The sequence below is a fragment of the Pannus brasiliensis CCIBt3594 genome, from assembly GCF_036688125.1.
Taxonomy (GTDB): domain Bacteria; phylum Cyanobacteriota; class Cyanobacteriia; order Cyanobacteriales; family Microcystaceae; genus Pannus; species Pannus brasiliensis.
The window spans coordinates 54,701-111,914 of record NZ_JBAFSM010000012.1 but is presented as its reverse complement, the minus strand read 5'-3'; the positions used below and the strand labels follow the sequence as shown (position 1 = coordinate 111,914).

Sequence of the window (57,214 nt, the reverse complement as noted above, 5' to 3'; positions counted from 1 at the left end):
CAGGTTAGCTAGTGCTGATACCCTGCCTTTCCCATAGTCCTGACAGTCAGGGGTTTCTTCCTAATTCTCGATCGCTTCGAGATAGTGCGTGGCTTAATGCCCCCTTGCCCAAGTGTAATGGAGGTTTTTATGTCCACACCAAGTAGCGTTTATACGACGTGCGGTTCCATCGGGGTGGTGCTCTTGCGGGATTATACCCCCCTCTAAGGTGCTTAAAGTCAGCGTACTACGGTAGCTATTCGAGCCGAAGAGAACCCTATTTTGGAAGAGTGCCACGGAGGTTCAACTCCTCCATCCCGCATTTTATTCTCGATCGACTGTAGCGTTGGAGAGTGATCTTCAACGCTACAGCCATTTCTTTCTCGATTCATTCGCCTGCTGGAGTTAAAAGAAGCGATCGGCGCGTTAAAATTGATTTTAAAGGGATGATCCCGTCTTGCCGATGAAACTTCCCAATATCGATCGAGCGATTCTTGACTTTAGGAAACTATCGGGCTACTGTCTAAACCCCGATCATCCTGACGGGAAACACAAAGCGCGAGTTTTTCAATCGGTTTTAGGATTAACAAAGGAGAACGAACAAGAATTACACGATGCTTTACAGGATGCTTTAGGACGGTACGACGCTATTTTTGAGGAAAACTCTCGATTTGGCGATAAGTATATCATTGATTTTCCAATAATAAGAAATAATCGTACAGCCATCATTCATAGCGTCTGGATTATTCGCTACAATGAAAATTTCCCTCGTTTAGTTACCTGTTATATTTTATAGGAAGGTTTACTATTATGAAATTACTCGATGTGGTCGCGCTATTAGAAGATTTACCGAACCTCAACCTATATCGGGGACAGGTGGGAACGATCGTCGAAGTTTATGAACCCGGAGTTTTCGAGGTAGAATTTAGCGATATGAACGGCAGAGCTTACGCTATAGAAACTCTCGAAGAAAATCAACTAATGGTTTTATACCATCAACCGATACCAGAGCGATCATTGACCTCTAATCTTTCCAGTTGAATTGTATTAAACCGTTTGCAACATGAAAACTGTCAATCGAAACTATCTAAAAAATCTCTACGAAGCCGATGAACATCTCTGGCTAGAGGAAACGATCGCACTCCTCCGCGCCAATCGTTTAGACGACTTGGATATCGAGAATTTAATCGAGGAACTGGAAAGCTTGAGTAAACGGGATAAAAATAAAGTCAGTAGTTTATTAGAACAAATTATCCGACATTCCCTGTTACTTCAATACTGGTCGATCGAGCGGGAGAGAAATCGGCATCACTGGCGATCGCAAATCCAGAGCTTTCGGACACAATACCGAAAAGCTCTCACCACCAGCCTACAAAATTATCTAGAAAGTGAATTCGATTCTATCTATCAAGACGCGCTCGGATACGTTCGAGAGAAAACGGGATTTTCCGTAGAATTCCCGCACGAATGCCCTTACACTCTAGAACAATTATTAGAGAAAGAATGGTTTCCCGATTGCCGATAATCCGGGGAAAATCGATCGGGTTCGCGTTGTTCGAGAAATTGTCATAGTCCCGTCCCAAAACCACTACCTTCTAGAATAAGCTAACCAATAACCGCCTGCGTGGGCTACAATCTCGATCGATCTCCGCGTTTTCCCGCCATGCTACCGATCTTCTTCCATTTTCCCGCCGTTCCTCTACAGATTCCCCCGGCGCTAGTTATCTCCGCGAATACCGATCTCGTCCAACAGGGGAAAACCATCAACCTCAACGGTCGCCAGTTTCCCATCCCCTGGAGTCAGTGGAAAGAGGGCGATCGAACCCGTATCGGACTCGGCGATACAGGAGCGCGGCGATTATTCGGAATGGATTTTATTAGCACGAATAACCCAAAAAATCAACCTATCAACTGGTTCTCTTCCCAAAACTTACCGACACGCTTTATCGCGCCCTATCGCTATCTCGATGTTACCGATCTCCTACAACAAGCGGGGGCGGAAATCGTCGTCGCGGGGGATACGTTAACGATTAATTCGCAACGGCCGCGAGTACAAGACCTAACTGTCGAAAATTACGGCGCGGTACAGAGATTTATTATCCAACTCGATCGACCCACTTTCTGGCAGGCTAGTCTGGCGAAAAACGAGGGAGTGATTACCGTCGAGGGAAGCGCCGAGGATTCGCTACTGGCGCGTTTTCAACCCGTTGCCGTTTCCGCTACCGGGCGAAGTGTCGATGAAGATGACCTTGGAAGCGGCGGAAATTCCACGTCAACGCGGGTAATCGCCCTAGAAAACGCGGGAACCAGTACCAAGCTAAGACTAAATATTCCTACCGGCTACGGACTCCAGATTTCCAGCGTTTCCAATCCGAATCGGATCGTCATCGATGCCCGTCCCGACGCGATGGACGAAAAACGGATCGTCTGGCAAGAGGGTTTAATCTGGAATCAGAAATATATCCAGCTACAAAATGAATGGTTTCCCGTCACCTGGCTTGAAATAGACCCGAAAAACCCGAATATTAGCCTAAAACCGATCGCCGCTAATCCCAACGCGTCGAATGGAACTAGCCCGGTAGTGACGATTAGTAGCGTGAATTCGGCGGTAGCGGCGATTAACGGCGGTTTTTTCAACCGGAATAATAAATTACCCCTCGGCGCGATCCGGGTCGCGGGAAAATGGTTATCGGGACCGATTCTCGATCGAGGGGCCATCGCGTGGGACGATCGGGGTAACTTTCTATTCGGTCGTCTCCGTCTTCAGGAAACCTTAATCGCCAACAATCAACGCTTTCCCCTCTCCCATCTCAACAGTGGTTACATACAAAGCGGGATCAGCCGCTATACCCGAGAGTGGGGAACGACTTACACCCCCCTGACGGACGCGGAAACCATCTTCGTTATCGAGAGAGATCGAATTACCGCGCGCTACGACAAAGTTTTCCCGAAAGATAATTTTCCGATTCCCGAAAACGGCTATTTAGTCATCGCCCGAAAGACGGATTTACCCTTAGCGATCGATACGCCGATCCAACTCGATAGCGTGACCTCTCCCGCCAATTTCGCCAATTATCCCCATATTATCGCCGCCGGGCCGCTCTTACTGGACAACGGATCGATCGTGTTAGACGGGACTATCGAGAACTTCAGTAAAGCCTTCCAAGATCAAAAAGCGTCCCGAAGCGCGATCGCGAGGACGGGAGACGGGAAAATCCTTCTCGTGGCGACCCATAACCGCGTCGGGGGACGGGGGGCGACCCTCGCGGAATTCGCCCGAATTTTGCGGCAAATGGGCGCGGTTTCGGCTTTAAATCTCGACGGGGGTAGTTCCACCTCGATCGCGTTAGGGGGACAGGTGATCGATCGAGATCCCGTTACCGCCGCAAACGTTCATAATGGAATAGGAATCTTCGTGTCTCCGTCTCCGTAACCGGAGTCTCAACAATGGATAATAACGACTGGATCAAACAGTTACTCCTCGTCGGCATCGGGACGACCTCGATGGTAGCCGAGAAGTTAAAAGAAGTTAGCGATGAATGGGTTAAGGACGGCAAAATTAACCCCGAACAGGCGAAGACTTTTGTTGACGACCTCATGGGTCAACTCAAAACCGAGCAGGGCAATTTCGAGGGCAATCTAGAACGCTATATTCGCAATATCCTGCAAGATCTGGGCGTTCCCCGACAATCGGAGATGGATGAACTGCGCGGGCGTATTGATAGACTGGAACGGCAGGTGAGAGACTTAGAGAATAAACTCTGGCGTTAGGAATCCATGAAATCAATGCGGGAAATTTTAATTACTTTCGGCGTTATCGCCGTTTTCGCGGTGGTATTGATTCTCTCCTCCCTATTCGGTGGCGGGAAACAACCGGAGGCCATCGCCTCGGAAATAACGGATTCTACCCCCGCGATCGAACAAACCGTCGCCCTCGATCGAGAAAATCAACCGGAAACTATAGCTATGACTTCAGAGAAAACGATCACCACCGATTCTGGCTTACAATACGTCGATATCGTCGAGGGAACGGGCGAAACTCCCCAAAAAGGGCAGAAAGTCACCGTTCACTACACGGGAACCCTCACGGACGGTAAAAAATTCGACAGTTCTAAAGATCGTAACCAACCGTTTACCTTCACGATCGGGGTCGGTCAGGTGATTAAAGGCTGGGATGAAGGCGTGGGAACGATGAAAGTCGGCGGCCGCCGTAAGTTAATTATCCCCCCGGATCTCGGGTACGGGCCGCGGGGCGCGGGTGGTGTCATTCCCCCGAACGCGACGCTGATTTTCGACGTGGAATTGTTAGGGGTGAAATAATCCCTCGATCGACAATGGAATTAGAACATAGATATCGAGAGATCCGGTCACGTTTAACGACGAGTCAGGATTTCTCGATTCATTGTTTACAGGTATCGCGAGATTTATTCGATTTTTAGGAAGATCGCCCGATTCCGAAAGCATTTGACGCGTGATAGTTAATTCTCGTGTCTTTCGCCGAAATCTACGGGAAAATCACCATCGATCGGGCGAAATTCGTCCACGAGAGTCGATGGTACATGGAGGAAAGACAGGTGATCGCGGAAATTCTCTTCGAGGAAGAAGCGGGAAAAGATGCCATCATCGCCTAAAAATCAGGGATTTGATGAATAATCGAGCGAGCGAAAATCGAAAGAATCCTGGCGGGAAGGCTAGTTCGATCGGGGATAACTAGAATATGCTGGATAGAGGGGAATCGATCGCGCGTCGAACCCGATCGCTCGGTGAGAGCCATGCAATCTACAGGATCTAGCAGATGCGAAACCTTTTTGACGATATCGGTCGGTTTCTCGAAACCCAACTGGAGGAATATCTGAAAACCCATCCCCAGCTTGAACTACAGGCGCTAGTCGAACAACTGCGCGAACAGGAACGAGATACCGCCAAACTGAGCGCGGCCCTGGAAAACGAACGTCAACGACTCGAACAACAAATTCTCTCCGTCGCTCAAGATATCCAGACCTGGCATAGTAGAATCGATAAGGCGAAAGCGGCCGGACGGCAAGATCTGGCAACGGCCGCCACCGAGAGAGAGGCCGCCCTTTTCCGGGAGGGCAATCAACTCTGGGGACGGATGGAAGGGGTGAAAAAACGCCTCGCCAGTTCGCGGGAACTCCTCGGACAGATCCAGCAACGTCGTCAGGAAGTGCAGATCAAAGCCGAACAAGCGCGAAAAAACACCACCCCGGATTGGGAAACCACTTTCTGGGAAAAACCGCAAGAATCTCGCTCCGAGCGATCGACCCCCGACGATCTCGATCTAGAATTCAAACAATGGGAAATGGAAGAAGAACTTAAACAATTAAAACGTAACATGGGAAAATAGCGATCGACTTCTCGTGTTTTGACAAAGATTGCCTTGAGGACGCGAGCGAAGCTTGTAATTTTAGGAAAAACGGTTACTTGCCTCCTGCCTCCTGCCTCCTGCCCCCCACGCCTCCTAGAAAAAATCGATGTCTTCTAAACCGCAAAATCCAGAAAATCAACCTTCCTCCACACTCGAAGAAATCCGCGCCGCCCGATTGGAAAAAGTAGCGGCAATTAAAAACGCGGGCATGAATCCCTACGCGTATAAATGGGAATCGACCCATCACGCGAAAGAATTACAGGAAAAATACGCCGACCTCGCCAACGGGGAAGAGGTCGCTATCGAGGTATCGGTGGCCGGTCGGATTATCGCCCGTAGAATTATGGGCAAACTGGCCTTTTTTAACCTACAGGATGAAACGGGAACGATCCAGTTATATCTAGAAAAAAAACGGATCGGCGAAAAAATGGTCGATACCCCCAACGCCTTTAATACCGTGATCAAATTAACCGACACGGGCGATATTTTAGGCGCGAGAGGAACGATTAAGCGTACCGAACGCGGCGAGTTATCGGTGTACGTGAACGAGTACGAGATTCTCACGAAATCCCTCCTTCCCTTGCCCGATAAATGGCACGGGTTAACCGATGTCGAAAAACGGTATCGCCAGCGTTACGTCGATTTAATCGTCAATCCCGATGTCCGACAAACCTTCTGGAGACGCGCGAAAATCACCGCCTCTATCCGTCGCTATCTGGAAAATGAAGGCTTTATCGAGATAGAAACCCCCGTCTTACAGAGCGAGGCGGGAGGGGCGGACGCGCGCCCGTTTATCACCTATCACAATACTTTGGAGATGGAGTTATATCTCCGCATCGCCACCGAATTACACCTGAAAAGATTGATCGTCGGCGGTTTTGAAAAAGTATTCGAGATGGGGCGGATCTTCCGTAACGAGGGGGTTTCCACAAAACATAATCCGGAATTTACCTCGATCGAGATCTATCAAGCCTACGCCGATTACGATGATATGATGACCCTGACGGAAAATATCATCGTCAACGCCGCGCGCGAAGTTCTCGACACGTTAAAAATTACCTACCAGGAAACGGCAATCGATCTCACTCCCCCGTGGCGACGGGTGACGATGCACGAACTGGTGAGAGAAGTGACCGGGGTAGATTTCGAGAGTTTTGCCACTTTTGAAGAGGCTCGAACCGCCGCCGAAAACGCGGGGATCGGCGTTCCGGAGGACTGTAAAACCATCGGAAAGCTCTTAAATGAAGCTTTTGAACAAAAGGTCGAGGAAACCCTGATCCAGCCCGTTTTTGTCATCGATTTCCCGATCGAGATCTCGCCACTCGCTAAACCCCATCGATCGAAACCCGGACTCGTCGAACGCTTTGAACTGTACATCGTCGGTCGGGAATTAGCGAATAGTTTCTCGGAGTTGACCGATCCGATCGATCAACGCGAGCGATTGGAGGCCCAAGCGGCCCGGAAAGCCGCCGGGGATCTCGAAGCCCAGGGGGTCGATGAGGACTTTTTAACCGCGCTCGAATACGGGATGCCCCCGACGGGAGGACTCGGCATCGGGATCGATCGATTGATCATGCTTCTCACCGATTCCGCCAGTATTCGCGACGTGATCGCCTTCCCCCTATTAAAGAGTCAAAGTACCGCCATTAAAGCCTTCGATTACGACGAGAAAGACAAAATTCTCCGGGTGGAATTCGCCCACGGGGGGATCTATCTCTATCACGATGTCCCGGTGGAAATTTATAAAGAATGGCAATCCGCGCCCTCGAAAGGACAGTTCTACGTCTCCCGGATTCGCGATAAGTTCGGTTTTGATAAGGAATTGTAAGCGATCGGTATTCCGATCTAGGCGATCGATACAATAAAGGAATCGATCGCTATTAACTTTCTATGGCGCAGAAAAACGAAGTTCCCGCCCTGATTATCACCCTATTGATCACCCTCGGCCTTCTCGGCGCGGGGTATTGGTTCTGGAAGAATAAAATCGCTTCTAACGATACGGGGGCGAGAAATCCTTCCGTTTCCGCGGGTAATCGTCAGAGTTCGGGCGATTCTCTGATGATTCCCGCCGATAGTACCGAGAATAAACGCGCCGGGATCGAGGCTTTCGGGAAGGGAAATTATTCGGAGGCGATCGAGCGTTTTCAAGCCTCGCTGAAAGAACAGCCGAACGATCCCGAAACCCGGATCTATCTCGACAACGCCCGCGCCGCCGCTAAAAATCCCCTGAAAATCGCCGTCGTCGTTCCCATCGGCGGTAATTTAAACGTCGCCAAGGAAATCCTTCGCGGGGTAGCCCAAGCGCAGGAAGAGGTCGATCGAGCCGGGGGGATCGACGGACGCGGTTTACAGGTGACGATCGTCAACGACGATAACGTTCCGAAAGTATCGAGAGCGGTAGCCGCGGATCTGGTAAAAGATCCCGAAATTCTCGCCGTTATCGGTCATAATTCCAGCGATGCCACTTTAGCGGCCGCGCCGGAGTACCAAAAGGGGGGATTGGTGATGATTTCCCCCACCAGTAACTCGGCTAAGATTTCCCCGCTGGGCGATTATATTTTCCGGACGATCCCGACGATCGGTGTCGATGCCGAAACGCTTGCCCGCTATAGCGTCGAGTCAATCCGCCAGAAAAACGTCGCGATCTGTATCGATAGTAAATCGAATGCCAGTCGATCGCTGTCGGACGCGTTTCGCGCGGCGCTGACGGCTAGGGGGGGGAAAGCGATCGACATCGACTGTGATTTTGTCGCGGGAAATTTTAACGCGGACGCGATCGTCCCGAAAGCGATCGCCAACGGAGCGGGGGCGATCCTGCTCAATCCCTCGATCGATCGACTTAACGGGGCGATTTCCGTGGCCCGATCGAACGGGCAACGTCTCCCGCTATTAGGCGCTTCCACGATGTACACCTTCCAGACCCTAGAGCGGGGTCAAGAGGCGGTAAACGGGATGGTTCTGGTCGCTCCCTGGCATCCCGACGCGTTTCCGAACAATCCTTTCCCCGCGAACGCTAGGAAACTCTGGGGGGGAGACGTTAGCTGGCGATCGGCCCTCGCTTACGACGCGACACGGGCGGTTATCGAGGGATTAAAAAAAAGTGGCGGGAACCGTCAAGCGTTACAAAAAACTCTAGCGGCGAGTGACTTTTCCGCGAACGGCGCGTCCGGGGCGATCCGGTTCCTCCCGTCCGGCGATCGACGCGCTAACCTTTTACTGGTCGAGATCGTCCCCGGTCAAAAATCGGCAACCGGCTTCGATTTCGTTCCCATCCGTTAGATATCGAAGAGAAAACACGCTTTCGCAACGAAATAGAATATAGAAGCCAGAAGTCAGGAGATGGGAATATAGGGGGATGGGGAGATGAAGGGAAAAAAGCGGTCAGCAATCAGCTAGATCTATCTTTAGATAGTGGCCAAGGCTGAAAAATTCGCTCTTGGAAGGCTGGAAACTGATAGCTAAAAACCTCCTGCCTCCTGACTCCTGACTCCTGCCTCCTGTCTCCTGCCTCTTTAAATCGCCTGTTTTTCCTGTTCTTTCTGTTGCCGTTTCTTGCGTTCGGCTTCTAGCGCGTCCTCGATCACTTTCAGGAGTTGATCCATCTTGTCGAGGTTGCCGCGGTACACGTCGAGGTCTTTTTGTAATTTCTCGGCGGGAAGGTGAAGAACTTCGGAGAATCGGGTGAAAACCTGTTCCCGTTTCTCTTTTTCCTTGATAATCTCCGGCTGGGCTTCCGCGAGAATCGTATAGAGACCGATGGCGAATAAACGACTGTATTTAAACTTCGGCTCGTTGGCGACGGTTAATAGGGTATTAACCAGCGCGTTTCGATCAGCCGGGGGATTTTGCAGTTGTTCGAGTAGGGAATCGATCGAGTTTTCCTTCGCGGGGGAAAGCACGCTCTCCGCGTCCCGACGATAGGTTTCGGGATCGCCGCCGACCGCGCGACATAACGCGTCGAAAACGTTCGGTTTATCCGATTCCGGGCGATAACCCTCCATGAACTTCTCGAAAGAGGTCACGACCCCGAGCGCGTAAATCGGGTCGTACCGGAAATCCACATTCACCGAGAGCAGGTGCATCTCGACCAGCAATTCCTCGACCACGCGCCGATACACGGAATTGATGGGACGGGTGTGGCGAGTATAAAAATCGCGCTTACTATCGGAAACGGTGCGAACTTTATCCACGGAAGGGCGTTTTATAAAAACTTAACAGTATTCTCATTTTCCCCCCTTCCGTTCCCCGTGACAAGGGCGGCGATCGGGCGAGGGCTAAAAAGACAAAAAGATGAAAAAAAAGCGATTAATCTCTTTAATGGCTTATAATCGTCGAATATGATGTGAAGAATGCGATAGCCAATGACCATCTTTCCCATTATTGAAGTGCCTCCGGACGCGGCGGCCGGAACGGAACCGATGGGGACTAAGGAAAAGTTCTGGCTTGACGATTCTCTATCAGGACGGAAATACCTTTGTAAAAAAGCTCGATCGAATCGAGGGGAGGATTGGGCCGAGAAAATCGCCGCCGAATTATGCGGATTGTTAAAGTTACCGAGCGCGAGTTATGATTTAGCCGTGTATCGAGGAGAACGACAGGTGATTTCTCCCAGTTTCGTCCCCGAAGCGGGCGCATTAATTGCGGGAAACGAAATCCTCGCTCGAATAATCGAAAATTATCCCCAAGATAGTCAAAATCCCAAGCAACATACTCTAGATAATGTGTTTAGAGCGATCGAGGAGGAGATCTCGGAATTACCGCCAAATTGGGCATCTCCAGATGAGAGGATCGGTAAGCCGGCCGATGTATTCGTGGGTTATCTACTACTAGACGCTTGGATTGGCAATACGGACAGACATCACGAGAACTGGGCTTGTATTCGTTGGCAAGGTCGGGTTTATCTCGCTCCCACTTACGATCACGGTTCCTGTTTAGGACGAGAACTAGAGGATAAAGTTCGGGCGGAACGATTACAAACGAAAGATCGAAACCGCACTGTCCGAGTCTACGTGGAAAAATGTCAATCTTGCCTGTACGATCGAATAGAAGATAAAAAACCTTTGAAAACTTTCGACGCTTTCACTCTAGCGGCGCGGAAGTATCCCTCGGCCGCTCGCGCTTGGCTACGCTTGTTAGGGGAAATCTCCGCGGAAAATACGTTAACGCTTCTTGAGCGTGTTCCGAAGGAGCGAATTACCCCGATCGCTATTGAGTTCGCACAAGCAATCCTCAAAATTAATCGAGATAGATTACTAGCATTTGGAGAAACGCTATGAAACAAGTTTTTCTAGCTTGGCAAGATCCGGAAAGCCGTTCGTGGTTCCCGATCGGCCGCTTGAGTTTTGATGGCGATCGCTATGAGTTTGTCTATATTGCCGGAGTAGAAGAAGCGATAGATAAAGCGGGATTTACACCCCTTACCTCTTTTCCCGACTTACATAAATTCTATCGCTCAACCGATTTATTTTTTCTATTCGCCAATCGGTTAATGCGCCCCTCTCGCCCGGACTATCAACAGTATATCGAGTATTTAAATCTATCGGGAAAATCATACAACTCTTTAGATATTTTATCTCGTAGTGGTGGCAAAAAAGCAACTGACAATTTAGAGATTTTCGGCATCTCAGAATTAGATGATAACAATTTTTATCACCTTTATTTTTTTACTCATGGATTACGCTATCATCCAGAATCGCTAGAAAAAGCCCAAAATTTACAGGAAAACGAACCTGTTTTTCTCGTATCTGAACCCGATAATAGCCACGATCCTCAAGCGATTTATGTGACCACGGAAGACAAATATAATATCGGTTATTGTCCCCGTTATCTCACGGACGATATTCATCAATTTTTGGAGTCCGAACCAGAATCCATTCGAGTGACTGTCGAAAAAGTTAATCCCCCGCCCGCTCCGATTCAATTTCGCGTTTTATGTCATTTAATCGCTCGGAATTTTGATAATTACCAGCCTTTTTCAAGCGAGAAATATCGATCGATCGCCGAGCGTGAATTAACCGTTCCCTAAAATTTAGGGCGATAACAATCGAGCGCGACATTCGCTAACGTGCCGATCTTCCGCCAAACTCGATCGATCCGTATCGGGTTATCGATGTATTGAAAAGCTTACCCCGATCTTACGGCGAGAGAACGGGATAAAAACCCGCTACCCGCGTGAGAACGGCGATCGAAGGAAGAATATCCGGGATCGGTTTAGCGGCTGACCCAGAAAATGCGGCGCTGGTTGGGATCGCGACGGGGACTCTGTTCGCCCATCACCTGCTTGGCTTGGTCGGGGTCGAAATTGCGGGAAAACTGTTCGCGGAGTTCGTTCACCCGCGCTTCTTTTTCGGCGACCGCTAGACGGACTTCTTCTAGCTTTGCCTGTTGAACTTGCTGGTAGGGGATCAGTTTAGCGATCGCCCCGATCGCCGCGATACTGAGCAGTACCTGAGCGATAATCTTGATCCAGATCTCTAACACCAGCCATTGATTCGCGGGTTGGGAAGACCGGGAGGGGCCGGGACGATGACTCTTCGGCGACTGTTTTCGGGGGGCGCGGGCGCGGTTCGGAACTGTTCGGGCGTTCATGGTAGTGGCGCGATCACTAGGGACAGAACACGTTTCCTAGCCGATCGAGAAATAGACAAACCCTGACGGGTCATCTACCTTTAGCTAGGTGACACGCGATCAGGGTTTAATGAAAGCGATCTTACTTATAAAGTTCCGTCGCTAGACGAAAAGCCAGAATCCCGGGGATTAGCGCGACGACTAGAGCGACTAGAACTTGAGTATCGGAAAGCATTGCTGATTATCTCCTCGTTTAAAGATATTCAAACAATACTTTCCTCCATCTTCGGGATTCCGCGAACGGGTTCGTTACAAGACTTCATATCCGTACCGCCGTCAGAACGGTTTTCCCCTAGAACCGGGAGGGTTAAAAGCGTTAAGCTGGGAGAATTGAAATTCTTGAACCCTCTTTATCGATCCTCCCCATCGCCGGAATGTTAGACTCGCTCATCGATTCCTCCCTGAACCTCAGCCTGAAAACCCCGTTAGTCCTGTTGATCCTGATCGCCCTAGAAGCCGTCCTATCGGCGGATAACGCCATCGCGCTCGCCTCGATCGCCCAGGGGTTAGAGGGAAGTCAACGTCAGCGTCAGGCTTTGAATATCGGCTTACTGTTCGCCTACGGGCTGAGGATCGTCCTGATTTTGACCGCGACGTGGGTGATCCGATTCTGGCAGTTTGAACTATTGGGCGCGGTCTATTTGCTGTGGTTGGTGTTGCGCTACTTCACTTCCCCGGAAGATCCCGAACATCACCACCACAGCATCCGTTTTCAATCGGTCTGGGAGGCCGTCCCCCTGATCGCGGTGACGGATCTGGCGTTTTCGCTCGATAGCGTCACCACCTCGATCGCCGTGGCCGATGAAATCTGGTTAATTATCGTCGGGGGAACGGTCGGCGTGATCACCTTACGCTTTATGGCGGGTTTATTTATCCGTTGGTTGGACGAATATACCCACCTGGAGGACGCGGGTTTCCTCACGGTGGGTTTGGTGGGTTTGCGGTTGTTATTCCGGGTGATCGATCCGGCGTTCGTTCCTCCCGAATGGATTATGATTAGCTCGATCGCCATCCTGTTCGCCTGGGGATTCTCCAAACGCAACGAGGAGAAATCCCCGGCAGAAAAAGAATAATCCGATCGCGAACCGCGATTACCGGACGAAACGGAACGCGCTACTGTTGAGGTCGAGAGAGGTAACGCCCTCGACCACGCCGATCAATTCGTTCGCCCGATCGTAAATCGCCGTTCCGGGGGGTAAGCTTCCGGAAGAAGTCACCGATCGATAATCGAGCGCGTTACCGTACAGTTGGATCGCGTCGCCTTCTAGGGCGTTAAAACCGCGGATCAGGGCGAAATCTTGAAGTTCCGGTTTTTTCCCTTTCCCCTGATTGTAGTAACTACCCGACGTGTCACCGAGGACAAAGGTATCCGCGCCGGAGTTCCCCGCGAGAATCGTGGCCCCTCCCGCGAGCGGATCGACGCTACCGGCGATCGGGAGATTCTTCGAGGGGCCGGTCGGGCTTCCGTCGTCGTTGACAATCGTGCCGATCCCCTGAGCGTCGGCGATCGTGGCGTTAACGGCGTTACTCAAATTCACGGCGAAAGTCTCGTTCGATTCTGCCGTACCGTCGCCGATCACCCGAACGGTGATAGTTCGGCTGGTGACCCCGGGTGTAAAGGTGAGCGTGCCGCTCGTGGCGTTATAATCACTGCCCGCGATGGCGGTTCCGTTCGCCGTGGCGAAGTTCACCGTGATCGTTTGGGCGCTCGCTCGATCGAGCGTGACGGCAAAGTTAAAGCTCGTTGTCTTTCCGCTACGACCCTCGTTCGCGGACACATCGGCGATCCGGATCGCCGGTGGGGCCGCGTCATCGTTTTGAACGGTCGCCGTACCGATCGCCCGCGCGATCGTGGCGTTGGTGCGCGAACGCTTTATCGAGGTTGAGGGTGAAAACCGCGTTCTGAATGCCGCTATTACCTTCGTTGAGGCTAATATCGTTGATCGAGATCGCGGGGGGGGCCACGTCATCGTTTTGAACGGTCGCCGTACCGATCGCCCGCGCGATCGTGGCGTTGGTCGCGTTACTCAGGGCGAGGGTGAAGGTTTCATTGCCCTCGACGATCGTATCGCCGAGCACCCCGACACTGACGGTCTTGCTGGTTTCCCCCGCGTTGAACGTTACCGTCCCGCTCGTGGCGTTATAATCACTGCCCGCGGTGGCGGTTCCGTTGGCCGTGGCGTAGTTGACCGTGACTGCCTGCGCGAACGCTTTATCGAGGTTGAGGGTGAAAACCGCGTTCTGAATGCCGCTATTGCCTTCCGCGAGGCTAATATCGTTAATGGAGATCGTCGGCAGAACGATCGTGTCGCTGTAGCGAATCTGGAGATTCGAGCCGGCGTAATAATTTTTCACCGTGACCGACCCGTTACTCCCCAGTCCGATCGCCAGATCGTTCCCGTTTTGGGTGAGCGTGACCGCGGTGGAACTATAACCGGCGAGGTCGAGAATATCCACGTTGGTCGCGTTCCAAATCGTGTCCGCGCCGACAACGCGCCCGGCCGTGTATCCCCCCACCGTATTGGCGACACTGTTGAGGAAAATATCGTCACTACTGCCGGAGTTGATCGCGTCTTCGATCAGGACGTTGTAGCCGATTTCCGTACCGATGTCGAAAGTATCGCTCGTGGTGTTATAGCCGCTCCGCTCCGTGATGATGGAGCCGGGGTTCAAATTCAGGCGATAACCGGAACTACTGGCCGCGAGTCCCGAAAAATCCAGGGTATCCCGACCGCCACCATCCCAGATCAGTTGTTTGATCGAGGCGAAGAAGCTATTAAACAACGGTTGACCGTTGACCGAGTATCGATCGCCCTTTCCGGTGAACTGATAGACCGTATCGCCGGCATTGTAACCCGTGTTCGCCCCGTATAGATATTGGAGGGCCTTGAGATCGTAGCGCATCAAGGTCGCCGGCTCGGAACCCGCGAAGGTATAGGTCATCACCGTATTGGTGAAATTATCCTCCCCGGTGGGAAGCGCCGGACTTTCAAAGGAGTGTTTTAAGCCGAGCGCGTGACCGATCTCGTGGATGAGGGATACATAACCGTGACTACCCGCCGCGTTCTGAAATCCGTTGAGATCTCCCAGGCGATCGTAATTGGGATTTAAGTGAACGTCTCCCGTCACGCTCGCTAAACTGTCGCTACTGGGATAGTAGGCGTAGGCGTAGCTCGGATCGTTCGAGAGCATGAACCGCAAACGACCGTAGGTACTGGTATTGGTTTCGGTGACTTCCTGGAAAGTGATGTTCAGCGCGTTCCCGTACCAGTTCAGAATGTTCCGAACGTTGGTTTTTACCCCCTCGCTCACCTCTCGAACCCCGGTTTCCGAACCGTAGTACGAGCCGTTGAAAACGGTATCCTCGTAGAAACTATAGCTTAAAACCCGATTTCCCCAGCTAAATCCCCATTTATAACCGGATAGAAGGCCGTCGATCTGATAATCTCCCGATAGCGTGGAAGTGGCCGCCACGGGTTGTAGGGCGGTGGTGGTGGTGTTTCCCGGTTTAAAATTCGCGGTCGTCGAGGCACAACAGGCCGGACAGGAACACCGGATTCCGGAAAAATTCGTCTCGTGAGGGGGTAGAGACCCCGTGAAAATATTGGAAATCCCCTCGCCCGAAACGGTCGAGAGCGGGTTCGTGTCGCCGGATTTCAAGAGTTTCGAGAAACTATCGAGATTTCCCCCGATCGAAGAGGCCGAAAAGGAAGCGAAACGGGAAAATGTCGCCCTTTCATCGCGAGACGGGGCGGGCGTTTCGTTGAAACTCGCTCCCGAGTCCAGTTTTTCATCGGGAACGTTATCCGGTAAAACGCTCCGATTCCCGGCGGTCAGTTTTTGTCGGGTTTCGCTCCCGCCCTGTAAATCTTGATAGGAAAAAATTAGGCTATCATCTAGATCGCCTAATTTTCTCATCAGATTGTCTCCTTTAGAAGCACTCCAATTGGTATTTATGCTTGGCATAGGACATAAATTTAATATTTATCGATCAGTTCATTCTGACTAGAATAGCCGCGTTTTTTGAAAACGGCTAACCGCAAAAACACGGATTTTTAGAACGATCGCTAAACACGAAGACCGGGGATCGCCCGAATCTGGCGCGACGACGAAACGATTGTAGAAATTACGGACTCTCCTCGATCGGGCGATCGCGATTCCCGGATTTACTCGCAAGATATACGTGATTCTATTGAGTCCACTTCGTTTTCCCGAAAAACAATAGCGATCGATGAATTCGTATCCGAGTGAATATCTAAAAATTGACGCTATACACGGGTAGATTTGTCCGGTATTTATCGTGAGCTTGGAAGGGAGATGATTCTTCGATCGGATTGTATCATTTTGTCCATCGGTTCGATCGATAGCGTGAACAATCGCTTGTTTTTTAAATTTAAAAATCATTGCAGATACCTAAATTTAGACAATATTATAAATGTATTTTTTGTAACTCTAAAAGAGCCTGATTCTATCTAGGGACAGAAGAATTACACGGAATCGATCTCCTATCTTTGGGTTACTTGGAAAGAGATTTGTCGCTTTTAAATCGGCGGAAAGATTCCCTGGAATCCCGATTTTTCCAAGTTTCAAAATAGCTCTATAACCCTCCCTCTATTCACTAGAATTCTTGCTGGATAAAGGTTTTCCCGTGTTCAGTAAGACGGGGCGATCGCTCGATCCGCCTCGTTTTCATGGGTCGGTTTGGCGAGAGTACCGAACCTTGATTTGTCGTCGCGGTGGGCGGACAATAATCTCCCGATCGCTCGGCGATAAATTACTCTCTCGTTTCGAGTTCACTTTCCCGGTGGACACTTATCGTCTCGTGACAACTGGAGAGGTTCCCTTTGACTTGACCCGAATTTATTTTTTCCCAATAAACAAGTCTAAAAAACACTTTTTTTTAGCTTGTTAACCCGATCTATGCAACGTGCTTCCTAACTTGCATTAGGTCTATCTCGTCCCGCTTTAAAAAATTCACTTTCGGTGAATGACCCTCTAGAAAATATTCGGGATAAATCCCCGGAATGCTCGTCCGCAGTTTTCTCTCGATCGTTTTCTCGTGGTTATCACGTAAGTAAATTTTTGCGACCGCTTTTTGAATCCACGGTAAGGAGTTTTTCCGATGAAACGAATTCTTTCTACAATCGCGATGGCTGGCATCCTAGGAATCGGTATCGGTTTCGCTCCGCAAGCCAACGCGTTCGATTTGGTTGGTACGTTTCCAGGCAACGACTGTGCCGGTGCATTTGGAATACCACCCAATTGTAACCCGGCGAACGCTGGTGAGGATTTTGCAGAGTATGACTCGCCACTAATCGTCAAGTTCGATTTTGGACTTGTAGATGGTAAGTTTGGAATCACAGAGACAACATGGGGTGTGTTCGGACCCCTTACTGGATTGTTTGAATTTGATTTCAATGTACCCAGCGATGACAATAATACAGGAACCGGTACTTGGTACTATACCCCCAGTGAGGGCGATCCATTGATTAAATCCTACGCCGTCAAGGGGGGACCCGAAGGTTTCAATTTTTTCAGTAGCCATCTTGAAAAGGATGCGCTCGGCCGGTACTTCGGGGAATTTTTCACTCCGAATACTCCCTCTGGAACACCCGCTGGTCTATCACATATAAGCTTCTACGATACTGCGGTACAAGATGTTCCCGAACCGAGTCTTCTGTTGGGGCTAGGTGCGGTCGTCGGGGGAGGGGTCTTCCTCCGTCGCCGGAAATCCTCCTAGTCGGGCGAATTTCACCCTTCGTGGTTATTTTCGAGCTTTAGCATCCCTCGTCAAGATAAAGATTCTTTCGGGGGTTATCTAAACATGGGTCAGATTTTGGGTAAGTTATCATTGCGAGAGATCGGGTGTTTTTTCGGGCGGATCTCCAGAAACTAGCGGTATATCCCTAGATTCTAGATTTCTCGAATAAACTCGATCTCTTTTTTCCCTTTTTAGGAGACTTGTCGCGTCATTCCTTTTCGCTTCTCTAAAAACTTTAAAAATCCCGGTCTAGAAAACTATTCCGGCTTTTCCGAGGGTTGTGAGTATTTTATTTTTTAGGATTTCTCCTGGCTCCTGTATACTGGCTCCTGTCTCCTTATCACCCGCGAGAAAGTCCGAAGTCCGCGTGTAGGTCTATGAACGATGACGTGATTCCTTTTCTGGTCGGTATCGCCCTGTTGATCCTCTACCTATTCATCTCCGCGAAAACCGAGATGGGGACGAAATGGCCGCCGAAGAAATAGCCGCCCGCGCCCTGCCCCGTCGGTACGAGGATCGCGGAAAAATGTAGAGTGTGGTTAATGCGACTGGTTGCAGAATTCACCTTCGAGCCTTTAAAACCTCTAAAAATAACTATTTATAAGAATATAGAGGGTTTCGGGGGTATTATCGGTCTATAATTCTGAATTATCGCTCCCGGCTCCCGGCTCCCGGCTCCTACTCTACACCCGAAATTTTGAATTCCCCGCTTAGGTCTATTCTAGGAGCCGACCGGCTTAAAATAGTAAGATCGGGGCTTTTCTGACCGAGCCATAAGGACGTATCGCCATGAAACACACATTATCCGTTTTAGTCGAGGACGAGGCGGGGGTTTTAACCCGGATCGCCGGATTGTTCGCCCGTCGCGGCTTTAATATCGAGAGTCTCGCCGTGGGTTCCGCCGAACAGATGGGGGTCTCGCGGATCACGATGGTCGTTCCGGGAGACGATGACTCGATCGAGCAGTTAACCAAACAACTCTACAAATTAATCAACGTTCTCAAGGTACAGGACATCACCCAAACGCCCTGCGTGGAACGAGAATTAATGCTGATCAAGGTCAACGCCATCGCGGAACGTCGCGCCGAGGTGATCGAACTGGCGCAGGTGTTCCGGGCGCGGATCGTCGATATTTCCGAGGAGACGCTGACGATCGAGGTGGTGGGCGATCCGGGAAAAATGGTCGCGATCATGCAGATGCTCCACAAATTCGGGATTCGCGAGGTGGCGCGTACCGGGAAAATCGCCCTGATCCGCGAGTCGGGCGTGAACACGGAATACCTCAAATCCTTAGAGGCCAAGGTCTAGCGGGAGTCACTCCCCCCCCGATCGTTACTATCCGATCGCTTCCGATAGGGTAATCTACAGATATGTACGACGATGAATTCAGCGCGCTCGAATCCCCCGACTCTTTCGAGACTCCCCCGGATTCCCTAGACGAGATCGATGAGGAAACCGAGAGTTTACCCGATCCGGAGGAAATGTTACCCCTGCTCGTTTCGCCGAACCCGACCCAACGGATGACCGCGGCGCGGGCTTTCTGCGAACTCCGAGACGAACGGGCGATCGCTCCCCTCCTGGCGTTACTCGACGATATCTGTCCCCTGGTGCGGGTGAGTGTCGCCTACGCGTTGGGACGCAATCCCTCGCCCCTAGCGGTCGCCCCCCTGATCGACCTTCTCGATCGGGACTGGAACGGCTACGTTCGTAAGGGGATCGTCTGGGCGTTGGGCAATTGCGGCGATCGACGGGCGATCCCCCCCTTACTCCACGCCCTGAAAACCGATATCTCGGCGGTACGACTCTGGGCGGCCAGTAGTCTGTCCACGATCGCCAAGATGAACTACGCGGACGCGATCGGCGCGCTCCCCCCGTTAATCGAGGGATTGCGACGGGACGAGATGGCCGCGGTCCGCGGCAACTGCGCCTGGTCGATCGGGCAGTTGTGCCGGGAATTGCCCTCGAACGTGATCTACGCGACGGCGATCGACGCGCTGATCGAGGCGTTGGTCGAGGACGAGGATCTCGGGGTCAAGGAAGACGCGCGCGGGGCGTTATTAAAAGTGGGCGATCCGAGAGGTTTACAGATGATCGAGGAACTAGAGCTTGAAGGAGTTATCTAAACCGCTCATTATCGGGGTCACGGGAGCGTCGGGACTGATTTACGCCGTTCGCGCCCTGAAATATTTACTCGCAGCCGACTACTCGATCGATCTGGTGGCCTCGAAATCCGCCTATCTCGTCTGGCAGGCCGAGGAAAATATCCGGATGCCCCCGGAACCGGATTTACAGGAACGATTCTGGCGCGAGAGGTGCGGGGTAAACGAGACCGGAAAACTCCGCTGTCATCGATCGACGGACGTGGGCGCCTCGATCGCCAGCGGCTCCTTCCGAACGCTGGGAATGGTGATTCTTCCCTGTAGCATGAGTACGGTGGCGAAAATCGCGGGGGGCTTGAGTTCCGATCTCCTAGAGAGGGCGGCGGACGTACAGATCAAGGAGGGGCGAAAATTAGTCCTCGTTCCCCGCGAGACCCCCTTTAGTCTGATCCATCTCCGCAACCTGACCACCCTCGCGGAAGCCGGGGTTAGAATTGTTCCAGCGATCCCCGCGTGGTACCATCACCCGCGCTCGATCGAGGATCTGGTCGATTTCGTCGTCGCCCGCGCCCTCGATCAACTAGAGATCGATTGTGTACCGCTCGATCGCTGGGAGGGGCATTAGATCTCCTGCAAAAATCAAAAATTTTTGGTTGGGACGGGAGTCAGGAGCCAGGAGTCAGGAGTCAGGAGGAGAAAGGAGGGATAGAGAGAGCGGAAAATCGCGGAAATTCCTAACAACGAGGTCTAGTATGGGTTGGATTGTTTTTCTCGTGGCGATCGGGATCGGGGGATTACTGTTCTGGCAGAATCTCCAGGCGATCACCCTGATCTTTTTCGGGGGGGTGATGACCGTGACGCTACCGATCGCCCTTTGGGTGCTACTGTTTACCGGGGCGGGAATTATCAGTAGTCTGACCCTACAATTTCTCTACAGTTTCGGCCGTCCTCTGGCGCGGCCGCGAGAGGTCGATCGAACGGGACCGCGACCCTCGCCCTCATCCATTCCCCCGCGTCAACCCTACGCGATAAACGAAGATTCTCGATCGACCGTCCCGCCTACCGTTCCGCCCGCGTCGCGACCGCGGGACGATTGGGAACGCGATAGTAATGCCGACGATTGGAACGTGGAGGTTCCCCCCGAACAACCGACGAGAATTCAAGAACCGGAAATTCGCGATCGAGTGGAAGATCGGACGAGAATTCAAGAACCGGCAGTTCAAGAGCGGGTTCAAGATCGATCGATCGCGGACGAGAAACCGGCGGATTCCGAAAATTCGCCCCCCCCGGCCCCCCGCGAGAGAACGGCCGCGGTATACTCCTACAGTTATCGAACCGCTCGCCAGACCCGGGGGGAAAGCGGGGATACCGTGTACGACGCGAACTATCGGATTATCACTCCCCCCGATCGGGAAGAAACGGGAACGCCCGCTAACCCGGACGAGGACGAGGATTGGATTTAAAGAGTGGCGAGGAAAGACTCGCGCGATTCCTGTCTCACCCGTCCCGCCATCGCCGCCTGTTGTAAGCTGATAAAGGCTTCTAGCTCTTCGTCCCCGTACTCCCTCGCTAACATCTGTCGCAGACTATCCTCCGCCTCGCGACTGAGAAATCCCGTGTCGATCGCCTGTTGTACCACCTCTCGAATCGTATTCATTCTCGTTCCCGTGTCGATCGATAACGTTCCGACCATAATTTCTTTCAAAATATAAACTTTCGGTAAATATTATTGCGAACCTTTCCCAAAATTTACCTTGATTGTAACGCGCTCGGTTCTGTCTCCCTCTATTGATTCGTGTATACTCGCGGGAATTTTTCAAGGTCTTGTTAACCGTCCCGGATAATAACGACGATCGAATCCCGGATCTCCGTGAAATTACTGAACGATCTGACGGGTATAAGTTCCCCATAACCGCGCGGCCTGTTGACTACTCCCGGACGTGGGGGAATTATTATCGTTACCCAACCAGATCCCCGTCACCAGATCCCGTCGCGGCACGTACCCGATAAACCAGAGATCGACACCGGAATTCGTCGTTCCCGTTTTACCGGCCTCTCCCATGCCTAAACTCGCCGCCGACCCGGTGCCGTTAGCGATCGCCCCCCGCAGTAATCCGGTCATCGTCCGGGCTACCTCGGGCGAGATCGCCTGTCGTTGGTTATCCGGATTCCCGGAACGCGAGTAGATCACCCGGCAGGTTTTCGGATCGTCGGCTTTCTGACAGTCTCCCCCGTCGAGAACGCGCTCGATGGCGTGAGGCCGATTCCAAATCCCGTTATTGTCGAAAGTCGCGTAAGCTCCCGTCATTTCGAGAAGATGTACCTCGCTCTGACCGAGAACGAGACCGGGAACGGGATCGAGGGGCGATTCAATCCCCATGCGCTCGGCCAGTCTCACGATATCGTTCAATCCCGCCTCGCGGGCGACCCGGAGCGCGATGGCGTTTTCCGAGCGGGCTATTCCTTGGTACATATCGATCGAGCCACTACTGCGCTCGCAGGGTTTATAAACCTGTCCTTCCCAGGAGACCGAATCGCAGGAATACAGTTTCGCCGGCGAGATCCCCTTTTCCAAGGCCGAAGCGTAGGCGAACACTTTAAAAGTAGAACCCGGTTGGCGTTCGGCCTGTACCGCTCGATCGAACTGACTTTTCTGGTAATCCACCCCCCCGACGAGAGCGAGAATCGCCCCGGTACGGGTATTTAGCGTCACCATCGACCCCTGAGAGTAGCGATATCGCTCCCCCTGTTCCGTCACGTTCTTTTTTAACGCTTTCTCGGCGATCGATTGCATTCGCGGATCGAGACTCGTCTCGACGATAAAATTCCCCTCTTTCGCCACTTCCTCCCCTAAAAGGTCTTCTAATTCCTGGAAAACATAGCTGTAGAAGTAGGGGGCGATCGCCCGCGAGAGAGCCTGCTTCGCCTTGGGACTGACCTCGACGCGCGATCGTCTTGCCCGGTTCGCTTCCTCGGCGGTAATCATGCCCAGCTTGGCCATGCGATCGATCACCCGATTGCGGAGTTGTACCGAGGTCTCGTAATCCTGAACGGGATTGAAACGGTTGGGAGCCGGTAACATGGCCACCAGCGTGGCCGCTTCCGACAGGGTAAGATCCGCCGCCGATTTATCGAAATAAAACCGGGCCGCGTCCTCGAAGCCGTACCCTCCCGCGCCCAGATACACCCGGTTGAGATAGGTTTTTAATAACTCGTCCTTACTATAAGCCGCCTCTAGTTTGAGCGCGACCACCATCTCGCGGAATTTCCTGCCCGCGGTGTTCTGTCGTCCCACTTCGGGAAAGAGACTGCGGGCTAACTGCTGGGTCAGGGTACTCGCGCCCTGACGGGTATCGCGCGCGAGAAAATTGACCACGATCGCCCGGAAGACACCGTAGGGATCGACCCCGAAATGCCAGTAAAAGCGACTATCCTCGGACGCGATCAACGCTAGGGGTAGATAGCGGGAAAAGTCCCCGATTTTTTTCAATTCTCGATGGTTTTCCCGACGACCGGGAACGAGGGGGGTCACGCCGTCTCTCGCGTAGACCACGACCGGCCCGGTGACACCGGACGGCAGGGGATAGACGGTGATATCTCGACCCTCCCAGACAATTCCCAGAGCCAGCAGTCCCAACACTCCCCCGGTCGCGTACAGTCCGTAACGGAACAGTCGCGCGGCTAAGGGGGGCGGGTTGTAATACTCGATCGTCACCGCGTTGGCCAGATCGGGAGGGGCCAGGGTGAGGGTATCGCCGTGGCGTAGGGGGAGACTTTGCAGGCGACGTTTGCCGCTATAAACCCCGTTGGTGGAATTCTCGTCTTTAATCAGGAAACCGTTCGGATTTTTCGGGTCGCGGTGCAGGGAACAATGTACCTGGCTGATCACCGGGTTGCGAATGGTGATATCGCAGGAACTCGAACTCCGGCCGATCAGGTAGCGATCGCCGACGAGGGGATAGGTCGCCTCCGTTTCGCCTCCCTCACCTTTCACGCGCAGTTCGGGAACTCTCGCCCCTTTTTTCAACAGCGCCCGCTCGTTCATCCGTCCTTGTAGTTTTTGGACGGCCACGGTGACGAGTTGGCTGAGGGGAGGTTTCGGGGGTCGTGTCGGTTGGTGGCTCATAGGGGTTCGGGGATGGGCGTTACCGGTAGGAAGCGGGCCGGGGCGAGGTTAAGGACGGAAAGGAACGAGGACGGTTTCCCGCGAGCCGATCCGCCGGAGAAACATTACCGATTGTTAAAATCCTCGCGGTTATCTGTCGGCCTATCACGTCGATCGAGATCGGTGTCCGTAGGTTCATTATAATTTGAGCTAGAATCTGTCCGTAGAAATACGGGAATGATCTGCCCGCCTTTCTCGGGAATTTCCGGGATGGCGAGCGGCACTATCCGGGCGGTTGACCGGTTCGATGACAGAAACACGGAGGGACGCGGTTCGGACAGGGTTTGTCTCCCGCCCGCGGTACGCTGGGAACTCCCGGTCGCTCGCGAGAGAACGGCCCCCGCGCGCTCGCATCCCGAGACGTATCCCGGAAATCTCGTGCCGACTCTCCCCCGTATTCCCGGTCGGGATCGATTCTTCCGGGATCGGCCCGATCTCCGCCCCCGCTATCCGCCGTTGTAAGATAAATTATTTTACTTTGTTCTTTAACCGGTTCGAGCGCGATTTTCTCCCCGTTCCCCCCCGAAATTAACGATGGTCTCCAGAGGTTTCATGAACTCCCCCGTCCCCGATCTCTCTCTCTATCAATCCCTGGAAGGCGGCGATCTCTCGCCGATCGCGGTGAGTTCCGCGACTTTGAAAGGAGTCGTGAAAACCTCGATCGATTTTCTGATCGAGCGACAGATCGAGGCGACCGTCTGGTTCAAACTCCCCCTGTCCCCCTCGTGGAACGCGGAAATCGATCGGTATCTCCAACGGGGTCGGGCGAAAAAGGTGTATCTCTGCACGACCCGCGAGGATAAAACCGGAACGCTCGCGAACACCCCTTCCCCGGTCATTCCCGTCACCCTAGAAGCGAACTCCCATTGGAAACGGGAATGTTTCACGATCGTTCTCTCGGAAGAATTTTCCAGTTTGTTAGTGGCGCGATTACAGGCGGCCCCGGCCCGCAGGGAAACGAGATGGCAGTTATTCTATGTTTTCGACCTCTCGGTGATCGAGCGGTTACTGGAGAGCCTCGAACGCTCGATCGCCATTACCGACACGACCCCGGAAGACATTCTCGCGCTCCGTTCCTTCCCGCCGGCCCCGAACCCCGGTGTTACTCTCGAAGCACTCCAACAATTACTGTTCAAGCAGATCCGGCAGACCGAGAGGGTTCAGGAACGGGTCACGGGAGAGTCCGGGGCGATCGAGGCGATCGAGCGGCTTACCGAATCCCTAGCCCACAATCGGGAAGTGCTTCAGAATTTTACCCAGGAACTGAGATTACCGCTGACGAATATGAAAACCGCCCTCCGGCTGTTGGATTCGATGCAGTCCAAGCGGGAACTCCGCCAGCGCTATCTCGAACTCCTACACAAGGAGTGCGATCGCCAGAATTTATTACTAACGGGATTGCAGGAGTTTATCCAGTTCACCCAAAACGTTCCCCGGCCGCAAGATAGCCCGCTCAAATTGGAGGATCTGATTCCGGGCATCGTTAGCACCTATCAACCGCTCGCGGAAGAACGGGGGATTCTGCTCGGTTACACGATCCCGGCGGGATTTCCCGCGGTCGCCTGTCCGGAATCCTGGCTACGGCATATCCTGTTAAATTTGCTCAATAATAGTTTAAAATTCACGCCCCCCGAGGGACGGGTTCACGTACAGGCCATGCTCCGACAAGACAGCGTGGAAATTACGGTCAGCGATACGGGAAGTGGTATCGATCCCGAAGATATCCCCCGAGTTTTTCAAAGTTTTTATAAAGGACGCAACCTGTCGGGCCGGGTCGGCAATAGTGCGGGCTTGGGTCTCACCCTCGTGAAATATCTCGTCACTCACTGCGGGGGATCGATCGAGGTGAACAGCAAGGTGGGCAAGGGAACCACTTTCAAGCTCACCCTACCGCTCGTGCCGACGGAGGGGTAAACGAGGAGTCAGGAGTCAGGAGGCAGGAGGCAGGAGTCAGGAGGCAGGAGTCAGGAGGCAGGAGAAAGAGTAAAATAACCGAAAATGTCATTAAAACACTATTAATTTTGCATCATTCCAATTTTTGAGGGTTTTATATTCTCGAAAACGAAGCGTGCGGATTTCCTCGCGAGAGTCCCTTCACGCTTCTTCATGAAAACCTTGTCCCGATCGACCGATCGCCGGAAGATCGAGAGAAACGATCGATAGAGAACCATGACCACGGCGACCGGATTTTTAAACACCACGGACTTGACAAAAGACGACTATTGTGTATTCGGCTTGGCGACCTGCTTTCTCAAACAGGACGGCGAACTGATAACGGTACAGATCGTCGAGCCGATACCTTCCGCCGCGCTAGAGGCGATTTTACAGGGAATCCCCACTTCGTACCGCTTCGCGAGCGCGTTAACCCTCGGCGATTGCTTCAATGGCGAGATCCCGCGGGTTCCCGCCGGATTTCCGGACGAGGCACAACTGGGCGAGAACTTCATCGAGAGAGCGATCGCCGCGACCCGCACCTATAAAAGTCACCCGCGCGACCGGGAATTAATTCCCGCCGGAACCACCCGCGACGATTTACACTTCTCCCTCGACAAAAAACGCGTCCTCAACGCCGTCCATGTCGTGCGCACCGAGGATAACGTCAAACAGCACTCCCACACCCATAAAGTGTTGTAAGGGGACTTTCTGCGGTCAGAGGTCAGCTTTCAGCGATTGGGGGAAGAGCTTTCTTTCGCGGATTCCGTAACCCGTAACGGTTTTGGGCTGGCGGCTGACCGATCGCAACGATCGATATTTTGGCAAATTCACTTTTAGCAGACTATAAAGATCGTGAATTCGAGCTTTGAGAAGGAAAATAGCCTTTTATTGCCGCTTAAAGCTCGATTTGATGTATTCTTACTCCTGCCTCCTGCCTCCTGTCTCCTGCCTCCTGCCTCCTGCCTCCTGTCTCCTGTCTCCTGTCTCCTGTCTCCTGTCTCCTGTCTCCTGTCTCCTGGCTCCTGACTCCTGACTCCTGGCTCCTTTGACCTCCCACTCGGGAAAGAACCGGAAATGATCGAAGCGTGTTATGCTAGGAAATGACTCGGACTCGCGCGATCGTAACGCCCAAACCTTGTCAGGACCGGAAGGTAGCAGCAATACGGGATGCTTACGATAGGCGCGATCTCCGGGTCTTTTTATTGCCCGCGACGGTTTTCCAGATAAATTCCCGTGAACGCTTACAAAACGTTTCGATCGCTCGATACCCCGACGCGCTATCAGCTTTTAATTCTCTTCATCACGGCGCTATTTTTCTGGACGAGCATTACCACCCTCCTACCGATCCTCCCTATCTATATCGAAGATCTCGGCGGTACGAAACAACAAGTCGGGATCGTCATGGGGAGTTTCGCTATCGGTTTAATTTTCTCCCGCGCTTGGTTGGGTTATCTGGTCGATCGTCGCAGTCGGAAATTAGTCATTACCATCGGCGCTTTCGTGGCCGCGACCGCTCCCCTCGGTTATTTAGTCGCGCCCGCCATTCCTTCGCTGATGGTGATCCGCGCCTATCACGGGATCTGTGTGGCCGCGTTCGCCACTGGATACAGTACCCTGGTGGTCGATTTTTCGCCGATCAAACAGCGGGGGGAGATTATCGGCTATATGAGTTTAACCGCGCCGTTGGGGATGGGGATCGGCCCGGCGTTGGGAAGTGTCCTCCAGAAATCGATCGACTACGAGGGGTTATTTCTCCTCTCGGCCGGTTTGGGAACGATGGCTCTGCTGATGAACACCCGAATCCGGGAACCGAGTCACAAGGAACGATTGGCGCGACAACAGGAAGAGTCCGATAATACTCCCGATCGCACCTTCTGGCAATTGTTCCGCGAACCGGCCTTGCTCGTTCCCACCGTCATCTTCTTTCTCGCCGGTACGATATTCGGTGGTATCGCCTCGTTTTTACCGTTATTTATCCGGGAAGCGAATCTAGCCTTTAGCGCGGGCGCATTTTATAGTTACGCCGCCGTTTCCGGGGTTTTGGGGCGGATCGTGTCGGGAGGGTCGAGCGATCGCTACGGCCGGGGATTATTTATTACCGCCAGTCTATTCTCCTACGCGCTCTCCATGTTCCTGTTAATCCGCGCGAGTTCGCCGTTAGAAATCACCGTCGCCGCTATCGCCGAGGGTGCCGGAGGGGGGATTCTCTTCCCGATGTTGTTAGCGTTAATCTCCGATCGCTCTCGATCGGGCGAGCGGGGACGGGCTTACGCGATCTGTATCGGCGGTTTCGACGTGGGAACGGCTCTCGCGGGGCCTCTACTCGGAGTTTTCGAGATCGGCTACCGGACGATGTTTACCGTCTCTCTCGGGTTAGCGGGAGTCGCGCTATTCGTCTTCTTTACCCTGTCGAATAAATCGATCGCTCGATCGTTCCGTTTCGCCTGGGGATTGGATAAAGATCGATACGCGATCGATCTTTAAAAGTCAGGAAATGGGAGAGTTTTTCAGCCGCGTGTCTCCCGATCAATCCGCGTTATCATTACGTCAACGGCGATCGAAATAGAACTCTATGACAGTTGTTATCGCGAAGTCTTATGTCGAGTACCGGAACGAGGGATATTGGGTAGAAGGAAGCCGAGTTTCTCTCGATTCCATTGTTTACGCTTTCCGCGATGGATTATCGCCGGAAAACATCGCTCGATCGTTTCCGACGCTCACCTTAGAACAGGTTTATGGATCGATCGCTTTCTATCTAGCCAATCGCGACGAGATCGACGCTTATCTAGTCGCCGAAGAAGACGCGTTCGATTCTATGCCTCAACCGCTAGAATCGATCGATCCCGCTTTATATCACAAACTAATCGCCGCTAAAACCGCTAAACAACGGGTAAAATCGTGAAGATCCGCTATCAGGCAGACGCGGATCTGAATCAGGCGATCGTGACGGGGGTTTTACGACGGGAATCCGCCATCGATTTTCAAACCGCTTTTGAAGCCTGATTACAAGGACTGAAAGATCGGGAAGTCCTAGCGCTCGCGACGGAACAGGAACGGATTCTCGTCAGCCACGATCGAAAAACCATGCCTTCAGAATTCGCGAAATTTATAACCGAACGAACCAGTTCCGGAGTGATCCTCGTTTCCCGAAAATTATCGATCGAGCTTGTTATCGAAGAATTATTGCTGATTTGGGAAGCGTCTAGCGCGGAGGAATGGCTGAACCGTATCGCTAAACTACCTCTCTAATTTTTTCGGCGCGAACTCGCTCCCGAATCAAACCACGATCCTTCCCTTTTCCACCGTGAGAACCCGCGAGGACTGCAACCAGCGCGCGTCGAAAGAACTTAAATGAGTGGTCGTGATTAACGTTTGAAAACGATCCTCGATCGCGTCCAATAACTGATTCTGTCGGTGTAGATCCAGTTCCGCGAGAACATCATCGAGAAGCAGTAAAGGCGGTTCGCCGATAATTTCCTCTAGTAACTGCAATTCCGCCAATTTTAACGCTAAAACTAACGTTCTCTGTTGTCCCTGGGAACCGTAGGAACGCGCCGGGGTATTATCGATCGAGAACTCCACATCGTCGCGATGGGGGCCCACCACCGATGCCCCTAACTGTCTTTCCGCCATCCGTCGGCTTTCAATTCTCTCTAAAAACGCCTTCTGAACGTGAATCGGATCGTCCGACTCCCACGGTACATTCGGCGCGTAACGAATCTCTAATTCTTCCGTTTTCCCGCTAATACTCTCGTGCCAGCGTTTCGCCAACGGGGTCAATCTTTCCAACACCCGCGCCCGCCGTCTCGTCACCCGCGATCCCGTCTCCGCGAGTTGGCTATCCCAAAGCGCCAGTTGAGACAGAGAATCGAACAGATCCGCCGGGGATTCGCCTTCCGTTTCTTTCTTGCGGATCTCTTTTAACAGCGCGTTTCTCTGTCGCAAAACCTGGTTATATTGCCCGAGAATGTGGCTGTAAAGGGGTTCGAGTTGGATTAATAACGTATCTAACCAATCCCGGCGCGTTTCCGGGCCGCCGCGGACCAATTCGAGATCGAGGCTGGAAAATTGTACCGCGTTGAGAACCCCCAAAAAATCCAGATGACGGCGGAGGGGTTCGCGATCGCGGATCACGGTACGACGACCGGACGCGCGGAGCAGTAAACTGAGTTCCGATGTCCCGTAAGCGCGGGCCACTCTGGCAAAAATTCTCGCCTCCGCTTCTCCTTCTAAAACGAGATCGCGGTCTTTACTCACCCGATGACTTTTTAAAGTGGCGAGAAGTTCGATCGCCTCCAGTAAATTCGATTTCCCCCGCGCGTTATCGCCGACTAGGATGGTTTTTCGGGCCTCGAACTTTACCGTCTGATCTTCATAGTTCCGAAATCGTTGTAGGTGTAGATATTCGAGATACATCGACAGCGGGGGGCTTTCTTCCTACCAATTTTTTAACTCTAGCACTTTAAAAACTATCGCCGTTATCGATCGAGCGACAACCCTTCAAGTTAACCGACGGGAATCGATCGAAGCCGATAACGGCGATAATATAAGTAACGGGCTTGGAGAGACTCGAACTCCCGACCTTGTGGTCCGTAGCCACACGCTCTAATCCACTAAGCTACAAGCCCTTGCTTTTTTTTCTCAACAGTATATCAATATAACACAGGTTCACACGATGACGCAAGAGGGTACGGAAAAATTATCCCATCTCGATGAAACCGGCGAGGCCCGGATGGTGGATGTGTCGGCGAAAACGCCCACGAAACGCGTCGCGGTGGCGGAAGGACTGGTTCGGATGACACGGACGACTTTCGAGGCGATCGAGGCGGGAAACGCGCCGAAAGGAGACGTTTTAGGCACCGCCCGGATCGCTGGAATCATGGCGGCCAAACAAACCGCGACCCTAATTCCCCTCTGTCATCCCCTGCCTTTACAAAAAGTCGAGGTACAGATGATCGCCGAGGAAACTCTACCGGGCTACCGAATTCGATCGACCGTGGCCACGAAAGCGGAAACCGGGGTCGAGATGGAAGCGTTAACGGCGGTTTCCGTGGCCGCGCTGACCCTGTACGATATGGCCAAGGCGTTGGAAAAAGGCATGATTATCGAACAGATCCGTTTAATCAGCAAGACCGGCGGCAAATCCGGGGATTACTCCGCCGGTACACTAGGAGAAGAACCGTAATTCACCGATCAACTATGCCCCCTCGCTGGCCCCGTAAACCCGATCGACAAAACGACCCCGACTATCGCCGTCTCGACGATCGCATGAATTTCGCCGTCCATGTCGCCGTCTTTCTCGCCGTTAACTCCGGGATGTGGTTCTTTCACATCATCAAATTCCCCGACTGGACGTGGCTAAACTGGTTCACGGGAATTTGGGCTATCCTGTTAGTGGGACATTTGATTTATATAGCGGCGATCGCCGACTACTCGGTAAAATCCAATGGCTAACACTACACGAGAAATCGAAACCCTAGCGGCGCAAATCGGCGAGAATATCTATATCGACGTGGCGAAATGGCATCTCTATCTCCGGGAAGCCCATTTACACACCGTTCTCGCCGAAAAAGTATTCCCTTTGGTAGAAGACGATAATTTGAGCGAATCCGCCGTTACCGACATCCTCCGGGAGATTAAAGTCCCGCTCGGCGGCGGACATTTACAGGTGTCTCTCGCCGATCTTCTGCCGACGAAATGCCAGGTAGATTTGATGGATCTGCTGGAAGAGTATCAAAAAAACCGCTAGAGTCGATCGAAAAAGTACGCCTCGCGACGGGACGGCGGGAACTAACGAGATACAGTAGTTAGAGAAGAGTCCGCGGAGGCGAACAATGGAAATCGGCGTTCCAAAAGAGATTAAAGATCGAGAATTTCGGGTCGGGTTGAGTCCGAGTAGTGTCCGCGTTCTGAGCGATCGGGGCCACACGGTTTTCGTGGAAACCGGCGCGGGATTGGGCGCGGGTTTTACCGACGAGGATTATTTCAAAGCCGGCGCGAAGATCGTCGAGGCCGCGAAAAGCGCGTGGGAACGGGAGTTAGTGGTCAAGGTAAAAGAACCCCTTCCCGCGGAATACGGCTATTTAAACAAAGAATCCCTGTTATTTACCTATTTACATCTCGCGGCCGCCCGATCGCTTACCGAAGCGTTACTAGAATCGGGAACCACGGCGATCGCCTACGAGACCGTGGAACTTCCCGACGGCAGACTTCCCCTACTCACCCCCATGAGTATTATCGCCGGCCGTCTCTCGGTACAGTTCGGCGCGCGCTATTTAGAGAAACAACAGGGCGGCCGCGGTGTCTTATTGGGCGGTTTTCCCGGTGTGAAACCCGGTCACGTCGCGATTCTCGGTGGCGGTGTCGTGGGGACGGAAGCGGCCCGGATAGCGATCGGTATGGGCGCGCGGGTGAGTATTCTGGATATCAATGTCGATCGACTGGCCTATCTAGAAACCCTCTTCGGTTCGCGGGTGGAATATCTCTACAGTAGCCCCGCGTCGATCGAGATGGTGGTTCCCGACGCGGATCTGCTCGTCGGCGCGGTCTTGGTTCTCGGCAAACGCGCTCCCATTCTCGTCTCGCGGGAAATCGTCCGAAAAATGCGCCCCGGTTCGGTAATCGTCGATGTAGCGGTGGATCAGGGCGGTTGTATCGAAACCCTGCGGGCTACCTCCCACAGTCACCCCACCTATACCGAGGAAGGGGTCGTTCATTACGGCGTTCCCAATATGCCGGGAGCGGTTCCCTGGACGGCTACCCAGGCGCTAAACAATAGTACCCTGCCCTACGTGGTCAAATTAGCCGATAACGGGGTGAAAGCGCTCGATAAAGACGCTTCTCTCGCCAAGGGATTAAACGTGGCGGCCGGTCGGATCGTCCACCCGGCGGTACGCGAGGTCTTTCCCGATCTCGGTTGAGCGATTATATCTCCCGCGACCCGCGAGAATCGACAGTCAAATTCAACTGAAAGCTTACGTTTTTAGGGATATTTTGCGAAAACACACTCATCTTATCTTCTCGTAAGCTCTCTAGTTGTTCTTTCTTCTCCTGAATTCTGACTCCTGGCTCCTGACTCCTGCCCCATCGAGAGATTTTTGATTTTCGCGGGAAGTTGATTCCACTTTTTTCCCTGTGCGCGGGAAAAAGTTCCATGTCCCTAGGGACTGACATGACAGAGGGGAAAAAATTACCCTGAGAACTATAGAGAGTTCATTCTGTTCACCGTTCAGTTTCCAAGGGCTAAATCTATGTCTAGCAATCTCTTCACCCGCGCCGGATCGGCCCTACTCCTCACTCTTCTGATCGGATCGATGTCGGGAAATCTACCGGTTCTCGCTCGATCGAACTACGGCCGCTACAGCCAGAATCGGGTTATCGTTAGCCAGTCGGTCATCCCCACGGGAACCACCATTCCCGTCAGCTATCCCAAAGCCGACAAAATTTTACTTTCTAAAACCGATGTCGTGCCGCTCACTCTAATCGTTAACAGTAATATCCGCGATCGCGACGGGAGCGTGATTATTCCCGCGGGTAGCGAGGTCGTCGGAAAATTGGAACCGGTCGGCCGGGGGGTACAGTTTATCGCGGAAGAAGTCCGGATTAGCGGAAATCGCTCTTTCCCGATCGACGCGACCTCTAGAGTCGTCACCCGCACCGAAACGATCCGGAAGGGGGCGAATACCCAGGATATTCTGATGGGTACGGCGGCTGGAGCCGGCGCGGCCGCGCTTATCGCCGGGGTGACGGGCGATCGCCGGATCGAGGTTCTCGATGTCCTCGCGGGCGCGGCCGTGGGAACCCTTGCCGGTTGGGGCTTACCGACCGCTGGCGTACTCGGCGGTAGTTCGGCCCAACTGTATTCGGTTAACCCCGATCGAGATCTGAATTTAACGCTCCAGTCGGATCTCACGCTCGCTCGCAATAACGACCGCGGCAGTTCCGCCTATCGTTAGACCGTTTTTTCCCGGACTTAGCCAATTACCTCATCGTGCCGTAACCAGCGATGGTTATGGCTTTTCGTTCGCGCGTCCCGATCCGAGTTCGGGAATAAACCGCTTCGGAAACTCGATTTTTTGTGCCTCCTGCCTCCTGTCTCCTTCCTCCTGACTCCTGACTCCTGACTCCTGACTCCTATCGCGCTCTTAGGAACTCGCGCCCCGCGTGGTAGTCTATTTTCGAGATAGAAAAGAACGTCGGGAGAACGGCCGGTATGAGTAAGACGCGGGTGGGATTGTTATTCGGGGGTCGATCGGGGGAACACGAGGTATCGATTAACTCCGCTCGATCGATCCGACAGGGATTAACGAGCGGCGAGAATTCGGATAAATACGAGGTTATTCCCTTTTATATCGAGAAAAATGGTCTCTGGCACGCGGGAGACGTTCCCCGACAGGTACTCGAAACCGGCCGACCTCTACCCTCCGATACCGAAACTAAAGCGGATCTCTGGCGATTTCCCGCGGAATCGGCGGAAATCGACGTATGGTTCCCCGTTCTCCACGGCCCCAACGGGGAAGACGGAACCGTACAGGGATTATTAACCCTCGCGCGGGTTCCCTTCGTCGGGAGCGGGGTACTCGGTTCCGCGCTGGGAATGGATAAGATCGCCATGAAAATCGCCTTCGCGGGCGCGGGGTTGCCCCAGGTGAAATATAAGACGGTGACACGGGCGGAAATTTGGTCGAATGCCTGCGTTTTCCCGAAATTATGCGACGAGATCGAGAGCGAGATCGGCTATCCCTGTTTTATCAAACCCGCGAATCTCGGTTCCTCGGTGGGAATCAGTAAGGCGCGCACCCGCGGGGAGTTGGAATCCGCGTTAGATAGCGCGGCGAGTTTCGATCGCCGGATCATTGTCGAGGCGGGAGTGACCGCGAGGGAGATCGAGTGCGCAGTGTTGGGAAATGACGACCCCAAAGCTTCTGTTGTCGGCGAAATCACCTTTAACAGCGATTTTTACGACTACGAGACGAAATATACCGACGGTCGATCGGCGATGGTGATTCCCGCCGCCATTCCCGACGAGATCGCCGAAAAAGTTCGGGAAATGGCGGTACTCGCGTTCCGGGCCGTTGACGCGGCGGGACTCTCGCGGGTGGATTTCTTCTACGTCGAGAAAACGGGGGAGGTACTGATCAACGAGATCAATACCCTGCCCGGATTTACCGCGTTCAGTATGTACCCGCAACTGTGGAAAGCGACGGGTTTACCCTTTCCGGAATTGGTCGATCGCTTGATTCAACTGGCTTTAGAACGCTCCGGATCTTGAACGCGATTGTCGGGGGAACCGCGACTAGAGACGGACTGTTAACTGTCTTTGAATCGCGAAACGTAAGAGTCGATCGGGATTCCGGGCGCGGCGAATCATCGCGGGACGAAGATATTTTCCCGCGAATAATCGGGCGATTCCTTTGAGTCTCGCCCGGATGCGTTCTCGGAAAAACGCTAACGTTTCGTTCCGTTTTCCCCGCGTGTAGAGAGGTAGGAAAGCTAATTCTCCATACAGCACATCCGCTCGATGAACTTTGCTTAAATGATGACGGTAATGTTCTAGATTCGGTAGGCCGCCATGCTCTCCGTAATTACGAAAAGGAAGATAGCTTTTCAGTTTGTTCTCTCGTAAAATCCCCTCGATCGAGGAATCCCAAGTCGAGTAAATTTTCGGGCCGGGATTCTGTCGAATTCGCTCTTCTAATTGAAGTAAAATCCGCGCCGCGTTCGGCGTGATAATATAAGCGACCGCCGAGGTAGAAAATCCTGTCGCGAATCCCTGTAATGATACCGAATAAATTTGGGGGGCGCAGGTATATAACCAGGCGATTCCGGTATCGGCTCGATCGAGGTCAAACGGAAGGGGAAGTTGTCCGAAACCCTTGACGGGAACGAAATCCGCTTCCACGATCAGAACCGGTTTATCCTCTCGTATCACGCGTTTCCACGCCTCGCGATGGTTGAGCAAACATCGGTAGCTAGGCGAGTAATCCTTGTACTCTTCCGTGTGTTTTTGCCGGCTCACCTCGCAGGTAAATCCCTCGTTACTCAGGCAGGAAAATAGTTGCTCGGTCGGCTCTTGATAGGCGATAATTAAGATTAGGTCAATACTAGCGTTGAGGGAACGATCGAGCGCCCTTTCTCTAGTTAATACGAACATAAAATTTTCATCGGGTAAGTTTTTACATCGAAATAACGATCTTGAGGCGGGGTATCGTTCGGTGATCGGTATCGGCTGGAAGAGCGATCGGGTGAAGGGGGAAATCGCTCTTTCGATCGAGGTTGGGAAATCGAGTTTTTATAGCACTACGGCTTTAGGTCAAAACAGAGAAAAAGCGGTTACTTTCGCCCGGTAAACTTTTCGCTAAAAGTTGATAGCTTAGTGCTATAGCGGTTTCTCCCGTGAAGAGATCGACGGGAGCGGATACCCTCGAATTCCTTGTCCGATCGAGGTTGCCCGCGTGATTATAAACCGGAACCTACCCGATACCGATCGAACGATGATAGAAGGTTATTTAGCACTAGGGACGAGAAAACGGAACGGTTTTTCCCCGCATCATTCCCGAGGGGAGAACCGTTCGCTCGAAGAACGTTTCGGGAAAAACTTTACTAAATATTTCCTAGAGTTAACATCACTCTAGAGAATGATTCAGGCTATAAATAATCTGGGTGGCTAACTGTCCCGATAGGCTAGAGGGAGGCCGATCGAACGATAATTTCTGCCGGTCTAATTTCACCCCCAAACCGGTCATCGCATCCTCTCCCGTGGAGATCAAGAACTCTAGCCGTTGAATTTCCGGCCAGGCGGCGATTTTATCGAGAATTTCGGCGATCGATTTCCACCGGGGATTGTCCGGATCGCGATACCAATCGGCCGCTACCACCCCGGCTTGATCCGATCCCAGATGGACGATCAACGGGGCGTTATTAAAGAGAGAATTGGCCACCGGGCGCGCTTCTTCTTGGAGCGATAATTGATAGAAACGGCTTAATTGACGTAATCTTTCTAGTTTCTCGTATCTTTCGGTCGGTGGCGGCGGGTATTGACTCCAATCGAGGGCGATCGTCACCAGATAGGTTTGTAACAGTAAATGGCCTAACTTCTCCGCTTTCGTGGCCAGATAATTGGAATTGTAATCGTTGGCCTCGATCAATAGGGGAACCCGATCGACCACTTCCAACCCGTACCCCTTTAATCCCGATATCTTGCGGGGATTGTTGGTGATCAGCCGGATCTCTCGCACCCCCAGATCGTTCAACATCTGCGCTCCCATGCCGTAATCGCGCAGATCGGCGGGAAATCCGAGGCGTTCGTTCGCTTCCACCGTATCCAAGCCCATATCCTGCAAAGAATAGGCTTTTAGTTTATTAATCAAGCCGATCCCGCGTCCCTCTTGACGCAGGTAAACCACCACCCCGGCCCCGTCATTCTCGATCATCTTCAAAGCGGCCTGTAACTGCATCCGACAGTCACAGCGTAGGGAACCGAGCGCGTCCCCGGTGAGACATTCCGAGTGCATCCGTACCATGACCGGGCGATCGGCGAAAGTCGCGGGATCTCCCTTAACGATGGCGATATGTTCGGAGCGATCGAGTAAATTCCGGTACGCGTACAGCTGGAAAGTGCCGAACTGACTGGGAAAATCGCACACCGTCTCCCGGTGGACGAATCGATCGTGCCGGAGACGATAGGCGATCAGATCGGCGATCGTGATTAACTTTAACCCGTGTTCGCGGGCGTACTCGAATAACTGCGGCAGACGGGCCATCGAACCGTCCGGATTCTGGATCTCGCAGATCACCCCCGCGGGGTAGAGTCCGGCTAATCGCGCCAGATCGACCGCGGCCTCCGTGTGACCGGCCCGTTTTAACACCCCTCCCTCTTTCGCTCTCAGCGGGAAAATATGGCCCGGACGGGTGAGATCGTCGGGACGGGTGGCGGGATTAATGGCGATCTGAATCGTTCGCGCGCGATCGTCGGCGGAAATGCCCGTTTTCACGCCGAGATGGGGAGCGGCATCGATGCTCACGGTAAAAGCGGTCTGATTACTATCGGTGTTTTTCGTCACCATCAACGGCAGATCGAGCGCGTCGAGACGATCCCCGGTCATCGCCAGACAGATCAGTCCCCGCGCCTGTACCGCCATGAAGTTAATCATATCGGGAGTGGCGAATTGAGCGGCACAGATCAGATCGCCCTCGTTCTCCCGGTTTTCATCATCGACGACGACGATCGCCCGGCCCGCCTTGATCTCGGCCAGGGCGCTATCGATGGAATCAAATTCGATCGGGGGGAGAGAGGTAGCGGTCACGGTTTACGGCAACGAGGGAACTATCTCTATCTTACAGGTGGTATCGATCGCGAATCCCGGCCGTATCGATCGAGATTTTTTCCGAGGTTGTCGAGATAATCCGGACGAGCTTTACTAAGGATGTCTCCTGACTCCTAACTCCTAACTCCTGTCTCCTAACTCCTGTCTCCTGTCTCCTGACTCCTGACTCCTGACTCCTGTCTCCTGACTCCTGACTCCTGACTCCTGACTCCTGACTCCTAACTCCTGACTCCTGACTCCCTAACCACACGACAATTCTTGAATCCAGCGAGAGATCTTTCTAACCGATCGATTCCTCTAGTTGATGTTGTTGCCAGAGCGTTTGATAGAGTCCGGGCCGATCGATCAGTTCCTCGTGAGTGCCGATCTGCACGATCCGGCCGCGCTCCATGACGAGAATGCGATCGGCGGTCGCGGCGGCCGAGAGTTGATGGGAGATAAAAATCAGCGTTTTTCCTCCCCCTTTGGATAGATTTTCGAGAATTCCCGTCGCCGTTTGATTATCGACACTGGAGAGCGCGTCGTCGAGGATCAGGATCGGCGCGTCGATCGCCAGCGCGCGCGCGAGGGAAGTTCGCTGTCTCTGCCCCCCCGAAAGCGTGATCCCCCGCTCCCCGACTAAAGTATCGTATTGTTGGGGGAAATTGAGAATCTCTTCGTGAATACGGGCGGTTTTCGCCGCTTTTTCCACGAAAGGGAAAGGGAGTACGGGATCGCCGTAGCGGATATTCTCGGCGATCGAGGTGCTGAAGAGAAAACTTTCCTGGGGGACGTAAGCGATCGCCCGACGTAAATCGCCGAGATCGATATTCGCGATATCCCGATCGTCGATCGATAACTGTCCGGCCGACACGTCCAGAAGTCTCGGTAAAGCGTTCGCGAGGGTGGATTTACCGCAACCGATCGGCCCTACAACGGCCACCATTTCCCCCGGTTCGATGGTAAAGGATACCCCCTCTAACGCGGGCCGCGACGTGTCGGGATAGGTAAAGGTCAAACCGGTGGCGGTAATTTTTCCCCGAACCTCCTCGACGGGAAAGGGAGGAGTATCCGGCGCGTCTTTCACCTTCGGTTCGGTTTGTAGAATCGCCTCGACTCGATCGATACTCACTTCCCCCCGTTGGTACGCGGTGATCGTGAAACCCAGTAAAGCCGTCGGGAAGACCAATCGTTCCGCGAGAATTAATAGCGCGATAAAATCGCCGATCGTGATGTTATTCGCCAGAATCTGACGGGTTCCGAGACCGAGTAACGCCAGCAAACTCACGTAGGCCAACGCTTCCACGAGGGGAAAGAGAAAATTCCGCGTCTGTACCAGATCCAGATTCGCTTGAAATAGGTTTTGATTTCTCTCGTGGAAAGCGGCGCGCTCGTTTTCCTCCTGCGCGTAAATTTTAATCAGGGAAATCCCACTCATATCCTCCTGCACCAGATCGCTGAGGTCGGAAAGGCGCGCCTGTACCGCCTGCTGTTGACTCTGTAAACGGCCGCTAAATAACTGTACCGCGATCAACATGAACGGGTATACCGAGACCGCGGCGATCGACAGGGGAATATCGATCGCCAGCATCGCGGGTAACGTTAACGCGTAGGCGAAAAACGTATTCACCAAACTCAGCAAAGCGAAGCCGACCAGACGACGCACGCTATCCACGTCACTGGTCGCCCGGTTGATCAGGTCGCCCGATGTCCGGGTCGAGAAATAAGCCGGTTCGAGGGTGAGGAGATGCTCGAAAATTTTCTGCTTCAGGTCGAATTCCACCTGACGGCCCACCCCGAACAACCAGATCCGCGAGGCCATGCGGATCGCCCACATAACCGAGGCTAGGATGAGGATTAACCAAACATAGTACAGCGCTCGATCGAACTCGAACGATTTCCCCAGATCGTCGATACTATCGCGGATCAGCAGAGGGATATACACCCCCAACAGGTTAACGATCAACAGGGAGAACACCCCCAGCGTCACCACTTTCCAATGCGGACGCAAGTAGTTTCCCAGCTTCGAGAGACGAGAATAGGCCATAGGAGTCAGGAGTCAGGAGTCAGGAGGCAGGGGGCAGGAGGCAGAAGGCAGGAGGCAGAAGGCAGGAGGCAAGAGGCAGGGATAGCCGATCACTAAACTTACTATATCTTTTCTATCTCCCCATCTCCCCATCTCTTCCCCGGTCTTCTTGTCAGAGAGTGACCCCGTGGGTTATAGTCATGTTAAGACTCGATAAAAGCATTTTTTAAAAGAATCGTGGTTTTTGGAAAGCCGAGAAAATTTCCGTTGTCACACCCACACGAAACTTTTCAGGGATGAGGCGAATCGAAACCCCATTCCCCACCGTCTCGGTACTTAAATCGAGCGGGATCGGGTAGAAAATGCTATCTATCGAGAAGAACTCAGGGATGATTTTCCAAGTCTCGCGAGATAACCGCGCTTTTCTTCGTGTTCGTGAAAAGCCAGCGATCGCCTCTGGGATCGAGCCGCGGCAACCCAGACCCCGCGAGCGCGTCCGGGAGGATCAACCTAAATTAAAGATGAGAGTTTCCGATCGGAACTCATCTTTTGCCGATGCCTTAAAAGCTTCTTGACCGTACCGACAGAATTTTTTGACGTAGCCTTTTCAGCGTGGATATCAAGCTAACGGGCCGTCACCTTTGCCAAAGAAAGAATCGAGGAAATTGAATGCCAAAGCAAATAATTATAGCGGAACAGCACCATATAGCGGCTGTTTTTTGGGAAGATCAGATACAGGAATTAGTGGTGGCCACGGGCAACCAACAGGTCGGGGACACCTATTTAGGATTGGTCGAAAATGTCATACCTGGGATAGATGCGGCTTTCGTGAATATCGGGGATGCCGAACGGAACGGGTTTATTCACGTCACCGATCTGGGCCCGTTGAAACTGAAAAAAACCGCCGGCGCGATCACCGAACTGCTCGCCCCGCAACAGAAAGTTCTCGTGCAGGTGATGAAAGAACCCACGGGCAACAAGGGGCCGCGACTGACGGGAAATATCACCCTCCCGGGCCGGTATCTCGTCCTCATGCCCTACGGCCGGGGGGTGAACCTATCGCGGCGTATCCGGAGCGAGGACGAGCGATCGAGATTACGCGCGCTCGCGATCCTGATCAAACCCGCGGGAATGGGTTTACTGGTGCGTACCGAGGCGGAAGGAAAGGCGGAAGAGGCGATTATCGAGGATCTCGAATCGCTTCAAAAACAATGGGAGAACATCCAACAAACCGCCCTGAGTACCCGCGCGCCCGCCCTGCTCAACCGGGACGATGATTTTATTCAACGGGTTCTGCGGGATATGTACAACGCCGATGTCAACCGCATCGTCGTCGATTCCCCCAACGCCGTCAAACGAGTTAAACAGCAATTGACCAACTGGAGCGGCGGGAAAGCCCCGGAAGGCGTGTACATCGATTTTCATCGGGAACCCCAGCCGATTCTCGATTATTTCCGCGTTAACGCCGCCGTTCGGGAAGCGCTGAAACCGCGGGTCGATCTACCGTCCGGGGGATACATTATTATCGAACCGACCGAGGCGTTAACGGTGATCGACGTGAACTCCGGCTCGTTCACCCGATCGGCCACGGCGCGGGAAACGGTACTATGGACCAATAGCGAGGCCGCGACCGAGATCGCCCGACAATTGCGCCTACGCAATATCGGCGGCGTGATCGTGGTGGACTTTATCGATATGGACTCCCGCCGCGATCAGTTAAAACTGCTGGAACTGTTTAATAAAGCCCTGAAAACCGATAAAGCCCGACCCCAGATCGCCCAACTCTCGGAATTGGGGTTAGTGGAGTTAACCCGCAAACGGCAGGGCAAAAACATTTACGAACTGTTCGGCAAACCCTGTCCGAGTTGTGGCGGATTGGGACATCTGGCGCATCTACCCGGCGAGGGAGGGGCGATCGCCCTGGAAACCGCGACCGTTTCCCGTGGCGAGCGCGAGAGCTTCGTTTCCAGTCCCCCGCGGGTTCTGCCCGATAAAGCGCCCCCGCCGGAACCGTATCAAGACGTTTTCCCGGAATTCGATACCGAAGAGGGCGATCGATCCCTCGATCTCGATTTCCATCCCAACTATCAAGAACAGGGGGGCAACTCTCGCCGTCGCCGTCGCCGTCGTCCTTCCGAGTTGTTGTTAAAAGAAGATCGGCAGGAAAGAGCGGCCGCGAACGGAACCTCGATCGAGCCGGACGCGGAATCGGAAACACCGACTCGGTTCGAGGAAAGACGGGAACGCCCCTCGCGGCCGTCGAGACGGGGAGAAGAAGCCCCCGCTCCGAAAGTTATCGACCGCGAGCGCGAGCGCGAACGCGTATCGGTAGAGATGACTCCCACCGAACAGGAAGTGTATTCCCTGATGGGTATCTCGCCCCTGGTTCTCGTGGATAAGGAAATTAAAGACCCGAAAGCCGTGGTCGTTTCCGTCAAGCTACCGGGAGAGGAGGACAGCGAGGAAACCACCCCTCCCCCGATCGAGAACGCGGAAGCGTCCGTCACTCCCGAACCCGCGACCGAGGAATCGGAAACCGGCCGTCCGGTGGTGCGTCGCCGTCGCCGGATCTCCCTCCCGGAAAATGCCCCTCCCGTGGTCGAAGAAATAACGGTTCAACCGACGGCGGAACCCGAAACCGTTCCCCCGGTGGCGGAAACGATCGAGACCAACGAAACGGGCGAGGAGCCGGAAGAGGAAAACGTCGTCCGTCGTCGTCGCCGTCGTTCTTCCGCGTCTTCGAGTTAATGGTGGAGACCGCGCCCCTGATCGCCGGGGTCGATGAAGTCGGGCGGGGGGCTTTATTCGGCCCGGTGGTGGCGGCGGTCGTCGTCGTCCGTCGATCGGATTTCCCCCGCCTGATCGAGTTGGGGGTGAGGGATAGTAAACGCTTAACCCCCCGACGACGGGAGAAATTGAGCGATCGAATCCGCGAGATCGCCGTCGAGGTACGGGTTGGTTACGCCACGGTCGCGGAGATCGATCGCTTGAATATTTTTCACGCCTCCCTATTGGCGATGCGCCGGGCGGTGACTAAGTTATCCTGCACCCCGTCGCTGTGTTTAATTGACGGTATGCACACTTTGGTGGATCTGTCAATAGTACAGGAGGCGATGGTCAAAGGGGACGAGCGATCGCCGGCGATCGCGGCGGCCAGTATCGTGGCCAAGGTTTGGCGCGACGATCTGATCACCCGTTGGGCGAAACGCTACCCGGATCACGCGCTCGATCTCCATAAAGGTTACGGAACCGCGCGACACCTACAGGCGATCCGGGAATTCGGCATCACTTCCCAACACCGGCGATCGTTTAGCCCCTGTCGCGTCATCGACGGGGACGTTCGCTAGAATCGGGAGTGTAGTCGAACCCTCCCGAAACGCCATGAACCAAGCCCCTATCTTTCACCTCGCCATCCCGATCGCCGATGTCCCGACGGCGAAAACCTATTATTGTGACGGATTAGGTTGCGTGGCGGGACGGGAAACCGAAAAAGCGTTGATTTTGAATTTTTACGGGCATCAAGTGGTCGCCCACGTTACCGAGGTTCCCCTCACCCCCCAAAAAGGCATCTATCCCCGTCATTTCGGCCTGATTTTCCCCGTGGAAGCCGATTGGGATCGGTTAGAGGCGAAAGTCCGGCAAAACGGGCTAGGGTTTTATGTAGAACCGAAAAAGCGATTTCCGGGGGAAGTGACCGAACATAAAACCTTTTTTCTCGAAGATCCGTTCTATAATCTTCTAGAATTCAAGTATTATCGACATTTTGAAGCGGTCTTCGGCAGTCGCGAGATGACAGCTATCGGCGATCGGGCGTAAAATTGGGGAACCAGGAACCGATTTTCCCATCAAGGCTAAAAGCCTCGAACACTACCCCTCCTCGACCCGCTACCGCTATGAAAAGAATTTTATGGTTGAGTCTATTTATCCTCGGGCTAGGATTCGCGCTGTTTAACTTCACGGGACTCGCGAACCGCGGCGAGTACGATTCCCTGCTGATCGATTTCAAGGACGATATCCCGACAGCCGTACTCGACGAACAGTTAAACGCGATCAACCAAAAAACGGGAAAGATTACCAGTCTGAACAGTATTTTCTCGATCGACGAACATCTCTACACCGTCACGGGAGATAAACAACTCCTGAGAGCTTTGCAGAATTCCCCGCTGAGAAACTATATCGAGTCGATCGAACCCAACTACGTCTATAAAGCCTTCGAGACCGCTAACGATCCCGACTATAGCAAACAGTGGAACCTCCGCGGCATTAATATCGAGAAAGCCTGGGACGAAAATCACGGGGAGGGAATCACCGTCGCCGTGATCGATACCGGTGTTTCGAGAGTTCCCGATCTGCGCGACACCGAATTCGTCGAGGGATACGATTTCGTTAACGACAAAAACGACGCGTCCGACGATAACGGTCACGGAACCCACGTAGCGGGGACGATCGCCCAATCGACCAATAATAACTACGGCGTGGCCGGCATCGCCTACAAAGCCAAAATCATGCCCCTGAAGGTACTTTCTAGCGGGGGTGGGGGAACCGTGGGCGACATCGCCGAGGCGATCCGTTTCGCGGCCGACCATCAAGCGGACGTGATCAATATGAGTCTCGGTGGCGGGGGCGAAACGCGGGTCATGAAAGAGGCGATCGAGTACGCGTATTCTAAAGGCGCGGTCGTCATCGCGGCGGCCGGGAACTCGGGGGATAATTCCGCCTCCTATCCGGCGCGCTATCCTCACGTTATCGGGGTTTCCGCCCTCGATCCGTCGGGAAATAAAGCCCCCTACTCCAATTTCGGCGCGGGAGTCGATATTTCCGCCCCCGGTGGTTCGGAAGAGGGGAAAATCCTTCAGGAAACGATCGATCCCGCCAATGGAGATGTACCCGTTTTCCTCGGTCTGCAAGGGACTAGCATGGCCGCCCCCCACGTCGCCGGAGTAGCGGCGTTGATTAAAGCGGCGGGAGTGAAAGAACCGGAAGCCGTGCGGAACGTATTACAACAATCGTCCCGAAAAATGAGCGAAGATCCCTTCAATCACTTCGGCGCGGGTCAACTGGACGCGGGCAACGCGGTACAACTGGCTTTACACGGACAGATCACCTTCCGCGATTTCTTCCGTTGGTTGCGCGATAACGGCTATCTCAATCCCCGTTTCTGGATCGATGGCGGCGCGGTGGCGATTTTACCGAAACTGGCGATGGTTTTGGGTTCCTATCTCCTCGCTTGGTTCCTGCGGGTGTATTTCCCCTTCCAGTGGAACGGATTTTTCAACGCGGGCTTAATTTTCGGTAGTTCCGGCTTGTTTTTCCTCCGCGGGCTGTATATCTTCGATCTGCCCCAGTGGCCGCTTCGGGTAATGGGTAGTTCCCTCCCGGATCTCGGAAGCGTCGTTCAGGGAAGTTCGGCGCTGAACCCTCTTTTCGCCAGCGTTCTCGTTCCTTTCGGTCTGATCGCCCTCCTTTTAGGACATAAACGCTGGAAATGGTTCACGATCGGACTCACGCTCGGTGTTACCGCCTGTCTCGGGGTTAGCGCGGCGATCGATCCCGCGGTGATGTGGATCGGGGACGGTTCGATCGCCCGGACGTTTCTCGGCGTTAACGCGCTATTATGTCTCGGTTTAGGTTATATAGCCCTGAAAACCGCCATATTGCCTAAAAAGGCTTAAGAAGATTAAATACAGAGACTAGAGGAAAAGCAAAGGCTTTTCCTCTGGAGTGGAAGGGATGCTCTGTAGTGATTATGACGGGGTTATTACGGCAACGGTTAACCGAAACTCTCCGAGAATGGGCGGAAATCATCCCGCGCGACGCTCGCTTACCTCTCGATCTCGAAGTCAAAACCGACCCGGATAGCGAGGATCGATAATTCCGGGGGGATTCTCGGCCACTCTACCCCGTATCCGAGAGGTTCGATCGAACCTTTGCCGCCGAATTACGGGCGATCGCCGGTGAAAACGTCAACGGTAGGGCGGGCGTTCGTACCGGGGGCTGTCTCCGCCCACAAATCGGGTGAAAAAACGCTCTCGATCGCGGTATCTCCGGGGATATCGCCACCGGTAGCGAGGGCAATAAATTACAACTAACGATCGGCTATTCCTTCGGATTTTAGCGAGCTTTCCGCTTTCCGAACGCGAGGGGTCGGGGAACGACGATCGTTGATGGACGGAGGGCTGACGGCTATTCCCTCATCGATCGCGCGATCTCTAAACTACCGCCGCGTCCGAATCGGGTAAAACCTGTTCACTGCTGGGCAGTTCCAGACAGTAACCCGCGCCGTAGACCGTTTTAATATAGCGGGGGTGACGGGGATCGGGTTCGAGTTTCGTTCTCAGGTGACGGATATGCACGCGGATCGTCTCGATATCGTCATCCGGATCGTAACCCCAGACTTCTTTGAGGATATCGCTGGGGGAAACCGTCTGCCCGTGACGTTGAAGGAGACAATGCAGTAACTCGAATTCGAGGTGGGTTAATTTGACCGTTTTCTCGAACCAGATCGCCTCGAAACGTTCGGGAACGAGGGTGAGCGGGCCGTAATTGAGGATTTCGGAATGTTTCGCCGCCTGCGGGATGCGATCGGTTCTTCTGAGTAGCGCGCGCACGCGGGCTAACATTTCCTCCACCTCGAAGGGTTTGGTGAGATAGTCATCCGCGCCGGCATTGAAGCCTTCTACTTTATCCTGGGTTTGTCCCAGGGCCGTCAACATCAGGATCGGGATGTCCGCCGTGCGATCGTCGCGCCGGAGACGTTGACAGACGGTAAAACCGTCCACTTTGGGCAACATTAAATCCAGCATGATCAGATCGGGTTGCAGTTGGACGGCGAGGGCCTGACCTTTAATCCCGTCCTCCGCCTGATTCACGTCATAACCCGCCATCTCCAAGTTGATGGAGACTAATTCCGAGATTGCAGGATCGTCATCGATTACGAGTATTCGGGGCATCACCAGAGCGTTACAACTAAAAGGTTCGAGTCAAGATTCAGAAAACGGACACGCGCGGAAAGCGCCTACGGAGATCGGAAAAGTAAGAATCCTGTCCTGATTATAAGCATGATTACTAAATTCGGTTTCAATTCGTTGAATTTTGCCTCCGCTTACCGCCCTCGTGTTACGTTTTTTTAAAAAATATTACCGCCATCGTTCGTGGAACGGTATTCGCGCTACATTATAACGTCTCTTCCGAAAAGATCAACCCCGTCCGTCTCTTTATCAATCTTTACAAAATGACCGCCCCCGCCGATCGGGTGCCGCCCGGTTCGATCGCCCAGGCCCCTCGCGGTTTCGAGACCTCTCGCGCCCGTCGAATCCGTAAAAAATCTTAATAAAATTTCTCATCAAATCGGTTTACTCTACCCAAATAGGCGGTTTTCGTAATTATTCTGTAACGAACCATACCGGTCCACTCATCCAAGCGGGGAATCGTAACATGAGCGTCAATCTAGCAACTCTACTGCGGGAAGGCACGAAAAAATCGCACACGATGGCAGAAAATGTCGGATTTGTCAAGTGTTTTCTCAAAGGTGTAGTCGAGAAAAATTCCTATCGTAAACTCGTGGCCAATCTATACTTCGTCTATTCGGCGATGGAAGAGGAACTGGAAAAACTCCGCGAGCATCCGGTGGTCTCGAAAATCTGTTTTCCCGAACTGAATCGGAAAAACGCCCTGGAACAAGACCTCTACTTCTATTACGGTCCCAACTGGCGCCAGGAGATCTCGCTATCGCCCGCCGGAAAAGCCTACGTCGATCGCGTCCACGAGGTCGCCGCTACCGAACCGGAACTCCTCGTCGCCCATTCCTACACGCGTTATCTAGGCGACCTATCGGGGGGACAGATCCTCAAGAAAATCGCCGTGAAAGCGATGGGTTTAGAGTCCGGCGGGACCGCGTTCTACGATTTCAAAGATATTCCCGACGAGAAAGCCTATAAAAACCACTACCGTCAAACTCTCAACGAGTTACCGGTCGATGAAGCGACCGCGGAACGGATCGTCGCCGAAGCCAACGCCGCTTTCGGGATGAATATGAGAATGTTCCAGGAACTGGAGGGCAATCTGATCAAGGCGATCGGCATCATGCTGTTCAACTCGCTCACCCGTCGCCGCTCCACCGGCAGTACCGAACTCGCGACCGCCGAGTAAATCCGATTTCTAACGTTTTCAGCGGACAATTCTAAAATTCGGGTAATGGTTAGCCATGATTATTATCTGGATTTCGGGATTGTCCGTTATATTTTCGGGGGAATCGGGAGGTAGGAGGGAAGAGAGCGGGGGGCGAGGAGTGGGGAGCGGGGAGTAGGGAGTAGAAAAGTAGTGTTTTCTCGTCCTTTTTCGTGAGACGTGAGAGAAAAAGTTTCGAGTTTTTTTGGATACAGATTTCGTGAGAGAAAAAGTTTCTAGAGTTTTCGGATACCGATCGACAGGATAACGCTTTCCCCATCCCCCATCTACCTCACCTCGGTTGTCTCCCGATTTTCTCTCCGGGTAGTTCGATCGGGTATTAGTAGACCTCCGGCAAACGTGAGGCGCGACAGTCAAATTCAACTAAAAAATTACGATTTTAAGAATATATAGCGAAAAATACACTTTTCGTGTTTTTTCCGAACTCTTAAATTCTCCTTTCTCCTCCTGACTCCTGTCCCGACGAGAGATTTTTGATTTTCGCGAGAGGTCTAGTATCGAGGGAAACTGTCAATGCAGATCCGGGACGATTTTCCCGCGAAAATCGGCAAACATTCGCGGTGAATTGTCGCGCCGGGAAAAAGATCAACTATACTGTTAGACTTAAACAGGCCGCGGCGGGAATTCTCCCGCTCCCGTTATAATTTATCGCGACCGATCGACCCTCTGAGAATATGCTTTCCGATCCCGAACCGATAACTTCCCTTCCCTCCCCCGCCCCGATCGGGAACTCCCCCGCCGATGTCAAACCGATATTGGCACTGAAAGAGTTAGTGGCCAGTTTGTACCGCGAGCAGAACAAAGTCCAAAATCTGTTAAGCTCTCTCGGTTTCGCCCTCCGCAGTTTCAATAACTTAAACCAGTTTCTCGATCTCACCCCCCTGATGGCGGCGCGGGTGGCCGACGCGGAAGGGGGAGCGTTGATCTTGAGTAAACCGAACGGGCAGGCCTCGCTCGAACAACTGCACTGTCAGGACAATCAGATCGGTTCGGAACTGCGTTTATCTCTAGAAGCGATCGTTCGTCGATCGAATCGGGAATTAATCGAGGCCGGAAACGATCGGGAAGCCACGGGGATCTCGTTTTTGGATTCTCTCGATTACCAGATTCGCAAGACATTAGGAACGGGAACGCGGGTGTACAGTACGCCGATACTCGTCAAGAATAGCGAGCGAGGAAGACTATATGTTTTCAGTCGCGATCCCGATTACAGTTGGACACCGACGCGACGGAAACTACTCCAGCTAGTCGCCGATCAAACCGCGGTCGCGATGGCCAACAACGAGTTAACCATCGAACTGCGATCGAAAGAACGTCAGGATCGCGAACTGGAAATCGCCTCGGAAATTCAAGCCCGTTTACTGCCGCGCCAATGCCCGAAAATTCTCGGCGTGGAACTGGCCGCCCACTGTAAAACCGCCAATCGCGTCGGCGGCGACTACTACGATTTTATTCCCAGTAATTACGATCGCCTGACCCCCGATCGCGAAGATCCCGACGAGGCCAGTGCCGTTCCCTGGAGTATCGTTATCGGCGATGTCATGGGCAAGGGAGTTCCGGCGGGATTACTGATGACCATGACCCGCGGGATGTTACGGGCGGAAGTGTTGAACCGTCATTCCCCCTCGCAGATCCTCACCCATCTCAACCGCGTCATGTACGCCGATCTGGAAAATTCCCATCGTTTCGTGACCTTATTTTATTCCGAGTACGATCCCCGTACCCGTGTCCTGTCCTACAGTAACGCCGCCCATTACCCCCCCTTACTCTGGCACGCCGCGACGGGGGAAATCGATCGCCTCGATACCGAGGGGATGCTCGTGGGTTTGGAAGCGGAATCGACCTATGAAGACGGGAGCGTTCGCCTAGAACCCGGCGACACCCTCATCTACTACACGGACGGTTTCACCGACGCGGTGAACTCTCTCGGCGAGCGCTTCGACGAGAAAAACTGGCTGGCCGCGGTGCGCGAGGCTTGCGAGCGGCGGGAAACCCCGGAGAGAATCTTGCGATATCTGTTCGATACGGTGGAAAAATTCACCGGTTCGGACAACGATAGTGGCGATGATATGACTTTGGTGGTTATGCGGGTACAATCTAGCTAGAAAACGATATACAGTTCAGGAGTTCGATCGTGCTTGATACTATCCATCACCTCGTGGCCGGCGTTGACCTTTCCCCGCTCACCGATTCCCTGATGACCATTACCGATAAGGACGTGGATATTATCGGCAGTTTTCAGAAATGGTTCTCTAATTTCATCAAATCCGGACAGGTATGGGCTTTAATCGTCGGTATCGTGGCGGGCTATCTGTTTAAAGGCATGACGAGCTATTGAGTTAGCGTCGCTCGGGCCGCGAAAAACCGCTATCATGGATAAGTTCGCACCCCCCCGACCGACCGGAATTCTCGCGGAATTCGATATTTTCCGTCATGGTTCGGTAACAGAAGCCAGCGATCAAGAGCTATAAAGAAAAATCCGGGCTGAAACATTTTACGACCCCGTAAAATACTGGTTTATCTGCATAGATCCTTGATTGTCGCGGGTTAAGACGATCCGATCCCGATCCCGCGAGAGGTCTACGAACGCTAACCGGGATTCTCGGGCGCGGGTCCCCTCGAACCACCACGCTACCGGACTAGGACAGTGACAGACAAGAAAACTTGGAGCGATCGCTTTGAAGGCAGTCTCCATCCCGCTATCGCGCGCTTTAACGCCAGTATCGGCTTCGATATCGAACTGATCGAACACGATCTCACCGGCTCGATCGCTCACGCCCGAATGCTGGCTTACACGGGTATTCTGACCCGAGAGGAGGCCGATCGCCTGGTGGAAGGATTAGAACAGATCCGCCAGGAATATCGCGCCGGACAGTTCAACCCCGGCATCGACCAGGAAGACGTGCATTTCGCGGTCGAGCACCGTTTAACGGAATTAGTGGGAGACGCGGGCAAAAAACTCCACACCGCCCGCTCCCGCAACGATCAGGTCGGTACGGATGTCCGTCTGTACCTACGCGAGCAGATCGATAATATTCGCCAAGAGATCCGCGATTTCCAGCGCGTTCTCGTCGATCTCGCGGAAAATAACGTGGAAACCCTCATCCCCGGTTATACCCATCTCCAGCGCGCCCAACCGGTCAGTTTAGCCCACCATCTCCTCGCCTATTTCCAGATGGCCGAACGCGATTACCAGCGTCTCGGCGAGATCCGCGCGCGGGTGAATATTTCCCCCCTCGGGTGCGGGGCGCTCGCGGGAACGACGTTTCCCATCGATCGCCATTACAGCGCCAATCTCCTCGGTTTCGAGAGAGTGTATAACAACAGCCTCGACGGGGTGAGCGATCGGGATTTCGCCATCGAGTTCCTGGCGGCGGCCAGTCTGATCATGGTACATCTCAGCCGTCTGGCGGAGGAAATCATTCTCTGGGCCTCGCAGGAATTTAGCTTCGTCAGTCTGACCGACAGTTGCGCCACCGGGTCGAGTATCATGCCCCAGAAAAAGAATCCCGACGTTCCCGAACTGGTACGCGGGAAAACCGGGCGCGTTTTCGGACATCTTCAGGCGCTACTCACCCTGATGAAAGGCTTACCCCTCGCCTACAACAAGGATTTACAAGAGGATAAAGAAGCCCTCTTCGACGCGGTGAATACCGTTCGCGTTTCTCTGGAGGCGATGACGATTCTTCTCGCGGAAGGGATGCAATTCCGTACCGAACGGTTAGCGGCGGCGGTATCGGAAGACTTTTCTAACGCCACCGATGTCGCGGATTATCTAGCGGCGAAAGGAGTTCCTTTCCGGGAAGCGTATAATTTAGTGGGGAAAGTGGTCAAAACCAGTCTGGCGGCGGGTAAATTATTAAAAGACCTGACCCTGGAAGAATGGCGATCGCTACATCCCGCGTTCGAGGAGGATATCTACGAGGCTATCACCCCCCGTCAGGTGGTCGCCGCCCGCAACAGTTACGGGGGTACGGGTTTCGAGCAGGTTCGATCGGCGTTAGCGTCGGCGAAGACTATCTTACAAACGGATTAACCGCGAACCGCGAGGGTTTTTATGGGTGGTCGTGTCTGGCAATATATCAAAACCGTGATGGGGGTGATCTTCCGTCATCCGATCGCGGGGGTAACGATCATCCCGATTCTCCCCGACGGTCGGATCGTGTTGGTACGACGGCGGGATACGGGACAATGGGGACTTCCGGGCGGGTTGATCGATTGGGGCGAGGATATTCCCAACACCGCCAAACGCGAGTTAACCGAGGAGACGGGCTTAACTTTGTTACGAATCCGGCGTTTGGTGGGGGTGTATTCCTCGTTCGATCGAGATCCGCGGATTCACTCGATCTCGGTCTCGATCGAGGCCGAGGCCGACGGGAGTTTCGGTATCCTGGACACCCTGGAAATTAGCGAGGTTCGGGCTTTCTCGATCGATTCCCTACCCCTGGGCGATTTCAGCCACGATCACGAGCGTCAGTTACAGGATTACCTGCGGGGTGTCACGGTGATAGCTTGATCCCGATTTTTCCGAAATTAGGCGAGATTCGCCGGTAATGGGAAAAGGGGAAAGGGAAAAGGTCGTCCGATCGGGTTTTTTCCCTATACTCCCGTCTGTAAAACCCGCGCCGCGGTTAACGAAACTCCCGACGGTAAAAAGGCCGAGACGATTTCCGTGTCTCCGGTGAAAACCGATTCCTCGTATAGTCCCTCTACTAAACTCAGTATCGTGATTTTCCCCTCGATCGGATCGACGATCCAATACTCGCCGATTCCCCGGGCCTGATATTGCGATCGCTTGTACCGATAATCCCGATTGACATTTTCCCGTCCGGGGGAAACCACCTCTACCACCAATTCCGGCGGCGGCATCTCCATCGTCACGGTCGATCGACCCGCGCTGGCCAGAATTGACGCTAATTCCTCCGATAACACCATCAAATCCGGCACGCGCACCGTCGGACGGGTTCCACTAACTACAATTTCCGTCCCGATTCTCAAGCGATAAGCGGGAATTCCTACCTGTGAAAAATAAATGATTAAAAAAGATGCAATACGAAGATTAAGGTCATTTTCTGGCGGCATAGCTCGTAATTCCCCCTCTTCTAACTCGTAACGGGTATCCGTTCCATCGTCAAAATCCCAAAAATCTTCTAGAGACAGAAACCGAGACGCGACTACCATATCGAACCTCCCGCGAGAGAATGAGAGAACTTCCGAGTCATCGGCGGACACTTTCTTATTGTAGTGCGATCGCTTTTACCGCCAGTGAATATTTACGCGAAAGTGACCGATTCTGGGCGTATCTCGGCACTTTCGGAAACTTCCGCGATCGAGCGATACCAATTTTCTAGATCGCTGAGGGATCGATCGCTATAGTAACCGTAGCGCTCCCGCTTATTCCGTACCCGCGTTTCTAAGGGAGGCATAATCCCGAAATTCGGCGGCATCGGTTGAAAATGTTTCGGTTCCGCGGTGCTGATGAACTCGAATAACGCGCCCATCATCGTCGTTACCGGTAACGTCACCGGTTCCAATCCCAGCACTAACCGCGCCGCGTTCGTTCCCGCTAACCATCCCCCGGCGGCCGCGGCGGTATAGCCTTCCGTCCCCACCAGTTGCCCGGCCGCGAGTAGGGTGGGACGGGAATGAAACTGGAGAGTGGGGGAAAGTAATTTCGGGGAGTTAATAAAAGTATTCTTGTGCATCACTCCCATACGGACGAATTCGGCGTTTTCCAATCCGGGGATAAGGCGGAAAATGCGTTTCTGTTCGCCCCACTTCAAATTCGTCTGAAAACCGACCATATTCCACAACTGCCCCGCTTTATCTTCCATCCGCAGTTGAATGACCGCGTAGGGACGTTGATCCGGGTAGCGGGGATCGCCGAGTCCGACCGGTTTTAGCGGGCCGTAGCGCATGGTATCCTCGCCCCGTCGCGCCAGTTCCTCGATCGGTAGACAAGCCTCGAAAAATTTGGCGTTTTCCCGTTCAAAATCTTTTAATTCCGCTTGTTCGGCCCGACAGAGTTCTTGCCAGAAATGGAGATACTGTTCCTTGTTCATCGGACAGTTGAGGTAGGCCGCCTCGCCTTTATCGTAGCGGGAAGCGAGGAAAGCGATCGAACGATCGATCGAATCGCCCACGATAATCGGACTGGCCGCGTCGAAAAAGCTGAGGTAGTCCATCCCGGCGAAATGCTGGAGATCTTCCGCCAACGCCGGACTGGTCAGCGGGCCGGTAGTTAAAACGACCACTCCATCCCTCGGTATTTCGCCGATCTCCCCACGTTTTAAGGTGATTAGCGGGTGATTGGCGAGATTTTCTGTCAATTCTGAACTAAACACGCCCCGATCGACCGCTAAAGCCCCTCCCGCGGGAACACTGTGGTGATCGGCCGACGCGATAATCACCGAACCCAGCCGGCGCAACTCCTCGTGGAGTAATCCGGCCGCTCGATCGACCGCCATCGCCCCGAACGAGTTACTACAGACCAATTCGGCGAGATATTCGGTATGGTGGGCGGGACTGGAGCGGATCGGGCGCATTTCGTGCAATATCACGGGAATCCCGGCGCGCGCGATCTGCCACGCGGCCTCGGTTCCCGCCAATCCTCCCCCGATAACGTGAATCGCTCGATCGCTCATGATACCTCTTGCAAAATTTTAAAATTGTCGTGTGGTTAGGGAGTCAGGAGTCAGGAGTCAGGAGACCGTAGGGTGGATTAGCGAAGCGTAATCCACCGAAAAACAAGCTCTAGGAGTCAGGAGAAAGAACATTATCGCTAAAATTTTCAGAAAACACTTATTTATGGTGTATAATTCCGATTTTTGAAGTTTTTAAACCCTCAAAAACGAATCGTGTAAGAGGTCTATGACCTATCGGTTATCGACGCTTTATCTTCATTCTAAGCTTTCTAGACTTTGTACCGAATTGACGATCGATCGCCAAAAAAGTTAGAAAGTCGCGATCGATCGAGATAAAACAGCGATAGTTCTCATTTTATCATTCCTTCTTATTTCTATCTTTGCCCGGTTCCCATCGATCGGCTCCTATCTTCTCCCGATGCAGAAACTTTTGATTTCTAGAATAGACCTCCGGCAAAAGTGAGGGGGGAAAGTATAATTTAACTTAAAAATGACGATTTTAAACGTTTTTTAGAATAAAAATTCAGTATTTAGATTCTTAAAAAGTCTTTACTTTTCCTTTCTCCTCCTGACTCCTGACTCCTGGCTCCTGACTCCTGTCCCCACGAGAAATTTTTGATTTTTGCAGGAGGTCTAATCGGTTTCCTGTCCTACAATGCAAAGTAGGACTCCCGCCGATAGCCGACCGAGATGAGAACGATCGCCCGAATTAACGAGAAAATTCACGAGAAAACCGCCGTTGTCTGGACGGTGGAGGAAGCGAAACGAAAAATCGCCGAGATCGGCTTAAAAGAAGCTTTCCAACAGGTAGACGTGATCTGTACGGGGACTTTCGAGCCGATGGAATCTTCTGGCGCGCTCATCAATCTTGGACAGACCGATCCGCCGATTAAAATCCGGCAGTGTTGGCTCGATGGTATCCCGGCCTACGCGGGTTTCGGCGCGGTCGATCTGTATCTGGGGGCGAGCGCGATGGGCGATGTCGGCACTAAAATGGATGGCACCGATGGAGAACATCGAGAAAGCGAACGCGGCGGCGGACACGTTATCGAGGATCTGATCGCGGGAAAAGCGATCCATCTGCGCGCGATCGGCCAGGTGACGGACTGTTACCCCCGATCGACTTTTGAAACCACCATCACTAAAGACACGATCAATCAATTCTATCTTTTCAATCCGCGCAATCTCTACCAGAATTTTATCGTCGGTGTGAACGGGGGCGATCGACTTCTTTACACCTATCTCGGCCCTCTACAGCCGCGCCTCGGTAACGCCGTTTATTGTAACCCCGGCGCGATCTCCCCACTTTTTAACGATCCAGATTTACAGGCGATCGGTATCGGCACGCGTATCCTATTAGGAGGGGGAATCGGTTACGTTTCTTGGGAGGGAACCCAACACTTTCCCCTACAAAAACGGCTCGCGAACCATACCCCGATCGGTCCGGCTTCCACGTTAGCGCTCATCGGCGACGCGAAACAGATGGATTCGCGTTGGGTACGCGGCTGTTATTTCAAAAATTACGGGGCTTCTTTACTGTTAGGGGTCGCGGTTCCGATTCCGGTTTTAACCGAGGAAATCTTGCAGAATTGCGCCGTGAAAGACGAGGAAATCGTCGCGCCGGTGGTGGATTTTTCGATTCCCCGACGGGTTCGCCCCACCTTCGGCCTCGTCACCTACGCGAAACTTAAAAGCGGCCGGATCTCGATCGAGGGAAAAAGCGTTCGCGTCGCGCCTCTTGCCAGTATTTATCTTTCCCGTCAAACGGCGATCGATCTTAAAAACCGCATCGAATCGGCGGAATTTACCCTCACCGAACCCGTCGCCCCGATCGCGACCGATCGAGCCTTTATACCACAAGATCGCTGGGGTTCGCGTCTATCGATCGAATGATTTGTAAGGAGGATCGATTATTCTATTCCGAGTAATTTTTTGACACTAATTTCTATCGTGGGAAACGCGAGGGAATAAACCACCCCATCTCGATAAGTTTCCGCGCTCTCGTAATCATTTCCTAGAGGATTTCGGAAGACGTGTAGGGTTCGTGTCTGAAGATCGATAACCCAATATTCCCGGATTCCCGCGCTGGCGTATACGTTT

At 53.2% G+C, this 57,214-nt stretch carries 58 protein-coding genes, 1 tRNA gene and 1 other RNA gene (1 of these 60 only partly in view); 42 read left to right on the top strand and 18 right to left on the bottom strand.

The window, feature by feature from the left end:
• Window positions 1-442: 442 nt before the first annotated feature.
• The 10 genes from V0288_RS08255 to V0288_RS08210 all read left to right on the top strand — a co-directional run bounded on the left by V0288_RS08255 (window position 443) and on the right by V0288_RS08210 (window position 8,644).
• Window positions 443-775, top strand: a complete 333-nt coding sequence (locus V0288_RS08255; RefSeq protein WP_332864596.1) for a DUF6883 domain-containing protein — start codon at window positions 443-445, stop codon at window positions 773-775.
• Window positions 776-789: 14 nt separating this feature from the next.
• A complete protein-coding gene (locus V0288_RS08250; protein WP_332864595.1) occupies window positions 790-1,020 on the top strand; it encodes a DUF4926 domain-containing protein in 231 nt (76 codons plus the stop codon).
• A gap of 22 nt (window positions 1,021-1,042) precedes the next feature.
• On the top strand, window positions 1,043-1,504 hold the full coding sequence (locus V0288_RS08245) for a DUF29 domain-containing protein (protein ID WP_332864594.1): 462 nt from the start codon (window positions 1,043-1,045) through the stop codon (window positions 1,502-1,504).
• A 138-nt stretch (window positions 1,505-1,642) separates the two neighbouring features.
• Complete coding sequence (locus V0288_RS08240; RefSeq protein WP_332864593.1) at window positions 1,643-3,412, top strand: phosphodiester glycosidase family protein; 1,770 nt, start codon at window positions 1,643-1,645, stop codon at window positions 3,410-3,412.
• A gap of 14 nt (window positions 3,413-3,426) precedes the next feature.
• Entirely contained in the window at window positions 3,427-3,750 is a 324-nt protein-coding gene (locus tag V0288_RS08235; protein WP_332864592.1) for a phasin family protein, read from the top strand.
• A gap of 6 nt (window positions 3,751-3,756) precedes the next feature.
• Window positions 3,757-4,299 (top strand): FKBP-type peptidyl-prolyl cis-trans isomerase, encoded by a 543-nt coding sequence (locus V0288_RS08230; protein ID WP_422661931.1) that lies wholly within the window; start codon window positions 3,757-3,759, stop codon window positions 4,297-4,299.
• A 167-nt stretch (window positions 4,300-4,466) separates the two neighbouring features.
• Window positions 4,467-4,610: a hypothetical protein gene (locus V0288_RS08225; RefSeq protein WP_332864591.1), complete on the top strand. Its 144-nt coding sequence runs from the start codon at window positions 4,467-4,469 to the stop codon at window positions 4,608-4,610.
• A 164-nt stretch (window positions 4,611-4,774) separates the two neighbouring features.
• Entirely contained in the window at window positions 4,775-5,344 is a 570-nt protein-coding gene (locus V0288_RS08220) for a TIGR04376 family protein (RefSeq protein WP_332864590.1), read from the top strand.
• A gap of 127 nt (window positions 5,345-5,471) precedes the next feature.
• Window positions 5,472-7,193 (top strand): lysine--tRNA ligase, encoded by a 1,722-nt coding sequence (gene lysS, locus V0288_RS08215; RefSeq protein WP_332864589.1) that lies wholly within the window; start codon window positions 5,472-5,474, stop codon window positions 7,191-7,193.
• A gap of 62 nt (window positions 7,194-7,255) precedes the next feature.
• A complete protein-coding gene (locus V0288_RS08210) occupies window positions 7,256-8,644 on the top strand; it encodes an ABC transporter substrate-binding protein (RefSeq protein ID WP_332864588.1) in 1,389 nt (462 codons plus the stop codon).
• Between the two features lie 233 nt (window positions 8,645-8,877).
• On the opposite strand, the gene psb29 is transcribed toward V0288_RS08210, so the two are convergent.
• On the bottom strand, window positions 8,878-9,555 hold the full coding sequence (gene psb29, locus V0288_RS08205) for a photosystem II biogenesis protein Psp29 (protein ID WP_332864587.1): 678 nt from the start codon (window positions 9,553-9,555) through the stop codon (window positions 8,878-8,880).
• 171 nt (window positions 9,556-9,726) lie between these two features.
• Here psb29 and V0288_RS08200 point away from each other — a divergent pair, with 171 nt between their 5' ends.
• Window positions 9,727-10,641, top strand: coding sequence for a HipA domain-containing protein (locus V0288_RS08200; RefSeq protein WP_332864586.1), 915 nt, complete (start codon window positions 9,727-9,729; stop codon window positions 10,639-10,641).
• A 59-nt stretch (window positions 10,642-10,700) separates the two neighbouring features.
• The gene (locus V0288_RS08195; RefSeq protein WP_332864585.1) at window positions 10,701-11,390 is read left to right on the top strand and encodes an HIRAN domain-containing protein; all 690 of its coding nucleotides are present in this window, start codon (window positions 10,701-10,703) and stop codon (window positions 11,388-11,390) included.
• 185 nt (window positions 11,391-11,575) lie between these two features.
• On the opposite strand, the gene V0288_RS08190 is transcribed toward V0288_RS08195, so the two are convergent.
• Together V0288_RS08190 and psaM are read right to left on the bottom strand one after the other, a co-directional pair.
• Complete coding sequence (locus V0288_RS08190; protein ID WP_332864584.1) at window positions 11,576-11,953, bottom strand: slr1601 family putative cell division protein; 378 nt, start codon at window positions 11,951-11,953, stop codon at window positions 11,576-11,578.
• A 121-nt stretch (window positions 11,954-12,074) separates the two neighbouring features.
• On the bottom strand, window positions 12,075-12,167 hold the full coding sequence (gene psaM, locus V0288_RS08185; RefSeq protein ID WP_323292037.1) for a photosystem I reaction center subunit XII: 93 nt from the start codon (window positions 12,165-12,167) through the stop codon (window positions 12,075-12,077).
• 199 nt (window positions 12,168-12,366) lie between these two features.
• Between psaM and V0288_RS08180 the strand changes: the two genes are divergently transcribed.
• Window positions 12,367-13,065: a TerC family protein gene (locus V0288_RS08180; protein ID WP_332864583.1), complete on the top strand. Its 699-nt coding sequence runs from the start codon at window positions 12,367-12,369 to the stop codon at window positions 13,063-13,065.
• Window positions 13,066-13,083: 18 nt separating this feature from the next.
• On the opposite strand, the gene V0288_RS08175 is transcribed toward V0288_RS08180, so the two are convergent.
• On the bottom strand, window positions 13,084-13,770 hold the full coding sequence (locus V0288_RS08175) for a Calx-beta domain-containing protein (RefSeq protein WP_332864582.1): 687 nt from the start codon (window positions 13,768-13,770) through the stop codon (window positions 13,084-13,086).
• 31 nt (window positions 13,771-13,801) lie between these two features.
• On the bottom strand, window positions 13,802-15,910 hold the full coding sequence (locus V0288_RS08170) for a Calx-beta domain-containing protein (protein WP_332864581.1): 2,109 nt from the start codon (window positions 15,908-15,910) through the stop codon (window positions 13,802-13,804).
• 1,204 nt (window positions 15,911-17,114) lie between these two features.
• On the opposite strand from V0288_RS08170, the gene V0288_RS08165 reads away from it, so the two are divergent.
• From V0288_RS08165 to V0288_RS08145, 5 genes are all read left to right on the top strand, one after another.
• Window positions 17,115-17,732 carry a PEP-CTERM sorting domain-containing protein gene (locus tag V0288_RS08165; RefSeq protein ID WP_332864580.1) on the top strand — a complete coding sequence of 206 codons (618 nt, stop codon included), beginning with the start codon at window positions 17,115-17,117 and terminating at the stop codon, window positions 17,730-17,732.
• 810 nt (window positions 17,733-18,542) lie between these two features.
• Window positions 18,543-19,061 (top strand): acetolactate synthase small subunit, encoded by a 519-nt coding sequence (ilvN, locus tag V0288_RS08160; protein ID WP_332864579.1) that lies wholly within the window; start codon window positions 18,543-18,545, stop codon window positions 19,059-19,061.
• Window positions 19,062-19,123: 62 nt separating this feature from the next.
• On the top strand, window positions 19,124-19,876 hold the full coding sequence (locus V0288_RS08155) for a HEAT repeat domain-containing protein (RefSeq protein ID WP_332864578.1): 753 nt from the start codon (window positions 19,124-19,126) through the stop codon (window positions 19,874-19,876).
• A complete protein-coding gene (locus V0288_RS08150) occupies window positions 19,860-20,477 on the top strand; it encodes a flavin prenyltransferase UbiX (RefSeq protein ID WP_332864577.1) in 618 nt (205 codons plus the stop codon). The genes V0288_RS08155 and V0288_RS08150 overlap by 17 nt, the downstream gene beginning before the upstream one ends.
• Window positions 20,478-20,604: 127 nt before the next feature.
• A complete protein-coding gene (locus V0288_RS08145; protein ID WP_332864576.1) occupies window positions 20,605-21,315 on the top strand; it encodes a LapA family protein in 711 nt (236 codons plus the stop codon).
• On the opposite strand, the gene V0288_RS08140 is transcribed toward V0288_RS08145, so the two are convergent.
• Both V0288_RS08140 and V0288_RS08135 read right to left on the bottom strand, forming a co-directional pair.
• Window positions 21,312-21,557 (bottom strand): hypothetical protein, encoded by a 246-nt coding sequence (locus tag V0288_RS08140; RefSeq protein WP_332864575.1) that lies wholly within the window; start codon window positions 21,555-21,557, stop codon window positions 21,312-21,314. The two genes, V0288_RS08145 and V0288_RS08140, sit on opposite strands and share 4 nt — an antisense overlap.
• A 171-nt stretch (window positions 21,558-21,728) precedes the next feature.
• Window positions 21,729-23,978, bottom strand: coding sequence for a PBP1A family penicillin-binding protein (locus V0288_RS08135; RefSeq protein WP_332864574.1), 2,250 nt, complete (start codon window positions 23,976-23,978; stop codon window positions 21,729-21,731).
• Window positions 23,979-24,551: 573 nt separating this feature from the next.
• Between V0288_RS08135 and V0288_RS08130 the strand changes: the two genes are divergently transcribed.
• Complete coding sequence (locus V0288_RS08130; protein WP_332864573.1) at window positions 24,552-25,931, top strand: ATP-binding protein; 1,380 nt, start codon at window positions 24,552-24,554, stop codon at window positions 25,929-25,931.
• 255 nt (window positions 25,932-26,186) lie between these two features.
• Window positions 26,187-26,651 carry a hypothetical protein gene (locus V0288_RS08125; RefSeq protein WP_332864572.1) on the top strand — a complete coding sequence of 155 codons (465 nt, stop codon included), beginning with the start codon at window positions 26,187-26,189 and terminating at the stop codon, window positions 26,649-26,651.
• A 196-nt stretch (window positions 26,652-26,847) separates the two neighbouring features.
• Here V0288_RS08125 and V0288_RS08120 read toward each other — a convergent pair whose 3' ends face one another.
• Window positions 26,848-27,009: a hypothetical protein gene (locus tag V0288_RS08120; RefSeq protein ID WP_332864571.1), complete on the bottom strand. Its 162-nt coding sequence runs from the start codon at window positions 27,007-27,009 to the stop codon at window positions 26,848-26,850.
• 45 nt (window positions 27,010-27,054) lie between these two features.
• Between V0288_RS08120 and ffs the strand changes: the two genes are divergently transcribed.
• The 4 genes from ffs to V0288_RS08100 all read left to right on the top strand — a co-directional run bounded on the left by ffs (window position 27,055) and on the right by V0288_RS08100 (window position 29,201).
• Window positions 27,055-27,151, top strand: an RNA gene (ffs, locus tag V0288_RS08115) — signal recognition particle sRNA small type.
• Window positions 27,152-27,185: 34 nt separating this feature from the next.
• Window positions 27,186-28,436, top strand: a complete 1,251-nt coding sequence (locus tag V0288_RS08110; RefSeq protein ID WP_332864570.1) for an MFS transporter — start codon at window positions 27,186-27,188, stop codon at window positions 28,434-28,436.
• Between the two features lie 88 nt (window positions 28,437-28,524).
• Window positions 28,525-28,854, top strand: coding sequence for a DUF433 domain-containing protein (locus tag V0288_RS08105; RefSeq protein ID WP_332864569.1), 330 nt, complete (start codon window positions 28,525-28,527; stop codon window positions 28,852-28,854).
• Between the two features lie 110 nt (window positions 28,855-28,964).
• Window positions 28,965-29,201, top strand: a complete 237-nt coding sequence (locus V0288_RS08100; protein WP_332864615.1) for a DUF5615 family PIN-like protein — start codon at window positions 28,965-28,967, stop codon at window positions 29,199-29,201.
• A 27-nt stretch (window positions 29,202-29,228) separates the two neighbouring features.
• Here V0288_RS08100 and recF read toward each other — a convergent pair whose 3' ends face one another.
• Both recF and V0288_RS08090 read right to left on the bottom strand, forming a co-directional pair.
• Window positions 29,229-30,368 (bottom strand): DNA replication/repair protein RecF, encoded by a 1,140-nt coding sequence (gene recF / locus V0288_RS08095; RefSeq protein ID WP_332864568.1) that lies wholly within the window; start codon window positions 30,366-30,368, stop codon window positions 29,229-29,231.
• Between the two features lie 138 nt (window positions 30,369-30,506).
• Window positions 30,507-30,580, bottom strand: a tRNA-Arg gene (locus tag V0288_RS08090).
• A gap of 47 nt (window positions 30,581-30,627) precedes the next feature.
• Here V0288_RS08090 and moaC point away from each other — a divergent pair.
• The 6 genes from moaC to V0288_RS08060 all read left to right on the top strand — a co-directional run bounded on the left by moaC (window position 30,628) and on the right by V0288_RS08060 (window position 35,223).
• Complete coding sequence (gene moaC, locus V0288_RS08085; RefSeq protein ID WP_332864567.1) at window positions 30,628-31,137, top strand: cyclic pyranopterin monophosphate synthase MoaC; 510 nt, start codon at window positions 30,628-30,630, stop codon at window positions 31,135-31,137.
• Between the two features lie 14 nt (window positions 31,138-31,151).
• The gene (locus V0288_RS08080) at window positions 31,152-31,406 is read left to right on the top strand and encodes a 2TM domain-containing protein (protein ID WP_332864566.1); all 255 of its coding nucleotides are present in this window, start codon (window positions 31,152-31,154) and stop codon (window positions 31,404-31,406) included.
• Window positions 31,399-31,701 (top strand): DUF3181 family protein, encoded by a 303-nt coding sequence (locus V0288_RS08075; RefSeq protein WP_332864565.1) that lies wholly within the window; start codon window positions 31,399-31,401, stop codon window positions 31,699-31,701. Before V0288_RS08080 ends, V0288_RS08075 begins: the two co-directional genes overlap by 8 nt.
• An 85-nt stretch (window positions 31,702-31,786) precedes the next feature.
• Window positions 31,787-32,872: an alanine dehydrogenase gene (gene ald, locus V0288_RS08070; RefSeq protein WP_332864564.1), complete on the top strand. Its 1,086-nt coding sequence runs from the start codon at window positions 31,787-31,789 to the stop codon at window positions 32,870-32,872.
• A gap of 330 nt (window positions 32,873-33,202) precedes the next feature.
• A complete protein-coding gene (locus V0288_RS08065) occupies window positions 33,203-33,907 on the top strand; it encodes a hypothetical protein (protein WP_332864563.1) in 705 nt (234 codons plus the stop codon).
• Between the two features lie 257 nt (window positions 33,908-34,164).
• The gene (locus tag V0288_RS08060; protein ID WP_332864562.1) at window positions 34,165-35,223 is read left to right on the top strand and encodes a D-alanine--D-alanine ligase family protein; all 1,059 of its coding nucleotides are present in this window, start codon (window positions 34,165-34,167) and stop codon (window positions 35,221-35,223) included.
• A 24-nt stretch (window positions 35,224-35,247) separates the two neighbouring features.
• Here the strand turns inward: V0288_RS08060 and V0288_RS08055 are convergent, their stop codons facing one another.
• From V0288_RS08055 to V0288_RS08040, 4 genes are all read right to left on the bottom strand, one after another.
• Window positions 35,248-36,105, bottom strand: a complete 858-nt coding sequence (locus V0288_RS08055; RefSeq protein ID WP_332864561.1) for a hypothetical protein — start codon at window positions 36,103-36,105, stop codon at window positions 35,248-35,250.
• Between the two features lie 472 nt (window positions 36,106-36,577).
• On the bottom strand, window positions 36,578-38,257 hold the full coding sequence (gene ribBA, locus V0288_RS08050) for a bifunctional 3,4-dihydroxy-2-butanone-4-phosphate synthase/GTP cyclohydrolase II (protein ID WP_332864560.1): 1,680 nt from the start codon (window positions 38,255-38,257) through the stop codon (window positions 36,578-36,580).
• A gap of 31 nt (window positions 38,258-38,288) precedes the next feature.
• Window positions 38,289-38,528, bottom strand: coding sequence for a hypothetical protein (locus V0288_RS08045; protein ID WP_332864559.1), 240 nt, complete (start codon window positions 38,526-38,528; stop codon window positions 38,289-38,291).
• A 30-nt stretch (window positions 38,529-38,558) separates the two neighbouring features.
• Complete coding sequence (locus V0288_RS08040) at window positions 38,559-40,304, bottom strand: ABC transporter ATP-binding protein (protein WP_332864558.1); 1,746 nt, start codon at window positions 40,302-40,304, stop codon at window positions 38,559-38,561.
• Between V0288_RS08040 and V0288_RS08035 the strand changes: the two genes are divergently transcribed.
• The 6 genes from V0288_RS08035 to V0288_RS08010 all read left to right on the top strand — a co-directional run bounded on the left by V0288_RS08035 (window position 40,257) and on the right by V0288_RS08010 (window position 46,155).
• Window positions 40,257-40,400 (top strand): hypothetical protein, encoded by a 144-nt coding sequence (locus V0288_RS08035; protein ID WP_332864557.1) that lies wholly within the window; start codon window positions 40,257-40,259, stop codon window positions 40,398-40,400. The genes V0288_RS08040 and V0288_RS08035 overlap by 48 nt on opposite strands.
• A 552-nt stretch (window positions 40,401-40,952) precedes the next feature.
• Window positions 40,953-43,031 carry a ribonuclease E gene (gene rne / locus V0288_RS08030; protein WP_332864556.1) on the top strand — a complete coding sequence of 693 codons (2,079 nt, stop codon included), beginning with the start codon at window positions 40,953-40,955 and terminating at the stop codon, window positions 43,029-43,031.
• 2 nt (window positions 43,032-43,033) lie between these two features.
• Window positions 43,034-43,630 carry a ribonuclease HII gene (locus tag V0288_RS08025; RefSeq protein ID WP_422661933.1) on the top strand — a complete coding sequence of 199 codons (597 nt, stop codon included), beginning with the start codon at window positions 43,034-43,036 and terminating at the stop codon, window positions 43,628-43,630.
• Between the two features lie 34 nt (window positions 43,631-43,664).
• The gene (locus V0288_RS08020; protein ID WP_332864555.1) at window positions 43,665-44,099 is read left to right on the top strand and encodes a VOC family protein; all 435 of its coding nucleotides are present in this window, start codon (window positions 43,665-43,667) and stop codon (window positions 44,097-44,099) included.
• Between the two features lie 77 nt (window positions 44,100-44,176).
• Window positions 44,177-45,955 carry a S8 family peptidase gene (locus tag V0288_RS08015; RefSeq protein WP_332864554.1) on the top strand — a complete coding sequence of 593 codons (1,779 nt, stop codon included), beginning with the start codon at window positions 44,177-44,179 and terminating at the stop codon, window positions 45,953-45,955.
• A gap of 74 nt (window positions 45,956-46,029) precedes the next feature.
• Entirely contained in the window at window positions 46,030-46,155 is a 126-nt protein-coding gene (locus V0288_RS08010) for a hypothetical protein (RefSeq protein ID WP_332864553.1), read from the top strand.
• Between the two features lie 337 nt (window positions 46,156-46,492).
• Here V0288_RS08010 and V0288_RS08005 read toward each other — a convergent pair whose 3' ends face one another.
• Window positions 46,493-47,233, bottom strand: coding sequence for a response regulator transcription factor (locus V0288_RS08005; RefSeq protein WP_332864552.1), 741 nt, complete (start codon window positions 47,231-47,233; stop codon window positions 46,493-46,495).
• Window positions 47,234-47,717: 484 nt separating this feature from the next.
• Between V0288_RS08005 and V0288_RS08000 the strand changes: the two genes are divergently transcribed.
• The 5 genes from V0288_RS08000 (at window position 47,718) to V0288_RS07980 (ending at window position 52,986) form a co-directional block, all read left to right on the top strand.
• The gene (locus tag V0288_RS08000) at window positions 47,718-48,431 is read left to right on the top strand and encodes a biliverdin-producing heme oxygenase (RefSeq protein WP_332864551.1); all 714 of its coding nucleotides are present in this window, start codon (window positions 47,718-47,720) and stop codon (window positions 48,429-48,431) included.
• Between the two features lie 713 nt (window positions 48,432-49,144).
• A complete protein-coding gene (locus tag V0288_RS07995; RefSeq protein WP_332864550.1) occupies window positions 49,145-50,575 on the top strand; it encodes a PP2C family protein-serine/threonine phosphatase in 1,431 nt (476 codons plus the stop codon).
• Window positions 50,576-50,604: 29 nt separating this feature from the next.
• Complete coding sequence (locus tag V0288_RS07990) at window positions 50,605-50,808, top strand: hypothetical protein (protein ID WP_332864549.1); 204 nt, start codon at window positions 50,605-50,607, stop codon at window positions 50,806-50,808.
• A 309-nt stretch (window positions 50,809-51,117) separates the two neighbouring features.
• A complete protein-coding gene (gene argH / locus V0288_RS07985) occupies window positions 51,118-52,506 on the top strand; it encodes an argininosuccinate lyase (protein ID WP_332864548.1) in 1,389 nt (462 codons plus the stop codon).
• Between the two features lie 21 nt (window positions 52,507-52,527).
• Entirely contained in the window at window positions 52,528-52,986 is a 459-nt protein-coding gene (locus V0288_RS07980) for an NUDIX hydrolase (RefSeq protein WP_332864547.1), read from the top strand.
• 83 nt (window positions 52,987-53,069) lie between these two features.
• Here the strand turns inward: V0288_RS07980 and V0288_RS07975 are convergent, their stop codons facing one another.
• Together V0288_RS07975 and trmFO are read right to left on the bottom strand one after the other, a co-directional pair.
• Complete coding sequence (locus tag V0288_RS07975) at window positions 53,070-53,651, bottom strand: Uma2 family endonuclease (RefSeq protein WP_332864546.1); 582 nt, start codon at window positions 53,649-53,651, stop codon at window positions 53,070-53,072.
• 92 nt (window positions 53,652-53,743) lie between these two features.
• Window positions 53,744-55,114 carry an FADH(2)-oxidizing methylenetetrahydrofolate--tRNA-(uracil(54)-C(5))-methyltransferase TrmFO gene (trmFO, locus tag V0288_RS07970; protein WP_332864545.1) on the bottom strand — a complete coding sequence of 457 codons (1,371 nt, stop codon included), beginning with the start codon at window positions 55,112-55,114 and terminating at the stop codon, window positions 53,744-53,746.
• A gap of 690 nt (window positions 55,115-55,804) precedes the next feature.
• Here trmFO and V0288_RS07965 point away from each other — a divergent pair.
• Entirely contained in the window at window positions 55,805-57,007 is a 1,203-nt protein-coding gene (locus tag V0288_RS07965; RefSeq protein WP_332864544.1) for a homocysteine biosynthesis protein, read from the top strand.
• Window positions 57,008-57,024: 17 nt separating this feature from the next.
• Here V0288_RS07965 and V0288_RS07960 read toward each other — a convergent pair whose 3' ends face one another.
• Window positions 57,025-57,214, bottom strand: the final stretch of a protein-coding gene (locus tag V0288_RS07960) for a Uma2 family endonuclease (protein WP_332864543.1). The gene runs 359 nt beyond the window's last position; the window shows 190 of its 549 coding nt (coding positions 360-549); its start codon lies beyond the right edge, outside the window; it ends in the stop codon at window positions 57,025-57,027.

Excerpts from the sequence above, each read along its gene's own strand:
- V0288_RS08255 (WP_332864596.1), top strand. The coding sequence starts at position 443 with ATGAAACTTCCCAATATCGATCGAGCGATTCTTGACTTTAGGAAACTA.
- V0288_RS08250 (WP_332864595.1), top strand. The coding sequence starts at position 790 with ATGAAATTACTCGATGTGGTCGCGCTATTAGAAGATTTACCGAACCTC.
- V0288_RS08245 (WP_332864594.1), top strand. The coding sequence starts at position 1,043 with ATGAAAACTGTCAATCGAAACTATCTAAAAAATCTCTACGAAGCCGAT.
- V0288_RS08240 (WP_332864593.1), top strand. The coding sequence starts at position 1,643 with ATGCTACCGATCTTCTTCCATTTTCCCGCCGTTCCTCTACAGATTCCC.
- V0288_RS08235 (WP_332864592.1), top strand. The coding sequence starts at position 3,427 with ATGGATAATAACGACTGGATCAAACAGTTACTCCTCGTCGGCATCGGG.
- V0288_RS08230 (WP_422661931.1), top strand. The coding sequence starts at position 3,757 with ATGAAATCAATGCGGGAAATTTTAATTACTTTCGGCGTTATCGCCGTT.
- V0288_RS08220 (WP_332864590.1), top strand. The coding sequence starts at position 4,775 with ATGCGAAACCTTTTTGACGATATCGGTCGGTTTCTCGAAACCCAACTG.
- lysS (WP_332864589.1), top strand. The coding sequence starts at position 5,472 with ATGTCTTCTAAACCGCAAAATCCAGAAAATCAACCTTCCTCCACACTC.
- V0288_RS08210 (WP_332864588.1), top strand. The coding sequence starts at position 7,256 with ATGGCGCAGAAAAACGAAGTTCCCGCCCTGATTATCACCCTATTGATC.
- V0288_RS08200 (WP_332864586.1), top strand. The coding sequence starts at position 9,727 with ATGACCATCTTTCCCATTATTGAAGTGCCTCCGGACGCGGCGGCCGGA.
- V0288_RS08190 (WP_332864584.1), bottom strand. The coding sequence starts at position 11,953 with ATGAACGCCCGAACAGTTCCGAACCGCGCCCGCGCCCCCCGAAAACAG.
- psaM (WP_323292037.1), bottom strand. The coding sequence starts at position 12,167 with ATGCTTTCCGATACTCAAGTTCTAGTCGCTCTAGTCGTCGCGCTAATC.
- V0288_RS08180 (WP_332864583.1), top strand. The coding sequence starts at position 12,367 with ATGTTAGACTCGCTCATCGATTCCTCCCTGAACCTCAGCCTGAAAACC.
- V0288_RS08170 (WP_332864581.1), bottom strand. The coding sequence starts at position 15,910 with ATGAGAAAATTAGGCGATCTAGATGATAGCCTAATTTTTTCCTATCAA.
- V0288_RS08165 (WP_332864580.1), top strand. The coding sequence starts at position 17,115 with ATGAAACGAATTCTTTCTACAATCGCGATGGCTGGCATCCTAGGAATC.
- ilvN (WP_332864579.1), top strand. The coding sequence starts at position 18,543 with ATGAAACACACATTATCCGTTTTAGTCGAGGACGAGGCGGGGGTTTTA.
- V0288_RS08155 (WP_332864578.1), top strand. The coding sequence starts at position 19,124 with ATGTACGACGATGAATTCAGCGCGCTCGAATCCCCCGACTCTTTCGAG.
- V0288_RS08145 (WP_332864576.1), top strand. The coding sequence starts at position 20,605 with ATGGGTTGGATTGTTTTTCTCGTGGCGATCGGGATCGGGGGATTACTG.
- V0288_RS08135 (WP_332864574.1), bottom strand. The coding sequence starts at position 23,978 with ATGAGCCACCAACCGACACGACCCCCGAAACCTCCCCTCAGCCAACTC.
- V0288_RS08130 (WP_332864573.1), top strand. The coding sequence starts at position 24,552 with ATGGTCTCCAGAGGTTTCATGAACTCCCCCGTCCCCGATCTCTCTCTC.
- V0288_RS08125 (WP_332864572.1), top strand. The coding sequence starts at position 26,187 with ATGACCACGGCGACCGGATTTTTAAACACCACGGACTTGACAAAAGAC.
- V0288_RS08105 (WP_332864569.1), top strand. The coding sequence starts at position 28,525 with ATGACAGTTGTTATCGCGAAGTCTTATGTCGAGTACCGGAACGAGGGA.
- recF (WP_332864568.1), bottom strand. The coding sequence starts at position 30,368 with ATGTATCTCGAATATCTACACCTACAACGATTTCGGAACTATGAAGAT.
- moaC (WP_332864567.1), top strand. The coding sequence starts at position 30,628 with ATGACGCAAGAGGGTACGGAAAAATTATCCCATCTCGATGAAACCGGC.
- V0288_RS08080 (WP_332864566.1), top strand. The coding sequence starts at position 31,152 with ATGCCCCCTCGCTGGCCCCGTAAACCCGATCGACAAAACGACCCCGAC.
- V0288_RS08075 (WP_332864565.1), top strand. The coding sequence starts at position 31,399 with ATGGCTAACACTACACGAGAAATCGAAACCCTAGCGGCGCAAATCGGC.
- ald (WP_332864564.1), top strand. The coding sequence starts at position 31,787 with ATGGAAATCGGCGTTCCAAAAGAGATTAAAGATCGAGAATTTCGGGTC.
- V0288_RS08065 (WP_332864563.1), top strand. The coding sequence starts at position 33,203 with ATGTCTAGCAATCTCTTCACCCGCGCCGGATCGGCCCTACTCCTCACT.
- V0288_RS08060 (WP_332864562.1), top strand. The coding sequence starts at position 34,165 with ATGAGTAAGACGCGGGTGGGATTGTTATTCGGGGGTCGATCGGGGGAA.
- V0288_RS08055 (WP_332864561.1), bottom strand. The coding sequence starts at position 36,105 with ATGTTCGTATTAACTAGAGAAAGGGCGCTCGATCGTTCCCTCAACGCT.
- V0288_RS08035 (WP_332864557.1), top strand. The coding sequence starts at position 40,257 with ATGCGGACGCAAGTAGTTTCCCAGCTTCGAGAGACGAGAATAGGCCAT.
- V0288_RS08040 (WP_332864558.1), bottom strand. The coding sequence starts at position 40,304 with ATGGCCTATTCTCGTCTCTCGAAGCTGGGAAACTACTTGCGTCCGCAT.
- rne (WP_332864556.1), top strand. The coding sequence starts at position 40,953 with ATGCCAAAGCAAATAATTATAGCGGAACAGCACCATATAGCGGCTGTT.
- V0288_RS08020 (WP_332864555.1), top strand. The coding sequence starts at position 43,665 with ATGAACCAAGCCCCTATCTTTCACCTCGCCATCCCGATCGCCGATGTC.
- V0288_RS08015 (WP_332864554.1), top strand. The coding sequence starts at position 44,177 with ATGAAAAGAATTTTATGGTTGAGTCTATTTATCCTCGGGCTAGGATTC.
- V0288_RS08010 (WP_332864553.1), top strand. The coding sequence starts at position 46,030 with ATGACGGGGTTATTACGGCAACGGTTAACCGAAACTCTCCGAGAATGG.
- V0288_RS08005 (WP_332864552.1), bottom strand. The coding sequence starts at position 47,233 with ATGCCCCGAATACTCGTAATCGATGACGATCCTGCAATCTCGGAATTA.
- V0288_RS08000 (WP_332864551.1), top strand. The coding sequence starts at position 47,718 with ATGAGCGTCAATCTAGCAACTCTACTGCGGGAAGGCACGAAAAAATCG.
- V0288_RS07995 (WP_332864550.1), top strand. The coding sequence starts at position 49,145 with ATGCTTTCCGATCCCGAACCGATAACTTCCCTTCCCTCCCCCGCCCCG.
- V0288_RS07980 (WP_332864547.1), top strand. The coding sequence starts at position 52,528 with ATGGGTGGTCGTGTCTGGCAATATATCAAAACCGTGATGGGGGTGATC.
- V0288_RS07975 (WP_332864546.1), bottom strand. The coding sequence starts at position 53,651 with ATGGTAGTCGCGTCTCGGTTTCTGTCTCTAGAAGATTTTTGGGATTTT.
- trmFO (WP_332864545.1), bottom strand. The coding sequence starts at position 55,114 with ATGAGCGATCGAGCGATTCACGTTATCGGGGGAGGATTGGCGGGAACC.
- V0288_RS07965 (WP_332864544.1), top strand. The coding sequence starts at position 55,805 with ATGAGAACGATCGCCCGAATTAACGAGAAAATTCACGAGAAAACCGCC.